Annotated in this window: 52 protein-coding genes; 18 read left to right on the forward strand and 34 right to left on the reverse strand. The window is 42.7% G+C overall.

Annotation, left to right across the window (positions count from 1 at the left end; all coding sequences use genetic code 11):
• The 8 genes from BT112_RS19065 to BT112_RS19105 form a co-directional block, all read right to left on the reverse strand.
• Positions 1 to 301, reverse strand: a 301-nt coding sequence (locus tag BT112_RS19065) for a twin-arginine translocation signal domain-containing protein (protein ID WP_139276310.1), incomplete at its 3' end; no start/stop codon positions are given.
• 128 nt (positions 302 to 429) lie between these two features.
• Entirely contained in the window at positions 430 to 1,947 is a 1,518-nt protein-coding gene (locus tag BT112_RS19070) for a SusD/RagB family nutrient-binding outer membrane lipoprotein (protein ID WP_072319065.1), read from the reverse strand.
• Between the two features lie 12 nt (positions 1,948 to 1,959).
• Positions 1,960 to 5,463, reverse strand: coding sequence for a SusC/RagA family TonB-linked outer membrane protein (locus BT112_RS19075; protein WP_217652435.1), 3,504 nt, complete (start codon positions 5,461 to 5,463; stop codon positions 1,960 to 1,962).
• A 282-nt stretch (positions 5,464 to 5,745) separates the two neighbouring features.
• Positions 5,746 to 6,930, reverse strand: a complete 1,185-nt coding sequence (locus BT112_RS19085) for a FecR family protein (RefSeq protein ID WP_072319067.1) — start codon at positions 6,928 to 6,930, stop codon at positions 5,746 to 5,748.
• Positions 6,931 to 7,273: 343 nt separating this feature from the next.
• A complete protein-coding gene (locus tag BT112_RS19090; protein WP_072319068.1) occupies positions 7,274 to 7,642 on the reverse strand; it encodes a DUF1304 domain-containing protein in 369 nt (122 codons plus the stop codon).
• A 171-nt stretch (positions 7,643 to 7,813) separates the two neighbouring features.
• Positions 7,814 to 9,028, reverse strand: coding sequence for an acyltransferase family protein (locus BT112_RS19095; RefSeq protein ID WP_072319069.1), 1,215 nt, complete (start codon positions 9,026 to 9,028; stop codon positions 7,814 to 7,816).
• A 161-nt stretch (positions 9,029 to 9,189) separates the two neighbouring features.
• The gene (gene tssD / locus BT112_RS19100; RefSeq protein ID WP_072319070.1) at positions 9,190 to 9,576 is read right to left on the reverse strand and encodes a type VI secretion system tube protein TssD; all 387 of its coding nucleotides are present in this window, start codon (positions 9,574 to 9,576) and stop codon (positions 9,190 to 9,192) included.
• 181 nt (positions 9,577 to 9,757) lie between these two features.
• The gene (locus BT112_RS19105) at positions 9,758 to 9,997 is read right to left on the reverse strand and encodes an RNA recognition motif domain-containing protein (RefSeq protein ID WP_072319071.1); all 240 of its coding nucleotides are present in this window, start codon (positions 9,995 to 9,997) and stop codon (positions 9,758 to 9,760) included.
• Between the two features lie 282 nt (positions 9,998 to 10,279).
• Between BT112_RS19105 and BT112_RS19110 the strand changes: the two genes are divergently transcribed.
• The 5 genes from BT112_RS19110 to BT112_RS19135 all read left to right on the forward strand — a co-directional run bounded on the left by BT112_RS19110 (position 10,280) and on the right by BT112_RS19135 (position 15,432).
• On the forward strand, positions 10,280 to 10,471 hold the full coding sequence (locus BT112_RS19110) for a cold-shock protein (RefSeq protein WP_072319072.1): 192 nt from the start codon (positions 10,280 to 10,282) through the stop codon (positions 10,469 to 10,471).
• 326 nt (positions 10,472 to 10,797) lie between these two features.
• A complete protein-coding gene (locus BT112_RS19115; protein WP_072319073.1) occupies positions 10,798 to 11,667 on the forward strand; it encodes a sigma-70 family RNA polymerase sigma factor in 870 nt (289 codons plus the stop codon).
• A 559-nt stretch (positions 11,668 to 12,226) separates the two neighbouring features.
• Positions 12,227 to 13,414 (forward strand): DEAD/DEAH box helicase, encoded by a 1,188-nt coding sequence (locus tag BT112_RS19120; RefSeq protein ID WP_072319074.1) that lies wholly within the window; start codon positions 12,227 to 12,229, stop codon positions 13,412 to 13,414.
• Between the two features lie 18 nt (positions 13,415 to 13,432).
• Positions 13,433 to 13,627 (forward strand): cold-shock protein, encoded by a 195-nt coding sequence (locus BT112_RS19125; RefSeq protein ID WP_072319075.1) that lies wholly within the window; start codon positions 13,433 to 13,435, stop codon positions 13,625 to 13,627.
• Positions 13,628 to 13,914: 287 nt separating this feature from the next.
• Positions 13,915 to 15,432, forward strand: coding sequence for an acyl-CoA dehydrogenase family protein (locus BT112_RS19135; protein ID WP_072319077.1), 1,518 nt, complete (start codon positions 13,915 to 13,917; stop codon positions 15,430 to 15,432).
• Positions 15,433 to 15,532: 100 nt separating this feature from the next.
• Here the strand turns inward: BT112_RS19135 and BT112_RS19140 are convergent, their stop codons facing one another.
• Entirely contained in the window at positions 15,533 to 15,970 is a 438-nt protein-coding gene (locus tag BT112_RS19140) for a cold shock domain-containing protein (protein WP_072319078.1), read from the reverse strand.
• 660 nt (positions 15,971 to 16,630) lie between these two features.
• Between BT112_RS19140 and BT112_RS19145 the strand changes: the two genes are divergently transcribed.
• Both BT112_RS19145 and BT112_RS19150 read left to right on the forward strand, forming a co-directional pair.
• Positions 16,631 to 17,329 (forward strand): carboxypeptidase-like regulatory domain-containing protein, encoded by a 699-nt coding sequence (locus tag BT112_RS19145; protein ID WP_083564994.1) that lies wholly within the window; start codon positions 16,631 to 16,633, stop codon positions 17,327 to 17,329.
• A gap of 288 nt (positions 17,330 to 17,617) precedes the next feature.
• Entirely contained in the window at positions 17,618 to 18,250 is a 633-nt protein-coding gene (locus tag BT112_RS19150) for a nitroreductase family protein (protein WP_072319080.1), read from the forward strand.
• 164 nt (positions 18,251 to 18,414) lie between these two features.
• Here the strand turns inward: BT112_RS19150 and BT112_RS19155 are convergent, their stop codons facing one another.
• The 5 genes from BT112_RS19155 to BT112_RS19175 all read right to left on the reverse strand — a co-directional run bounded on the left by BT112_RS19155 (position 18,415) and on the right by BT112_RS19175 (position 22,791).
• On the reverse strand, positions 18,415 to 19,206 hold the full coding sequence (locus BT112_RS19155) for an SDR family NAD(P)-dependent oxidoreductase (protein WP_072319109.1): 792 nt from the start codon (positions 19,204 to 19,206) through the stop codon (positions 18,415 to 18,417).
• Positions 19,207 to 19,280: 74 nt separating this feature from the next.
• Positions 19,281 to 19,862 carry a TetR/AcrR family transcriptional regulator gene (locus BT112_RS19160; protein WP_072319081.1) on the reverse strand — a complete coding sequence of 194 codons (582 nt, stop codon included), beginning with the start codon at positions 19,860 to 19,862 and terminating at the stop codon, positions 19,281 to 19,283.
• Positions 19,863 to 19,968: 106 nt separating this feature from the next.
• The gene (locus BT112_RS19165; RefSeq protein WP_072319082.1) at positions 19,969 to 20,712 is read right to left on the reverse strand and encodes a sulfite exporter TauE/SafE family protein; all 744 of its coding nucleotides are present in this window, start codon (positions 20,710 to 20,712) and stop codon (positions 19,969 to 19,971) included.
• A 404-nt stretch (positions 20,713 to 21,116) separates the two neighbouring features.
• Positions 21,117 to 21,686: an AAA family ATPase gene (locus tag BT112_RS19170; RefSeq protein ID WP_245777072.1), complete on the reverse strand. Its 570-nt coding sequence runs from the start codon at positions 21,684 to 21,686 to the stop codon at positions 21,117 to 21,119.
• 361 nt (positions 21,687 to 22,047) lie between these two features.
• Positions 22,048 to 22,791, reverse strand: coding sequence for an SDR family NAD(P)-dependent oxidoreductase (locus BT112_RS19175; RefSeq protein ID WP_072319110.1), 744 nt, complete (start codon positions 22,789 to 22,791; stop codon positions 22,048 to 22,050).
• Between the two features lie 107 nt (positions 22,792 to 22,898).
• On the opposite strand from BT112_RS19175, the gene BT112_RS19180 reads away from it, so the two are divergent.
• The gene (locus tag BT112_RS19180) at positions 22,899 to 23,255 is read left to right on the forward strand and encodes a winged helix-turn-helix transcriptional regulator (RefSeq protein WP_072319084.1); all 357 of its coding nucleotides are present in this window, start codon (positions 22,899 to 22,901) and stop codon (positions 23,253 to 23,255) included.
• A 259-nt stretch (positions 23,256 to 23,514) separates the two neighbouring features.
• On the opposite strand, the gene BT112_RS19185 is transcribed toward BT112_RS19180, so the two are convergent.
• The 4 genes from BT112_RS19185 to BT112_RS19200 all read right to left on the reverse strand — a co-directional run bounded on the left by BT112_RS19185 (position 23,515) and on the right by BT112_RS19200 (position 26,547).
• Positions 23,515 to 24,204: a formylglycine-generating enzyme family protein gene (locus BT112_RS19185; protein WP_072319085.1), complete on the reverse strand. Its 690-nt coding sequence runs from the start codon at positions 24,202 to 24,204 to the stop codon at positions 23,515 to 23,517.
• Between the two features lie 279 nt (positions 24,205 to 24,483).
• A complete protein-coding gene (locus BT112_RS19190; RefSeq protein ID WP_072319086.1) occupies positions 24,484 to 24,804 on the reverse strand; it encodes a cbb3-type cytochrome c oxidase subunit I in 321 nt (106 codons plus the stop codon).
• Positions 24,805 to 24,986: 182 nt separating this feature from the next.
• The gene (locus tag BT112_RS19195; protein ID WP_072319087.1) at positions 24,987 to 25,439 is read right to left on the reverse strand and encodes a VOC family protein; all 453 of its coding nucleotides are present in this window, start codon (positions 25,437 to 25,439) and stop codon (positions 24,987 to 24,989) included.
• A 640-nt stretch (positions 25,440 to 26,079) separates the two neighbouring features.
• Positions 26,080 to 26,547, reverse strand: a complete 468-nt coding sequence (locus tag BT112_RS19200) for a PMP-22/EMP/MP20 family protein (RefSeq protein WP_072319111.1) — start codon at positions 26,545 to 26,547, stop codon at positions 26,080 to 26,082.
• A gap of 221 nt (positions 26,548 to 26,768) precedes the next feature.
• Between BT112_RS19200 and BT112_RS19205 the strand changes: the two genes are divergently transcribed.
• From BT112_RS19205 to BT112_RS19215, 3 genes are all read left to right on the forward strand, one after another.
• Positions 26,769 to 27,263 carry an RNA polymerase sigma factor gene (locus BT112_RS19205; RefSeq protein ID WP_139276311.1) on the forward strand — a complete coding sequence of 165 codons (495 nt, stop codon included), beginning with the start codon at positions 26,769 to 26,771 and terminating at the stop codon, positions 27,261 to 27,263.
• The gene (locus tag BT112_RS19210) at positions 27,244 to 27,519 is read left to right on the forward strand and encodes a hypothetical protein (RefSeq protein WP_072319089.1); all 276 of its coding nucleotides are present in this window, start codon (positions 27,244 to 27,246) and stop codon (positions 27,517 to 27,519) included. The genes BT112_RS19205 and BT112_RS19210 overlap by 20 nt, the downstream gene beginning before the upstream one ends.
• A gap of 234 nt (positions 27,520 to 27,753) precedes the next feature.
• Positions 27,754 to 28,419 (forward strand): ClpP family protease, encoded by a 666-nt coding sequence (locus BT112_RS19215; protein ID WP_072319090.1) that lies wholly within the window; start codon positions 27,754 to 27,756, stop codon positions 28,417 to 28,419.
• A 361-nt stretch (positions 28,420 to 28,780) separates the two neighbouring features.
• Here the strand turns inward: BT112_RS19215 and BT112_RS19220 are convergent, their stop codons facing one another.
• The 7 genes from BT112_RS19220 to BT112_RS19250 all read right to left on the reverse strand — a co-directional run bounded on the left by BT112_RS19220 (position 28,781) and on the right by BT112_RS19250 (position 32,676).
• Entirely contained in the window at positions 28,781 to 29,401 is a 621-nt protein-coding gene (locus BT112_RS19220) for a dihydrofolate reductase family protein (RefSeq protein ID WP_072319091.1), read from the reverse strand.
• A gap of 119 nt (positions 29,402 to 29,520) precedes the next feature.
• A complete protein-coding gene (locus BT112_RS19225) occupies positions 29,521 to 29,733 on the reverse strand; it encodes a DUF4287 domain-containing protein (RefSeq protein WP_072319092.1) in 213 nt (70 codons plus the stop codon).
• A gap of 16 nt (positions 29,734 to 29,749) precedes the next feature.
• Positions 29,750 to 30,379 carry a DUF998 domain-containing protein gene (locus BT112_RS19230; protein ID WP_175545826.1) on the reverse strand — a complete coding sequence of 210 codons (630 nt, stop codon included), beginning with the start codon at positions 30,377 to 30,379 and terminating at the stop codon, positions 29,750 to 29,752.
• Between the two features lie 17 nt (positions 30,380 to 30,396).
• Entirely contained in the window at positions 30,397 to 31,359 is a 963-nt protein-coding gene (locus BT112_RS19235) for an SRPBCC domain-containing protein (protein ID WP_072319094.1), read from the reverse strand.
• Positions 31,356 to 31,682, reverse strand: a complete 327-nt coding sequence (locus tag BT112_RS19240; protein WP_072319095.1) for an ArsR/SmtB family transcription factor — start codon at positions 31,680 to 31,682, stop codon at positions 31,356 to 31,358. Before BT112_RS19240 ends, BT112_RS19235 begins: the two co-directional genes overlap by 4 nt.
• A gap of 136 nt (positions 31,683 to 31,818) precedes the next feature.
• A complete protein-coding gene (locus BT112_RS19245) occupies positions 31,819 to 32,073 on the reverse strand; it encodes a DUF4180 domain-containing protein (RefSeq protein ID WP_083564996.1) in 255 nt (84 codons plus the stop codon).
• Between the two features lie 105 nt (positions 32,074 to 32,178).
• Positions 32,179 to 32,676: a GNAT family N-acetyltransferase gene (locus BT112_RS19250; protein ID WP_072319096.1), complete on the reverse strand. Its 498-nt coding sequence runs from the start codon at positions 32,674 to 32,676 to the stop codon at positions 32,179 to 32,181.
• Between the two features lie 441 nt (positions 32,677 to 33,117).
• Between BT112_RS19250 and BT112_RS19260 the strand changes: the two genes are divergently transcribed.
• The gene (locus BT112_RS19260; protein ID WP_072319098.1) at positions 33,118 to 33,990 is read left to right on the forward strand and encodes an HD domain-containing protein; all 873 of its coding nucleotides are present in this window, start codon (positions 33,118 to 33,120) and stop codon (positions 33,988 to 33,990) included.
• 37 nt (positions 33,991 to 34,027) lie between these two features.
• On the opposite strand, the gene BT112_RS21690 is transcribed toward BT112_RS19260, so the two are convergent.
• The 7 genes from BT112_RS21690 to BT112_RS19290 all read right to left on the reverse strand — a co-directional run bounded on the left by BT112_RS21690 (position 34,028) and on the right by BT112_RS19290 (position 38,209).
• Entirely contained in the window at positions 34,028 to 34,165 is a 138-nt protein-coding gene (locus BT112_RS21690; protein WP_317039617.1) for a hypothetical protein, read from the reverse strand.
• Between the two features lie 50 nt (positions 34,166 to 34,215).
• On the reverse strand, positions 34,216 to 34,713 hold the full coding sequence (locus tag BT112_RS19265; protein ID WP_072319099.1) for a hypothetical protein: 498 nt from the start codon (positions 34,711 to 34,713) through the stop codon (positions 34,216 to 34,218).
• Between the two features lie 6 nt (positions 34,714 to 34,719).
• Complete coding sequence (locus BT112_RS19270) at positions 34,720 to 35,523, reverse strand: helix-turn-helix domain-containing protein (protein WP_072319100.1); 804 nt, start codon at positions 35,521 to 35,523, stop codon at positions 34,720 to 34,722.
• Between the two features lie 19 nt (positions 35,524 to 35,542).
• Positions 35,543 to 35,944: a GlcG/HbpS family heme-binding protein gene (locus BT112_RS19275; RefSeq protein ID WP_072319112.1), complete on the reverse strand. Its 402-nt coding sequence runs from the start codon at positions 35,942 to 35,944 to the stop codon at positions 35,543 to 35,545.
• A 66-nt stretch (positions 35,945 to 36,010) separates the two neighbouring features.
• Complete coding sequence (locus BT112_RS19280; protein ID WP_072319101.1) at positions 36,011 to 36,802, reverse strand: SDR family oxidoreductase; 792 nt, start codon at positions 36,800 to 36,802, stop codon at positions 36,011 to 36,013.
• A 214-nt stretch (positions 36,803 to 37,016) separates the two neighbouring features.
• Positions 37,017 to 37,451: a DoxX family protein gene (locus tag BT112_RS19285; protein WP_072319102.1), complete on the reverse strand. Its 435-nt coding sequence runs from the start codon at positions 37,449 to 37,451 to the stop codon at positions 37,017 to 37,019.
• Between the two features lie 152 nt (positions 37,452 to 37,603).
• Positions 37,604 to 38,209, reverse strand: coding sequence for a hypothetical protein (locus BT112_RS19290; protein WP_072319103.1), 606 nt, complete (start codon positions 38,207 to 38,209; stop codon positions 37,604 to 37,606).
• Positions 38,210 to 38,687: 478 nt separating this feature from the next.
• On the opposite strand from BT112_RS19290, the gene BT112_RS19295 reads away from it, so the two are divergent.
• From BT112_RS19295 to BT112_RS19315, 6 genes are all read left to right on the forward strand, one after another.
• Positions 38,688 to 40,217: a tetratricopeptide repeat protein gene (locus BT112_RS19295; RefSeq protein WP_245777073.1), complete on the forward strand. Its 1,530-nt coding sequence runs from the start codon at positions 38,688 to 38,690 to the stop codon at positions 40,215 to 40,217.
• Between the two features lie 200 nt (positions 40,218 to 40,417).
• A complete protein-coding gene (locus tag BT112_RS19300) occupies positions 40,418 to 41,173 on the forward strand; it encodes a helix-turn-helix domain-containing protein (protein WP_072319104.1) in 756 nt (251 codons plus the stop codon).
• Between the two features lie 75 nt (positions 41,174 to 41,248).
• Positions 41,249 to 42,400 (forward strand): FAD-dependent oxidoreductase, encoded by a 1,152-nt coding sequence (locus tag BT112_RS19305; protein ID WP_072319105.1) that lies wholly within the window; start codon positions 41,249 to 41,251, stop codon positions 42,398 to 42,400.
• A complete protein-coding gene (locus BT112_RS21925) occupies positions 42,400 to 42,567 on the forward strand; it encodes a nuclear transport factor 2 family protein (RefSeq protein WP_175545827.1) in 168 nt (55 codons plus the stop codon). Before BT112_RS19305 ends, BT112_RS21925 begins: the two co-directional genes overlap by 1 nt.
• 242 nt (positions 42,568 to 42,809) lie before the next feature.
• Positions 42,810 to 43,796 (forward strand): putative phage abortive infection protein, encoded by a 987-nt coding sequence (locus BT112_RS19310; protein ID WP_072319106.1) that lies wholly within the window; start codon positions 42,810 to 42,812, stop codon positions 43,794 to 43,796.
• Entirely contained in the window at positions 43,796 to 44,965 is a 1,170-nt protein-coding gene (locus BT112_RS19315; protein ID WP_072319107.1) for a hypothetical protein, read from the forward strand. Before BT112_RS19310 ends, BT112_RS19315 begins: the two co-directional genes overlap by 1 nt.
• Before the next feature lie 236 nt (positions 44,966 to 45,201).
• On the opposite strand, the gene BT112_RS19320 is transcribed toward BT112_RS19315, so the two are convergent.
• Together BT112_RS19320 and BT112_RS19325 are read right to left on the reverse strand one after the other, a co-directional pair.
• Positions 45,202 to 46,074 carry an RNA helicase gene (locus BT112_RS19320; RefSeq protein ID WP_245777074.1) on the reverse strand — a complete coding sequence of 291 codons (873 nt, stop codon included), beginning with the start codon at positions 46,072 to 46,074 and terminating at the stop codon, positions 45,202 to 45,204.
• Between the two features lie 203 nt (positions 46,075 to 46,277).
• On the reverse strand, positions 46,278 to 46,522 hold a 245-nt coding region (locus tag BT112_RS19325), incomplete at its 5' end, for an ATP-binding protein (RefSeq protein WP_175545828.1).

Here is a 46,522-nt window from a genome sequence, read left to right on the forward strand (position 1 = left end):
TGTCGATACGGATTATCGCCGTGCCCCCCATCACATGGGTCAGCGCATAGCGCATATCGGTGATCTTAAGATCCGAAGGTGCAGAACTGCGACTGACCTTAGAGGTCGTCTGGGCCATCGTATCTTCGAAGGACAAGCCCATAAAACCGGCAAGACCGATACCTCCAAGGGCGGTTTTTTTTAGAAAATTACGGCGGGCTGAGCCCGTATCAGGATGAGATATCTCAGCAGCACGAGACTCACGGTACGCTGCTTCCTCGGCTTTATTTTTGGCCATAAGACGCCTTAACTCCGTTTTCATAAGTTATTGTTTTTTAGATTGGTATTATGTTTTGTCTTTGTTTTACAGGAAGTTGCTCCTGTTCTGACATCCCGTATTACGCCCTTCCCTTTAAAAAGAGAGGAGCATTTCGGGGATGGTTTTATCGGCTACCGGTCCCACCAGACACGGGTATCGAGATTATCCGGCCCCATACGTGCCACGGCTTCGCTGATGTGCTGGCCGTTTACGGCAAGTTCGGAACTCGGATAGGTAATCCGGTTAATAAAGTCGCCGGTAATATCCTGCCCCGGATACGGATTGGGGGTAAGGTCGGGATAGCCGGTACGCCGGAAATTGGCATAGGCTTCCGGGCCGTTCAGGAAGCAGGCTACCCAGTACTGATCGTATAATTGCTCGAGGGTACCGCCATAGGGATGATCGGTGATATACTGGTCTATATCGGCCTCGGAGATGGCACAGGCCGCATCGTATTCGGCCATGAGCTCCATGTGGGCCCTTACCCCGGTTTCGAAGTAAGTCGCCGGATCGCCGGATACCCACCCGTAGGTAGCAGCTTCGGCAAGCAACAACTGGGTCTGGGCATGGGTAATCAGGTACATCGGCGCACCGATCTTGACCATACGCCTGCGGTCGACCTGGCTGAAATCGTAAAAACTGGCCAGTCCCAGCTCCGACACGGCCTGCCCTATAGTACTGTTGTCATGCCCCATGGGCATTCCTACCTGATCTTCCGGGTCTACCGAAGCATTGACAGGTATCTGTTCGGTACCCGATGCCGCACCGACATAACGTACGGCAATGGAGCCCAGACGCGGATCGTCCGTATCGGTAAGAAAATCTACAAAGGTATCGACCAGGTAAAAGTTATTGGCCTCGGAACCGTTCAGGAAATTACCGATGGGATTGGTAAAGTTGCTGTCGTGGCGGATTACATAATTATCTTCGTTCGACGTCATCAATCCTCCTGCAAAAGCATCTTCCACGGTCTGGCGGGCGAGTGTATTATCGGCATTAATAATGTGCATTCCCAACCGCAACAGGAGTGAATTGCCCATCTTACGCCACTTGTCCAGGTCTCCGGCATACAGGATCTCGCCATGGACCATATCGCCATTGTCATCCAGGGCCGCTACGGCTTCCTTAACTTCCCTGATCAGGTCGGTATAGATCTCTTCCTGGGCATCGTACTTCGGCAATACGATCTGTTCGGTAATGCCCTTTCCGGCTTCGGAATACGGGATATCGCCATAACTGTCGGTAAGTACCATAAAGGTAAAAGCCTGTACGATCCGGGTCATCTGCAGGAGGTTGTTCCGTTCCGGATCGTCCTGGATACGCCCCATAAGGTCGCCGGTATTCTTGATAACGGTCTCGTAATAATCGTCCCAGACCTCGGCAGATGCAAAACGGTTGTCCTGGTTGTGGTTTCCCCCGGTAAGCAAACCGGAATTGGGAGTTACGATCTGCTGTACTATAGCCGCATCGTACTTGAGCTGCCCCGTGGCAAAAGACGTCCCTATAACGGCATTGTTGAATATAAATACGGGATCTACATCGGTAGGGTCTACTTCGTTGGTGTTGATGTCTTCGAAATCCTTTTCACAGGAAGTGTTCAGTAAGGAAAACACCACTGCAAAAACAACGTATATCATATTTTTTTTCATGGTTTCCTCTTTTTAAAATTTCAGGTTAAGGTTAAAACCCATACTACGGGTCGTAGGTACTCCTGTCGATTCGAGTCCGGACACGTTATCGGAACTGAAGGCGAAGGAGTCCGGGTCTATGTTGTCCACCCATTTTTTCAGGATGAGTACATTATTGGCTACCAGGCTCAGTTTTGCGCCTTTGATAAAGGATTTCTCCGGAATCAGTTTACGAAAATCATAGCCTACGGTTATCTGTCTCAGTTTCCAGAACCCTCCGTTGTACACTATGGGTTCTATGATCTGCGAAGCCCTCACGACCTCCCAGTACTGCTGCGATTCGGTTGCCACGGTATTGGGTTGCCCCTGCAGGTTTACTCCTTCTCCCACCACGCCGGTATCTCTTCCGGGAAGTGTCATTTTATGAAGTCCGTGCCGTACGGCATTGAAGTTGGTCCCGGAGATCATTTTATTACCGAGTTTAAAATCGATCAGGAAGGAGAGGTTAAAGTCTTTGTAACGGAAGTTATTGGTAATCCCGCCCATCCATTTGGGCAGGGCACTTCCGAAGAAAACGATATCTTCGGTGGGCAAGGCTCTTCCGTCGTTACCGAAGATACGTTGTCCCTGTTCGTTTCTGCGATACCCGAAACCGGCAAGCTGACCGATCTCCTCCCCGACTACCTGGTAGAGGAACCCGTTGAATATGTGCTCTCCCACCAGGATACGGTCGCCCGGCTCATCGGTAAGCAGGCTGAGTACCTTGGTCTTGTTATAGGAACCGTTGATATTGAGGTCCCACTGAAAATTGTCGTTCTTCACCGGAATTACGTTCAGCATGGCTTCAAAACCGTCACTGCGGCTTTCCCCGCTGTTGATCAGCGTATTGGTAAACCCCGAGGTATTAGAGATCTGTGCCGGAATAATCTGGTCTTTGGTGATCTTCCTGTACACCGCCACATCCAGGTTTACACGGCTTTCGAACATACGGATGTCCAGTCCCACTTCGGCTTCGTTGGTCCGCATGGGCTTGAGGCCCGGATTGGGTAAGGTACTGGTATTGGCACCGGCAACGGGTTGTACACTGCCATCGGGCCCGGTAAAAAAGTTGGGGTTGATGTCATAGAATAGCACATCGGAGTACGGCGGGACATCCGTATCGCTCCCCACCTGGGCGTAGGCAAACCGGACTTTGGCAAAAGACAGCCATTCGGGCTGGTTCTCCCAGCTATTGGAAAAGACATAGCTTCCGGAAACCGACGGATAAAAAATGCTCCTGTTCTCGGGCGATAGGGTCGAAAACCAATCGTTCCGGAAGGTCCCGCTAAGGTAGTACGTGTCTTTCCAGGACAGGTCTACCGCTCCGTAGACGGAGTTTACCGCCCGTTCGGACAAGGCGTACGTAGGATCTTTTATTCTTCCGTTCTGTACCGTATAAAGATCGCGTATCACAAAATCGGTAACATCGACCCTGTTGACATCCATACGGCGCTTCATACGGTTACCGCCGAGGTTGACCCCGAGCTCGAAATCTTCCCCGAATTCTTTATTGGCCGAAAACAGGATATCCATATTGGTTTCGCGAAACCTTCGTACTTCCTGAGTAAATGTCCCATTTACGAATCCGGCCGGGGCGGGTCCCCTCGAGGCCTGCCCTGTGGGGAAACCATTGTAGTCCTGGTCTCTCGACCAGTAATCCTGCCCTACTCTTCCCTGTACAAAAAGCCAGGGCAGCAGGTTGTATTTCACGGCTACATTCCCGAAAATACGATCGCGTCTGATGTTGTTGAACTGTTCTGCCAGGGTAAAGTACGGGTTGGTCCTGTTGCGGAAACGGGAATACACATACTCGTTACCTTCCGCATCGTATTTATAACGGTCGAGCAGATCGAGCGGCATGGAATTGGCCAGGTTGTACAACGATACCGGGATGGTATTGTCCTGCTGCCCTACATTGGGCGGATTGGTATTGATCTCGTTGGAATAATTGACATGTACATTGACATTGAGCTTGTCGGAGAAATCGTGTGTCACCCCCAGGCTGATGGTTTTGCGTTCGTATTCGTTGTTGGGTGTAATTCCCTTGCTCTTCAGGTTGGCCATGGACAGGTTAAACCCTCCGTTTTCGCCTCCTCCGGCTATGGAAACGGAGTTGGTGACATCCAGTCCTTCCCTGTAGAATTTCTTGATCCGGTTGCGCTGCGGCACATAGGGTACTTCCACACCGTCAAAGAGGATCTGTGTCATTCCGGGTTGAAACTTTTCCCCGAAAGACCACTGTCCGGATGTCGGGTTGGCAGCGGTAGGCCGCATTCCGTTTTCGCCCTGCCCGTATTCGTACTGGAAATCGGTAAAGTCGAGCGGGGTATGATTGGTGACGTTCAGGTTATAGGTAACGCCCAGTCCGCTTCCTTCTCCCCGGGTCTTGGTGGTAATCATGATTACCCCGTCCTTGGCCCTGGAACCGTACAATGCAGCAGCGGTAGCCCCTTTAAGTACGGTCATGCTTTCTATATCGTCCGGATTGATACTGGAAAACCCGTCTCCTCCGTCCGAATACACACCGCCATCGCTGGTACCCGGTTCTCCCCCGGTACTTCCTGGATTGGTACCGAACGAGGTATTGTCTATGGGCACCCCGTTGACGACAATCAGCGGACTATTGGTCCCGGAGATAGACGACTGCCCCCGGATACGTACTTTAGAGGAGCCGCCGGGTCCGCTCCCGAGCGCTGAAATGTTTACCCCGGCTACTTTTCCCTGTAGACTGTTCATAAAGTTGGAAGAACGGTTTACATTCACTTCCTGGGGTTTTACCTCCGATACGGCGTATCCGAGCTTTCGCGACTCCCTTTTTATTCCCAGTGCGGTCACGACAACGACATCGAGGGTCTGCACATCTTCCTGCAGGGTAATATCAATCGTCGTACGGTTGCCTACGGTGTGTTTCTGCTGCTTCATCCCGATGTAAGTGAAGACCAGCACCGCATCCGGACCGCTCACCGCTATACTGTACTTTCCGTCAAAATCGGTTACGGTCCCTTTTGTTGTCCCTTCCACCAGGACATTCACCCCGGGCACAGGCACCCCCTGTTCGTCGGAAATAACACCGCTTACTTCGGTTTGCAGCACCTTGCCAGGAGTTCCGGGAACGGAAATGTAACTGCTTTGTTTGCGCTTATCCTTTTTGAGTATGATCTGTTTGTTGAGGGTCTCATAGACAACGGGAGTTCCGGAAAACAGTTGGTTCAGTACCTGTGCGAGGGGTACCTGATCGACGTCTACGGATACTTTCCGTTTGTAATCTACTTCCCGGTCATTGTACAGCACCCTGTACTCGGTAAGGGTTTCGATCTCTTTCAGTACCTTTTCGAGGGTAACGTCCTCGAAATGGAGGGAAACTTTTACATCAAGTGAAAAATTACCCGCCTGTACCTGGAACAAAAATGTCGTAAAGAAACAGATCAGGAGCTTCATCTTTAAATCAAACTTTAATGCACCGAGAAACACACTCCCTGATTTCAGAAGGTTTTTCATATCTTTGCTTTGGTTTACGTGGTTAAACATTGTTTAATCACTCCATATCAAATCGGGGGATGTGCCACCATCTTCCGGTTTTTTTATATATGGGTGATCTTCTTTTGGTGGTGGTGTTTTTTTATCTTGTCATAGGCTCTTTTTTTTGGTTACCGGTTAAATTTTATGTGCTGTTATTATTTTCATTTATTGGCGCCGCCAAAGGGTTTAATACCCTGAGGCCTGCCTCGAAATTAAAATTCAGTTTCGTATGAATGCCTCGTGTGCTTGCTCCGAGGTAGTTTACTCTGCTATGGTTATCGTCTGCCCTGCTATGGTGTATTCGAAAGTATAGCTTCTCCCGAAAGCATTCAGGACATTTTCTATGGGTTCTCCTTCGAAGCCGGCCGTAAAGATTTCGTCGTTCAATGCCTTGTTTTTATTGATTATGGTAATATCGTAATAGCGTTCGAGCCTCCGGAGGATCTCCCCGAAGCGCACGTGGTTAAAGATGAGCTTTCCGTTGAGCCAACCGGTGTACAGCCCGGTATCGACTTCTTCAAAAGACAGGTCTTTTTGTGTTTTGTCCCATGTGGCTTTTTGCCCGGGAGCCAGCATGGCGGCTTTTTCGGGCGTGTACACTTCCCCTTTTTTATAAAGTGCTACGGACCCTTCGACAAGTACGGTGCGGATACGGGATTCTTCTTTATAGGAATTAACCACAAAACGGGTACCGAGCACCTGTACATTGATATCACCGGTACGTACCACAAAGGGTTGTGCAGGGTTTTTACGGACATCGAAATAAGCTTCTCCATCGAGGTAAACCGCCCGGTTCCCTGTGTTCCCGAAGTGCACGGGATATTTCAGGGACGATCCTGCATTGAGATTAACTACGGTTCCGTCGGATAGTTCGAGCTGGAAAGTTTTACCGAAAGGGATGTATATTTCATGGTACACCACCTCCCCGGAACCCCTGGACTCGCTGTCCCTGCGGTAGTGAATACGGCTTCCCCGACGCGTCCCTACGGTTTGCCCGTCCTGGTCCCGGATCTCCCCGTTATGGTCTTCTTCCAGTACGCGTATGCTACCGTCCGGCAAACGGAGTGTTATTTGCTGCCCGCCAGGTTCTGTACCGGGGGCCACAGCGACAGGCATGTTTTTGTAGTACACATATCCCATGGTAATAAGACCGGTAAAAACCGCCGCCGCTTTCATCCAGTTGTTTCTTATTTTCCTTTTTCGGGGTACCGGGCGGATGATCGCTTCTACCTTCTGCCAGTCCCGGTTTTTGCTTCCGGCCACTTCTTTAGCCAGTTTTTTTCGGGCTTCTACTTTTCCCGGGTCGGAAAGGTGGGTTATGACGTAGTCTTTATCTTCATCGCTAAAATGATCGCCCTCGATATCTTTTTTTTCTATCGTTTTTCCTCTCAGGACCATGTCGGCCAGTTTTTTAGCCAGATTTGTTATTTTAATAAAATTGATCATTATTTACTACCCTATTAGCAATTTAAGACTACTTATTTTACGCATTACATAATTAAAGACGACAAAAATGGGGAACAGGGTTAAAAAAAATTGATTTTTTTTCGGTTATGGGGTTCTTGGGGTCATTAGTTTGTCGTTGATCGTCGGGCGTGTGGGCTTCGGTACACCGTTCCCTGCGTTCCGGCACTCAGCCCGCTTTGTTATGGAGTTATTGACGGAATGGGATTTGTAGTCTTGTGGAGTCGGGAGTTGAAAACGGGCACGGAGGTATGCCTGTTTTATTGGCGATCATAGCGGGAGGCTCCGTTCCGGTAACGGGGCGAAAATATAAAATACGGGAGATTTACAGGGAACATATTACAAAAATCAAAGCTAACAGGGCGGGTACTGCCTGTACGAAAAAGATTTTGCGTGCGGCGGTGATACCTCCGAAAATACCGGCCACTACAACACATCCCAGGAAAAACAGCCGGATATTGGCCATCCATTGCGGATCGGTAATAAAGAACGACCAGATAAGCCCGGCCGAGAGGAAACCGTTATACAATCCCTGGTTGGCAGCAAGGCCCTTGGTGGGGGTAAACAAATGCTCCGGTAAAGACCGGAATGTTTTTTTCCCGGCGGTTTCCCAGGCAAACATTTCGAGCCAGAGGATATACAGGTGTTCCAGGGCCACCAGGGCCGTAAGTACGGAGGTGAGTGTTGCTATCATATCTTTTCAGGTATTGTTGTTGCAGCATACGTTAAGCTTGTATATGTCCGGACCGGCTGTTTTCTCCCCGGTGGCAGCACAGGCACCTCTTCGCCCACCAGGAAGTCCGTTTGTCCTTTGCTGCGTACAGGATTGTTATGCCATAACCCCGGTTATATGCCAAAACGTATATTACAAATAATGTCTTACCGGTTTTATTTTTCTCATACCCACGGCGGCAACCCAGCTTAGCCCCAGGGCACCGCCAAACGTAATGAAAAACTTCACTAATGCCGGAATACCGGCATCTCTCAGTAAAAACTGTATCCAAATTACAAAAATATAATGGATCAGGTATATTAAATAGGCATTATCCGACAAGGACCGCCACCAGGACACTTCGTGTTTTGCAAAACGCCGGAAGAGTGTTATACAGGCTACACAGCTCAGCACACAAGAGCCGACATATAGGGTGTAGTAGATCATCCAGGCCTGAAACTCGCTGATCGTTCCCTGCCGGAACATAGCTCCCAACGATCCGGACAGAATGGTCAGGACCGTGTATATGCCTACTGCAAAAAGCCCCCATAGCCACCAGTACTTTACCAGGACGGACTTCGCTGAAAACAGCCCCTCGTTGAACCTGGTATAACCGATGCACACTCCTGTCATAAAATAACCGAAATACAGGGCGACACGGCTTACCTGGAAGTCAAAAGGCCCCCAGCCTGTCCATGTTCCGGGACCTGCCGTATACGCCACAGGGACGTAGAGCACCCATGTTACCACCAGGAGCAGAAACACTGCCCATACCGGATGCTTTCCCAGAATATCCACTCCTTTCGCGATCTGCCTGTTATAGCTTTGCAATACAGGGCTTATCAGGGCAAAAATCACATTGAAAACAAACAGTACGCAGATAAACCATGGCGGCCCCACAGGCCATTGTTCCACCGTAAAAAAGTCCAGGACGTAGGCCGTGATACCGGTATGACCATGGGCTACATAATAGGACGGAAAATGTGCGATGAGCATAAAAAAGGTGCCGAGAAAAAGAAAAGGGATAAACAAACGATACATTCTGTCCAGTATAAAGGTTACCGTTCCTTTCCTCGCTATGCTCCGCGACAGAAACAATCCTCCGACCAGGAACATCAGCGACATAAAAAAGATATCGTTGAAGTTCTGAAAAATATCAAGCCCTATCCATCTGTGCGCATCGACCATAGGGTGGGTAGAACGTATATAGGCTTCCGCATCGAAGCTGGCAAAAGTGGTATAGGCCAGGGTGGAATGATGGGCTACGACCAGAACCGTAAGAAACGACCTGAGATAATCCACCCAGATATTCCTGTTATCCGCCCTGCTGTACCCCTTGTACCTATTGGCTGTTGTTTGCTCCTCCATGAGGTATAGGACGCCATGAAATTCTTTTTGTTACAAAACAACTTTATATACATGCTCTCACCGGTAGTTCTCTGGTTTCTGTAATGCTGTGGATTATCCGGTACAAGTTATGGAGGCGGAACGAATAGAGCATATTGTTACGGGTTACACCCTGTTAAAAATCAAATCCATTTATTGGTGTGGTTGCCACCACCGCAGTCAATCATTCTGCACGATATGGTAAAACTCTCTGTAAGCGCCTTATTTCCGAACGCCTCGAAGTTTTCTTTATATTTTACCAGGTACGCCTCAGTAAATTTTACTTCCTTGAGCTTGGCATTGGTATCCCGTTTAAAAAACGTGACCGTACCGTTTTTGCGCTCAAAATTATTGGTCATCCAATCAAAGAAAAAGGAGTCTGCCGTAGACTCTACCATAAAATATATCCTTCCGCCCCGTGTTACCGATGACGGCCTCCCGGTAGCATCTACCTCCTGGGCCAGGTCATAACTCAAATTCAGAATATTTACTCTTTTATCATTGATGGTCAACGTGGCTTTAAACGACATAATCTTTTATTTTTTTTTAATGGATGGACAAATCATCAAATCGATCTCACCCGGTTATTTTGATATATAAATATATTTTGCTGCAAGCTATTCCTTTAGCTCCCATTAAAAGAACAAATCATCATACTTTCTTAACTATACGAGTACACATCGCGGTATCTTTTTCCTATCCCGATCTCCGTTATTCGTTTTTCACTTCATGAACCTGAAGGAAGTAATGCATAAAACAGATTTCATTGAGCTGTTCAATAGCTCGTTTCCCGTCTATACGCTCTCGTATGCTGAGATATCCGTATCCGAGATTACGTCCTTCTGCATCCGAATAAAGCTCAATACTCAGTACTTTGCCAAATTGTATAAACAAATTATATACATCCTTTTTCGTAGTATTCGGATGCAGATTCCCTACATAGATTTCCATAATATGATTTTTTGCTAAAGGGTAGCTGGAATAGCAAGGGCTGAAAAGAATCAGTGAAGCGATGGCAGTAACCGATTAAAAATTCTGTCACTAAAGGTACGATTAATAAACCGGATAACCATCATCTCTTCCGCTCCACAACGATTTATTTCTTAATATTCACCGCTAATTTCCCGTTCAGAGGCTTTCAGGCCCCATATTAGGCGTCATAAAAAATAAATTCAATAAAAAAAACTGAAAACCAAATATTTACATTACCTTTGACCCAATATTTTTCATATCATGAACAAAGGAACAGTAAAATTTTTTAATGACACCAAAGGATATGGTTTCATTACCCCGGAAGACGGCGGAGAAGATGTATTTGTACATACATCAGGATTAAACAACAACATTCGTGAGAACGACGAGGTTACTTACGAAGTAGAAAGAGGTAAAAAAGGCCTTAATGCAGTAAATGTCACAGTGATTTAAATATAAATTGTACTTGTCATATTATTGTCTGCCACCCGTCCATCCTGTCCGGGTGGCTTTTTTTTATATACCTATTAAGCTTCATCAATCTTTTCTGTTTTTTTAGACCGTTATCCCAATTATAAGCCCTATATTTATAGGATATTACACTTTTTGAAATACTTTTCTTTTATCCCGGCCTATACGGTTGTTATTCCATACAGAGCCTTGTTTTTTATACGTTTCCAGGTACGGTGATCCCCCCCGACAGCCAGGTAACCACTTTTAAATACCCTACGGATTAGTCCGTTTTACTTTCAATTCACACCTTACAACAACGCCTGTTTATGAGACAATTAAAAATATCCCGTCAGATTACCAATAGAAAAGATACCACACTGGACAAATACCTGCAGGATATCTCCAAAATTCCCTTGTTAAGCAATGAGGAAGAGGTTGTTCTTTCCGAAAAAATACAAAGTGGCGACCCCTATGCACTTAAAAACCTGGTCAATGCCAACCTGAGATTTGTAGTATCGGTAGCCAAACAATATCAATATCAGGGCCTCCCGCTACCCGACCTTATCAATGAAGGTAACCTGGGGCTAATCAAGTCTGCCGAACGATTTGATCCTACCCGCGGATTCAAATTTATCTCTTATGCCGTATGGTGGATACGACAGTCCATGATGCAGGCTATCAACGAGAATTCGAGGATGGTAAGGCTACCGTTGAATAAAATAGGAGTGATCAGCAAAATTAAACAGGCCACCGCATTCCTGGAGCAGACTCTTGAGCGTAAACCTTCACCGGAAGAAATATCCGAATTTATACAGGTAAGCCTCTCCGAAATCGAAACCTGTATCGAAAACTCCGGAATAAACCTGTCTCTCGATGCCCCTCTTCAAGACGATGAGCAGCACAGAGACAGCCTGTATGCCGTTATCGAGTATACGGACAGTCCCGGCCCCGATGCCAACCTGCTCAATGTATCACTACGTTCGGACATTGCCAACCTGCTCAATGTTTTATCGCCCAGGGAAAAACAGGTGATGGTCCTGTTTTACGGACTTCAGGGTACTGCTCCCATAAGACTGGAAGACATTGCCCTGTCTATGGACCTTACCCGGGAGCGGGTACGCCAGATAAAAAGTAACGCTCTGAGCAGGCTTAAGACATCGCATATCTCAGATTCATTGCTTAAATACCTCGGCTGACAGTCCCGCATAACCATACCTGTTACGGATGCTTTTTTACAAATAAGAACCTGAACCACATCAGGTTACACTTCCTGCACTACCCTTTTTTCAATAAAAACGTATAAAAACCACCTCTTTATCAAAAATATTGTTATACCTTTGCCAGGACTTTATTATAGTCACGATCATTATTTTATAAAGTTTAGTTGTAATATTGCACTTGACAGGTATCCGTTTAAGTGGAAACTACATAGTCTCCTTCTTCATAACATTACTTTCTCATTTTCGTAATCCACAAAATTTACTCTTATAGAATAGTAAATGCTTTTCGGAGAAAAGCGTGGTAACATGGTGTTAAAATTTAAATCCCTTTTATTAAAAAGTCGTATTACCCATCCTTCCCGTTCCTTTTTGCAGTTACTGCAAATGGTTTGTTATTTCCCGGTTTTCCGAAAATAGCAGCACTGCCAAGCGGGGAGATGCTACGATCTTATGGCAGATTTCGGGAGGATAGCGCTATCCTTTGGGCTGAAGCTTCCATAAAGCTCGTAAAAATACTTCGCAAAAACAGTTCGAAATGAATTACAAAAAAAAGATAAATACCAAAAATACATCGGTAAAAAGAAGACCTCCCGTAAAGAAGGGCAAGGCTTCTTCTCTAAGTCCGCAAGACCTTTTACAGCATACCAGTAAACTCCCGGAACCCTCTGCCGTTCCTTTTGTAGCAAAGCAGGCTTATGCCGAGATGGACCTTCATCCCATGCTGCTAAAAAACCTGCAGAGAAAGGGATACACTCACCCTACCGAGATCCAGGAAAAAACACTGATATCTCTGGTCAACGGAGACAACCTCATAGGTATCGCTTCTACCGGAACCGGAAAAACAGGGGCCTTCCTTATCCCTATCGTACAGCAATTGCTCACAACCCCGAATACACGCTACCTCGTTGTTGTTCCGACACGCGAACTTGCCTTACAGGTTCATGAGGAATTCCAGCAGCTCAACCGGAGTTTCGGATTTTCATCGGTATGCTTTATAGGAGGGACCAGTGTGGGTAAAGATGTGGCAAAAGCGCGCCACAAGAATCACCTCATTATCAGCACACCGGGAAGGTTACTCGACCTGGTGGGGCAAAAAGCCCTGAGGCTGCAAAATATCAGCGGGCTTGTCCTGGACGAATTCGACCGTATGCTCGATATGGGTTTCATACAGAGTGTACAAACCATCGTATCCCTGATGACATCGCGCAAACAGACCATGTTGTTCTCCGCTACCATAAAACCGGGGCAGGAAAAACTGATCCATGATATCGTTCCCGGCGCCCTGACCGTAAAGGCCAGTAGCGGAACCGAATCGAGCAGTAACGTAAAGCAGAATATGATTAAGGTATCGGATGGCGAAAACAAGTTTGATGTCCTTCATAACCTGCTCAAGGAAAGTTCTTTTAAAAAGGTGATCCTTTTTGCCGAAACCAAAAGAACCGTAGATAAAATAAACAAACAACTGGCAAAAGCCGGAATACACTCCGATGTTATTCACGGTAACAAATCGCAAAACTACCGTACCCGTGCCATCACACTTTTCAAGTCGGGCAAGATCCGGGTACTGGTGGCTACCGATGTTGCCGCACGAGGTATCGATGTAGATAACGTAACTCATGTTATCAACTACCAGATGCCCCAGTCCATAGACAGTTATATTCATCGTATAGGAAGAACAGGCCGTGCCGGAAAACAAGGAATGGCCTATACATTTATTAATTAATTATAAGATCATAGTATTATGCAAAAAGGAACAGTTAAATTTTTCAACACCGAAAAAGGTTTTGGTTTTATTACTCCCGAAGACGATTCACAGGATGTATTTGTACACTACACCGGCCTCATTGACGAAGTGAGAGAAAATGACAAGGTACAGTTTGAAACCACCATGGGAAAACGCGGCATAAATGCCGTAAACGTAGAAGTTCTGGACTAAGCGCCACACATCTCAACGACTGCCCGGATACCCGTTGGTCCCGATGTCTGTAAAGACCGGGATTGGGTATTATCCGGGCAGTCGCTACCGGGATGTTTATCGATATTTTCCGGTGTAGAGAGCCTGAGCCCCCTTCTCCTTTTAACTCCGGTAAAATAAGACCTGCTTTGCCATCCATAAACCATACCCTAACGTCATTATTTTTTCGTTTCTTGAGTCCGGAATAATTATTCCACAACTTTTATACGTTATATTTATGGCCTGGTATATTAAATTATAAAGCTTATATGTCATCAACTTCATCCGTATCCTCCAACGAACTGCCTTTCGGACAGTTTCTACGAAATTTCGAGAACTCGCTGGATACTATTTTCAACAAGACAGCCGACATCAACCAACTCAGTCTTTCCCGCGGTTTACCCGCGCATATCTGGAAAGAGATCATGGCCCTGAAACCTTTGTCCGTAGCCATACCACAAACTTACGGAGGCCGTGGAGTTTCGGTCAAGGAATGTCTGGGGATACTTTCTGCAGCTTCTTACCAGTCGCTGCCCCTGTCGCTTACCTTTGGTATTAACATAGCCCTTTTTCTGGAACCTTTTGCCAAGTATGCCACGGAAGACCTGAAGCCGGAAGTCTATAAGAATTTTATGGAAAACGGTGCCATGGGAGGCCTTATGATTACCGAGCCCGGCTACGGGAGCGACGCCCTCAACATGAAAACCAGTCATACCCGCGCAGGAGACGACTATCACATACAGGGATTAAAACACTGGCAGGGTCTTACCGGAATGGCCGACTACTGGCTCATTACCTGCCGCGGACAAAACGAAAAGGGAGAACTCTCCCGCGATATCGACTTTTTTGTCGCTGACGAATCCAAAGAACAACAAAAAATCAAAGTCCTGGAATATTACGATAATGCCGGGCTATATATGATCCCTTACGGGAAAAACGAAATAAATATCCGTGTACCGGAAAAAAACAAACTGCAACCACCCTCTACCGGCCTTAAGATGATGCTCGATATCCTGCACCGTAGCCGTATGCAGTTTCCGGGCATGGCTATGGGCTTCCTGCGAAGACTTATGGAAGATGCCATAGCACACTGCCAGCACCGGGTGGTAGGCAACACCAATCTCTTTGCCATGGACCAGGTGCAGTACCAGCTATCGCGTATGCAATCGTCTTTTACCATCTGCTCTGCCATGTGTGCCAAAAGTGTAAAAATAAGCGGTATAGACCATGAGCTGGCTACTTCGGGGCTCAAAGCCAATGTCATGAAAGCCCTGGTTACCGACCTCATGCAGGATGCCGCCCAGACCTATGTACAACTTTCGGGCGCCAAAGGATACCGTATCAGTCATATCGGCGGGCGCGGTATTATGGACAGCCGTCCTTTCCGTATCTTCGAAGGCTCCAACGAAATGCTCTATACCCAGATCTCCGATATGATCCTCAGGGAAATGCGCAAGAGCAAAATAAACGATATGGCCACATTTGCCGCCGGTAAAGAAGCCACGAAGATGGCTGCCGATGTCTTTAAAAAAGAACTCAACTTTTCGGTAAGCGGTACATTGCCGCAACGACAATCTATAGACCTCGGTAAAATCATGGCACGTGTACTGGCCATAAACTTTGTACTGGAACTCCATAACGACGGGTTCAACCGCGAGCTTACCGACAACTGTATCGAAGTCATGCGGGAAGAAATATCCATATTGCGCCACACCATGCATAACCACGCGGGTACCCGGGCACTGGATGACTATCAGGATAAAAGCAACTGGATGGACTTCGTATAATAACGTCGTCGACATTAAATCACATCATATAAAAAAAGCCTGCACCACCCCCCTTAAGGAAATGGTGCAGGCTTTTTTATATTAAACCTGTCGGCGGGTGTTAATCCATTTTTTCTACGCGAATGGCACTGTATCCCTTGGGGGTTCTTTCGGCTACAAACACCACCTTATCACGTTCGGAAATATCGTCCATAAACCTGTTCTGGTGTGCAAAAACGGTATCACCGGTAATATCATCTTTTATAAATCCGAATCCCTTCCTGTCAAAAAAAGATATCAGGACACCGGTGCGTTGTGTATGGGTATCGAAAGAAGAAGACTCTACATGTTCCTGGTTTTCTTCTCTGCTTTCCTTCTGGGGCTCCTGCCCGGGAGGTGTAGCACTCAGGTTTCCCCTTTCATCGACATAGGCAATCATGCTTTCAAAGCCTTTACCTTTGTTGTTACTCGTTTTACGCTCTTCCCTTTTACGGACTTTGTCCTGTTTTTTCTTTGCTTTTTTCTTAGCATTTTCTTTTTTGAAGAAGGAGTCTGCCATATTATATCTTTTAAGTTACTATGTGTTTTGTACGGTCTGCCCGTCAAAGCGTTATTGGTCCCGTTGCAGCCATGTCCCGTTCCGAAAAACCATTACAAAGACAGTATTATCGCTTATTGGTATATTCCTCATATCCGGATTGCAGGAAATACCATACTTGTCATATAACCAGAATGATCCGGGGCTTGCAGGTCATATATGTTATCATTCCGGTACATTCCCGGAATTTCCATTCATCCGTATATTCTTCGGAGAAGCGACAGCTGTATAGCAAAGACTGAAATATGCCGTAGTAGCCGGCATCAGAAAAGGCATTGGCAGGAGCCGGAAATCCATTTGACTGTAAAGGTACAACTATTTCTGTTCATAGCCATGGGAAGATGGAGGGAGTTGACACGATCAGATTCAGGAGGTTGGATTTACGGCTTAGACTATAGGATTATTGACAAAATATTGTAATTCGAAATTTGGATTTAGCGCTATAGTTTATAAAATATCTTGTAAAATCACAGCCGCTACCACCACCGCTAAGTTTCCATTGTCTTAACACAAGTTTAGATTTTCATGAAAAATATTATCCAAAAGCAATGCCCGCTTTGTATATTTATTATAATTTGAAGAGGTAAAAACCTTATTAACGACCAATAACCAATCGGGACCATGAAATATAAGATAAAAATACCAACCCCCTGCTATGAGAAGTGGGATAACATGTCGCCTACAGAGAAAGGCAGGTTTTGTTCGAATTGTCATAAAGAGGTATTGGACTACACCCGAGTATCCAATAACCAACTGGCCGGACTCTTAAATGGTAATCAAAAAATATGTGGTAAATTCAGACCGGAACAACTCAACACGGATATTTCCATTTCCAAAAAGAAAAGACATTGGAATATAAGTATGCTTTTGGGTTTATCAGCTTTCTTATTTGTCTCCAGACCTGTATATGGACAAGATAAACCTAAAGAAGAGATCACAAAAATAAACCCACTATATCATCCTCAAGAAAAAGATTTTATACCTACTAATAATGAAGAGATATTAATTACAGGACAGGTATATGACGAAAACGGAGGTATTCCGGATGTACATGTTGCGTTAAAAGATCACTCATACGGTACTAAAACCAATATGGACGGAATATTTGCAATACATATTAAAAAAGAAATATGGTCTCAAGAACCAACTCTTGTATTTTCTGCTCTCGGATATGAAAAGCAAGAGGTTAAACTCAATGAAAAATCAGATTTTATAAAAATCGAACTGGTAGAAGATACTGCTCTTATGGGTGAAGTTATTATTATAAGAAAACAGAATATTTTCGAAAAAATAGGGCGCTTATTCAGAAAGAAGCAATAAAGATTCTTAACTCGGAAGATCTCATCTATACACCTGTATTCCTGGCTATTGCCACCTATTGGTTTCGGTTATCTGCTGAACTTATAATACATGAACTTAGCATCGGACTATCATGTTGCCGGTAATCGCTCTATCCTGCTTCCCCCCTGCCCTTACCCGCCCGGATCATAGCGGTGTATCTACCGGGTACTAACCTTGGGGTTACCATTATTTTACACGGCAAAACCTGTCTATACTAAACTTAACTCCTACATTTGTGTACGTAACTCTTTAAAACCATATTGTATAATGAGCCTTATAGATGACCTGCAATGGCGATATGCCACAAAAAAAATGAACGGGGAAACCATATCCCGCGAAAAACTGGATTATATTCTCGAAGCGGCACGCCTTGCTCCTTCTTCTTCGGGGATTCAACCCTACCGGATTTTTGTAATCGCTAACCGGGAACTTCTGGAGAAAATAAAACCTGTGGCCATGAATCAAAGCCAGATCACCGATTGTTCACATCTACTGGTTTTTGCGGCATGGGACGGGTACAGTCTGGAGCGTATTACCGAAGTATTCAATTACACCCTGGAACAGCGTGGCCTGCCCCAGGATACCATGGACGATTATAAAAACAATCTCTGGAGCCTCTACGAACCTCTCGGAAAGGAGTGGCACGCACAGCATGCTGCCAAACAGAGCTATATTGCCCTGGGGATGGCCCTTGCTGCGGCCGCAGAACAAAAGGTAGATGCTACTCCTATGGAAGGCTTTGATAACCAGGCCATGGACAAAGTCCTTGAACTGGAAAAATATAACCTGAAGAGTACGGCCATTATGGCCGTGGGCTACCGGGACGCCGAAAATGACTGGCTGGCACCTATGAAAAAGGTCAGGACCCCGAAAGAGGATTTTATTGTAGAAATAGCATAAGGCAATTCCGGGGCTTCGGTACATTCCGGCATAGCCGGAACACGCAGCCGCCTCTGTTCCGTCATTTAGCGAGGGCTGAGTGCCGCAACGCAGTGACCGGTGTATCGAAGCCCGGGATATTTTTACGCCGATCCTAACGACAGGAAGTGGCAGCGCATATATGGCTATACTATCCTTAATACTCCGGAATCCACCCTTAACGATGCTCCGTTAGTGGCTACAGATAACGGGCTGGCAAGATATGTTACCAGGTTCGCTATCTCTTCCGGAGCTATAAAGCGCTGCAGCAGTATCTCCGGACTGGACTGTTGCAGTACTGCTGTTTTCATCTCCCCGACATTCATTTGCTGCATGGCTGCTATCTGTTCGATTACCGTCGCTACGCCGTCGGAATACGCAGGTCCGCCCAATACCGTATTTACCGTAACCTCCGTTGCTTTGGTTAGTTTGGAGAGTCCGTTTGCCACAGCTGCCATGGCCGATTTTGTCATTCCGTAATGTATCATGTTTCCCGGAACGTTAACGCCCGATTCGCTGCTTATCCCTATAATCCGCCCCCACTTTTTATTCAACATTCCCGGTAACAGCTTCCTGGACAACCGGATACTGCTCATGACATTAACTTCAAAATACCTATACCAGTCTTCGTCCGTAACCGCTTCGAAATCCCTGACCTCAAAGATCCCGACATTGTTTACCAGAATATCCACTTCCTGCACCTGTGCCAGTAGATATTCTACATCTTCCTTTTTCGAAAAATCGGCAGCTATTGCCGCAATACTTCCTTCTGGAAATTCTTCCTGTAGTTTTTCTTTTACCTGTTGTGTTTTTTCTGCATACCGACCGTTAATGATCACCGTAACGCCTTCCCGTAACAATTGCTTCGCTACGGCTAATCCTATGCCTTGTGTTGAACCACTTATAAAAGCCCTTTTTCCTTTGAGTTGTAAATCCATTGTTTTTTCATATTTGTAATGATTATTCCAAAAATAGGCACACTTCTCCCCGGCTTGTACAGCCGACAAAAAAATCAATCGATCATTTGGAGTTGAAGTGCTATTTGTTGTTTAAGGATGTCCCTATCGGGATATATTCTTCGCAGTGAATTTATGCCGCACCAGAACGTTATCAGGTATTTGCCCAGTACATCGGCAGGCTGCCGGGATTTTATGGTGCCTTTCTTTTGCGCATCGCGAATAATAGTCGTGTAAAGGGCCTCCGTATCCTGTAACAGCTGCATGGCCTCGGCTTCCAGTTCGCGGTCTACGAATGTCATTTCCACGACAGTATTGGCCACGATACATCCCCGCAAATGCGCCTCCGTATCGGCATCGGCAATACCGAGAAAAAAGGCTTTGAGCAATGCCACAGGGTTATCACTATTCTCCACATCGCGTTCAAAGGCGTGAAGTGCTTCCCTTCGCTCTTGTAAAGACCTTCGAAACAATTCTTTCTTCCCGCCCTTAAAGGTATTATACAAGCTTCCCGCGCCTGCGCCTGTTGCTTTACTCAGATCCGAAAGCGAAGTAGCGCTATAGCCCCTTTCCCAAAACAATTGCTGGGCTTTGTGTACCAGTTCTTCATCCCGGTGAATGTTGGGTCTTCCTTTCATTTAGTATTGTAATGATTACTACAAAAGTAATAAAACTTTCCAGACCACAAAGGTCCGCAAGGTCTGTATCAGGATACTATCCTGTAATTCCACATGGCTATAAAAGCTAAGAGGTCTGCCACAAAGACTGTAGCAGCAGCAGCATTCCCACACCAATGAGGCCTATATACACATATTTCAGGAAAGTACCGTCTTTGAGTTTATGGTTAAAGTACCTGCCCAGCAGAATAGCCGGGATGATCACCGGAATAGCTATTAAAAAATAGGTGGTTACCGTAGTACTCCACAGCCCTTTATACCAGTATCCCATCATTCCCAAAAAACTGGCGGGTAAAAAGTAGGCTTGCAGCGTAGCCCGGAAATGCTTTGCCGTCCAATGGCGCATATTGCCATAAACAACAAGCGGCGGGCCATTGACACCGTAGGCTCCACCGAATACCCCGGACAGAAAACCACAGACGAACAACCATAATTTATGGTCTGTATGTAACCGAAAACTGTTTTTGGCAGACAGCGCGTACAGGGCGTATAAAATGATAAGTAGGCCGAGTCCGCACTTTATAAGATTTTCGTCACCATAAAGAAGTATGACGATACCGGGCGGAATTCCCAGTGCAGCAAAAATAAGCAGCCATTTTGCACTATGAAAATGTATCTGTTTCCGATCTTGCACTACCACAAAAGCAGCAATGAGAATGGATATTAATACAGAAAGCGGAACTGCAATCTCTATAGGAATCAGAAGAATAAGCAACGGAACGGCGATTAAAGACTCTCCGAAACCAAAAGTAGAACGCACCAGTGTTGCTATAAAGATAATTGTTAAAATATAAAATGTCGTTACATCCATATACCCTGAAAATGCGATTTCCCCGTTTTTCTTACTTCACCCGTCAATGTTACATGTTTACATAGCCTGCATCCCATAACACCTTATTTGAAACTATATAACAAACATTTCCCTCCTTTCTCTACCTTTTACAAAAATAACAGAGTTCGAACGAAAGCAAAAGTATACTCCCCCATTAATTATACCTTATCACGATTTCGTTTTCCGTTTCCTGTTGGCTCTATATTTACCTATTGTATATTGCAGGGGCTTCGGTACATTCCGGCCGGGGCCGGAACACGCAGCCGCCTCTGTTCCGCCGTTGGTATTTAGACTGGGAAATATGGTGACAGGGGCACCACAAAGCGGGCTGAGTGCCGTAACGTAGTGAAGGGTGTACGAAGCCCGGTAATGCGTAAGCTCAACTAAAGATTTCTTTTCCTGTAGCTTGTTATTTCGGTCAGCACTTTTTCTACGTTGTCATTCAGATCGGTCTTTCCGTTTAATATCAGTATGTTACAATGCAGTATGGTCATCCAGGCCTGATGTAGTTTTAAGGACCTTCCTTCGAAATCGGGATTTTCATATTGAGCGGCCCATTCCAGAAATGCTACGGAGTTCTGCCTGGTTTTTTCATCCGTCAGAAGTTTTTCTCCATAACGTTGTGCCTCACGTTTTTTCAGCCGTCGCATTCTCTCGTTATTTTCCAACCGGATAAAAACAGCCAAATCAAAAACGGTTTCCCATTCTTTTCCCCAACTTACCATAGAACCACTCAGCACTACGTTAGCCGATGCATTAAAATCTGCTTTCAGGTTTTCATTACGTTCGGCCAGGGGTATTTTTTCCCGGTAAGGCGGTGTTGTTCTTTTCCAATAATAATCGTCAACATCCAGGTGTCTGAAGTCCGTCCTTTTCTCTATTTCTTTTCCCAATGTGGTGGTTCCCGAGCCGGAGGCTCCAAACAGAAGAATTTTCATTTTACTTATTGGCACCGCCAAAGGGTTTAATACCCCGGGGCTTGCCTGAAAATTAAAGTTCAGTTTCGTATGAATGCCTCGTGTGCTTGCACCGAGGTCGTTTACTTACAATCATCAGCACCCAAATATACATAATAATTCCATTGGCTTCCATGAGGCAGATCCATACGACCACTAATAGTCTGCATCACAAAAGCAGATGGTCCTGCTCAGGCAACGTAAAACACAGCTATTTCTGCTTTCCTTTTGCCCCTGCGTCGTATTATAGGGGCTTTTTTCGTTCGTGTTGCTTATCCGGGTGCTACCCCAAAAAGCAAACACCACAAACGGTCAGACCATTTGTGGTGTTTGCCCTGATCAGCTACAGGTTACCCCATTATTTTAGCATATAGTTTATAGCGCCACCGTCTACCAATAATTCTGCCCCTGTGATAAAACTGGCATGGTCCGAAGCCAAAAACAAAACGGTATTTGCTATTTCATCGGCACGGCCTAACCTTTGCAAAGCGGTACTGGCAGCCAGATAGTCTTTGGCCTCGGCAGATACTACCCCGTCAAGCCCCTCGGTTTGCGTAGGTCCGGGACTCACCATGTTTACCCTTATTTTTCTTTCGGCCAATTCGTTGGCCGCCACCTGCGCAATTTTATTTACAGCGCCCTTGGTTGCCGAATATACACTGGAATTCAGCGTAGCAGCAGTGGCTACCGTAGATGACGTAAGCACTACCGAAGCTCCGTCTGCCAGATGCGGCATTAATTGCTGCAATGTAAAAAACAACCCCTTTACGTTGGTGTTGAATTGGGCGTCAAAGTCCGCTTCGGTCATCTGCGCAATCGGTTTGAACGTAGCTATCCCCGCATTCAGGAAAAGAACATCCACCTTATTTCCGCTTTCGGCTACGGCTTTTTCTAACACAGCTATTCCGCTGAGGGCGGAAGTGTCGGACACTACCGTTTTTAATTTCGGGCTATCGATCCGTGCCGATGCTTTTTCCAGGTTACCGGCGCTTCGGCTCGTTATCCATACGTTTGCCCCTGCCCGGACAAATGCTTTTGCGGTAGCAAAACCAATTCCTGTACTCCCGCCTGTAATCACTACATTCTTATCTGTAAAATCCATTTTTATAAAATTTATTGTTTGTATATGACAAAGGTAGATAAGCATTGTTATTTTTAGTAACTTTGTGTCTATAAATAACAGTAACACCCGTGTAACAAAGTAACATTATGGAGTGCCAAACAAAAGATTTTCAACAGGAACACAAGAAAGAAATGAGGGCCGTACAGGACGCTATGGACGTACTGAGCGGAAAATGGAAAATACCTATTATATCCTCATTGTGTTATTACAACCAAAGGCGTTTTTCGGATATTTTAAATGATATCGACGGGATATCCAACAGGATGTTGAGCAAGGAATTAAAGGAACTGGAAATCAATCTATTGGTTAAGCGAACCGTGTTAGACACCCAGCCTGTAAGTGTACACTATCAGCTTACCGACCACGGCCTTACCTTAAGGACCATCATCGACAATCTCACCGCATGGGGTGTTACACACCGCAGAAAGATTGTGGGGAAATAAGCTATGGTCCGTACGTTGGTATAGTGGTTTTTTGCGTACTTTATTAAGGGTATGACAGGGCGTGTGTATTACCTTGCAGGTAACCGTACAATTCCTTCTTTCTACGCATAAGACAATACCATTCCGGCACCTGCCATATCAACATTGATATGGTAGTGTATTTTTATTGGCACCGCCAAAGGGTTTAATACCCCGGGGCTTGCCCGGAAATTAAAATTCAGTTTCGTACGAATGCCTCGTGTGCTCGCACCGAGGTCGTTTACTTTTCCGGGTTAATGGCTATTCTAAACCCCAGATCATCTATTTTGAATGAGAGCGGATGGCTTCTTCGCCGGGTTGTAGCCATAACGCTTCTTTCCTGATCGCACCAGCCGCCGCCACGAAAAACGCGATATGTTCCGTAGACGGACTTGTCATAAATATCCGAACACCATTCCCAAACGTTCCCCAGCATATCATAAAGCCCCCATTCATTGGGTTCTTTTTGTCCGACTTCCCGAGTGCTATGGGCCGAGTTTTCCTTATACCATGCAATTTCACTCAGTACTCCGTACCTTATTTCCTTTGTTCCTGCCTGGCATGCATATTGCCATTCCGCTTCTGTAGGCAACCGAAATCCGTTTGCTGTGGAATTAAATGTGACATTTTCAGTCTCAAGGTTAATCGTATAACATTTATCTTTTCCTAAAGATTCCGACAGTGCATTACAAAAATTTGCCGCGTCAATCCAGGAAACTGTTTCTACAGGTAATTGACGCCCGGCAAATGCCGAAGGATTTTCTCCGGTTACCGCCTGGTAAATATCTTGTGTTACAGGATATTTACCGAGTTTAAAGGCGTCTATAGCAACCGACCAGGTTTCTTTGGTCCGGTCATCTCTCATACATGCCATTCCTGGCGGGATTGTTACAAACCACGCCTCAATGACCTTTTTATCGATGTTTTGCATAATAGTTTCAGGTTGTTTTCTAATACCGGTTTATGCTCTTTTAGCCGTACCTAAGTTTCCAAGAAGCCTTATCTTTAGACCGCCACTAATGAAACCGCTTAAAGCGGTTTAGCCAGGTCGTAATTTTTTAAAATTACCGGCTTGTGCAACGGTTAGCATTGTCAGCCACCGGTTGTATTTTTCTTCTTTATCAGTCCGTAAATAATATTGATCGGAAAAATGAGCTGTCCCACAATCATTAACACAACAATAAGAGTAATCATTAAAGTCAGCTTATTATTAAATGAACTCCATGAGTTCTGTCCGATAAAATTTAGTCAAAATCCACACCATTAGAGTTCCGCCAAAAGTCAGTCCAACGTGAATCCAATTCAGCCACTTTGATAATTTTCTGTCCGTTTTATGCATAAACCAATATCCAATTCCGATTATTCCAAAAAGTATTGAAATCAGTATTGCCAAATGTAAATAAGCCATTACATAATACGTGTCGTGAACATTCATGTCCAATACGGTATCTTCACTCAAAATTCCAATCAGCATTATTATCGGAATCGCAAGTAAGAAAATCAGATGTGGTTTTTCCATTAATTTGTTCATTCTACTTATGGTTAACAATCTCGGCTATACTTTAAAGGCGGGAGTTCCCGAATTGGCATGAACGCAAACCAAAGCTACGCTGTGTGTTGTAACGTATTTCCCACAAAACCTCAAAGCGTAGCTTTGGCAAAGTACCTGCCTGGCAGGTTACTTATAGGCATTGCCGGCGGTTTGTTGCTTTTTTATTTTTCATTGAGCTGTTGTGCAAGCCCTACCAAAATCCCCTCTGTTCCACGGATGTAACAAAGTCGATACACATCTTCATACTGCACTATTTCTCCAACAAGTTCCGCACCTTGTCTGATAAGTCTTGAGACCAACTCGTCAATATGGTCAACCCGGAACATCACGCGTAGATAACCAAGTGAATTAACAGGTGCTGTTCTGTGGTCTGAAACGGTTTCGGGTGTTAGAAATTTTGAGATTTCAAGTCGGCTATGTCCGTCAGGGGTAACCATCATCGCCACTTCTACAGATTGATTTTCCAGGCCTGTTACTTGTCCTGCCCATTCACCTTCAACCATTCCCCGTCCTTCCAGTGTCAGCCCGACTTCTGTGAAAAAAGAAATGGCATTGTCGAGGTTTTCTACCACGATACCCACGTTATTCATTTCGAGTAACTTACTTTTTTCCATATTTCAATGTAGTCGTTTAGTGCATTTATACCTGGTTCCTTAGGTTTTCCAATGCCATTAATTTTCATGCGAATAAAATCAAAATTAAACATTTGTTTTTTTAGGCAATTACGCAATCACAAAAGGGATCACCATTCCGTTTACTTTATTCATCTCCCTTTGTGTAGGCATTTACCTTGGCCATATCAAGCCCCTCTATGCCGGTTTCATCTTGTTGATTTTCCTTGTTCCCGGTTCAATGATCGCCAACACTCAAATGTATTAAACTTGTTCTAAGCCATAGATTTTCAACCATAAGAGACATAAAAACAATGATTAATAGTTTTTCTATAAAAGCATGTAGTATTTGGTGAATATCCCGGAACAACTCCGAAATACCCAGCACCACGTATCTTATATCCTTCTGGTATGACTTTGTTTGTTTTAGATAAAAGAAAGTAAAAAAAACAGATAAGTGACCATAAACTAAGTTTAAGCTCCCTCTCAGAAAAAGGATCCGAATGTTCGTATATCTTCTATACTATTATAGCAGACTTCGAAATCAAAGACATTCACAACCCTCGTGTTTGGCAGTATATGAAACATAGCGAAAAGCAGAGAATTATGTAACCGTTAATATGGGCTCTGAATCCCTTCCCTTTTAAACCTCCAACACCCTGGAAATAAAAGCCTTGTATTCCAGAATTTTATGATTGAACTCCTTCTCTACGTGAAGTACTATTAAAACTCCTATTGCTAACAATAACCCTCCAAAAACAAATATATACACATTACTGCTTGACTTGAGGATCAGTGCAGCTAAAAAACCTAATATCAGTATGATATTAAAAAAAACTATTAATTTTAACCTAAGATGCTTAGAAAACGATATTTCAACATTTGACCCATTTTCAGCATTTCCTGTTTGAAAAATTTTACCATTAAGAATAACCTTATTGTCCACATCAAGGCCATCCAACCCTACCAATAGTCGTTTACGAATTTTAAATTGTATGGAATCTTCATTATTTTTATTACGCGCAAATAGGTGAGCTCCCCCAAGAGAAGATTCCAGTTTTTCCGAAATCTCTTCAGGATTATTTTTCAATGTAAAACTCCATTTTTTCATCATATCCGTTTTAATGGTTGGCAACAGTATCAAATATAAGCATTTCTCTTCATAATACACATCAATCTCACAAAACACCCGTATTTCCCCGGGTTGGAGATATATAAATCCATGCACTTTTTAAGTTTTAAGCCCCCACTACATTTGTTTTTTAAAAAAATTTCATCCAACGAGGTGATTTTATGCCTACTTTCCGTACATATAAGAAAACGGACCTTACAATGGAAAGAAAGGAACTCATCAAACAATGGTATATCTCATATTTTCCAAAGGTGGCCTCCTTTATCGCCAAGCGGGGAGGCACTTTGGACGATGCCAGGGATATTTTTCAGGAAGGCCTTATCGTGTTGTACGAAAAAAGGAACACCGCATTCCATACCAACGAAGAGGCTTATCTGTTCGGGGTATGTAAAAACCTCTGGTTCAAACATTCCACCGACCAAGCCAGGTTCCAGAATGCCACTATAGATCCCGGGGAAGAACCGGAACCCACAGTGGCTGAAAACCGGTTGTTGCAGTTGTTAGACTCCGCAGGGAAAAAATGTATGCAATTGCTTCAGCGTTTTTATTACGACAATGAAAAAACCGAAACCATAAGAGAAGAATTTGGCTTTTCCACCAACCATTCCACAGCGGTACAGAAATACAAATGCCTGGAAAAAGTCCGTGAAACCGTTAAACAAAATTCGCTGAGCTATGAGAGTTTCTTTGAATAAAATAGCACTTATCGAAAAACTTATTTTCCATGCCAATGCATTAAGTCCGGAAGAAAAAGCGCTGTTTGAGACCTACAGCATTTTAGACCCCGATTTCGAACAGGAAATAGCGCAGCAAAAAATAACCATGGACTGCATACAACGATCAGGCAGAAAAGCATTGCAGCGGGAAATTAGAGATGTGTATAACGAATTGTTTCACCCCCATGCCAAAAACACCCTGAAAAGCAAGATATCAAGCCTGTTCCGTAACTAATTCACCCAAAACATACTACATATATACATTTCTTTTCAGGTAAAAGAAACAGCACCTCTTTTGACTCATTTTAAAATCCAATACCATGAAACCCTCATAGAGGGATTTAATATGGCCAAGGTAAATGCCTACACAAAAGGAGATGAATAAAGGAAACGTATTTTAAGGAATGGAAATTCCTTTCATGGTTGGGTAATTACCTAAAAAACAAATGTTTAATTTAATTATATTCGTATGAAAAATATAGATCGGGAATTCGCAAAATACGCAAGGTCAGAACACGGGATAAGTTCAACCCGCACAGAAAAATACATCACCCGGTCCCTCACGCCCTATATTGTGGAAGAAAGGTCGTTGAACGTTGCTCAAATGGATGTTTTCTCCCGTTTAATGATGGACAGGATCATTTTTCTGGGCCAGGCCGTAGACGACCAAACGGCAAACATCATACAAGCCCAATTGCTCTTCCTGCAATCTCTCGACACCAAAAAAGACATTTCGCTTTACATCAACTCCCCGGGAGGTTCGGTCTATGCCGGTTTCGGCATTTACGACACCATGCAGTACATAAGCCCCGACGTGGCCACCATTTGTACCGGGATGGCGGCATCCATGGCCGCAGTACTGTTGTGTGCAGGCGCCCGGGGCAAACGCTGTGTACTGAAACATTCGAGAGTGATGATCCACCAGACCTCCAGCGGAACCCAGGGTACTGCCCGGGATATGGAAATCAGCGTACAACAGGTCTTAAAAATTCAAAACGAACTATTCCAGATCATAGCCGACCATTCGGGTAATGACATAGAAAAGATCAGGGAACTCTCGGACCGGGATTACTGGATGACCGCCCGGGAGGCCAAAACACTCGGACTGGTCGATGAAGTCTTACTGAAAAACTAAAGCTTTATGCCCCTGGGGTTTATGGGTGCTGACCCGTACCGGGATTGCGGTATTGGTTGTCGGGGTATCGGGTTGTTGTCTGAATACCTTAAGGTGAATGCGGTGTAAGCGGTGTATTCATCATCTCATTTTACTGCTGATGCATTGAAATTTCAGTCATTGATATGATTCTCATTTTCGACAAATTATCAAAGCATCCCTCTTCATCCCGATGGTCCCGATGGTCCCGATGGTCCCGATAGTCCCGATGTGTATCGGGATCGGGATCGGGATCGGGAGACGCTTTTCCGGTATGGTTTTGGGAGAACTATCCAAATCGATATGCACTACAGCAGCTTTACGCCTTCCCGGCCGTGACTTTTTATTTCCTTATCAGTTTATATTTCAAATGCGTCGTTAACTCCGATGGAATTACTTCCATGATTTTAAGGTGGTACTTGTCTTTGTCGATGCCGTCAAACAACCGGATCCCACTCCCCAGGAAGACAGGTGCGATATGGATAAAAAATTCATCAACAAGCCCGGCATTGAGAAATTGTTGTATGGTATTGGCCCCGCCCTGTATTCTCACATCCTTTCCTTTGGCAGACCGGCGGGCTTTCTCAAGGGCACTTGCGATACCGTCATTAACAAAATAAAAAGTCGTCGAGCCTTCCTGCACCCAAGGCTCCCGCTTTTCATGCGTCAGCACATACACATCCGCTTTATAGAGATCATTGGGCCAGCTTACCTCGCCTTCCTCAAACATGCGCTTTCCCATAATAAATGCCCCTGTTCTCGCTATAGTCTCCCTGATATATTTCCCGTCCTTTCCATCTTCCTTCCCTCCTTCCATACCCAGATAGTCCCAGAAAGCTTTCTGGTGAAACATCCAGGAATGAAGTTGCCCGGAAACACCACCCATAGGGTTTTGAGGGCTTCTATGGTCTCCTGCAAAAAAACCGTCAAGAGCTATGGCGCTGTCAAAAATTACTTTACTCATCTTACTGTTATAGCTGTTGTTTTAAGTTACCCCCGGCGTCCCGCCCATGTGTCGGTGGCACATGCCGGGGCCCGTTCTTTGTCATAGTCTATATACCGTGCCGGCGGTTTGCCGTGCTTTTACTCCGTTTTTCCTTTCAGCGAAGCATAAACCGCCATGGCATGCCCGTGTCCCAACTCAAATTCTTCCTTTAACCAGTCCGTAACCTGAGTTGCCTTTACGGTCAATGCCCCGTTTTGCAGAAAGCCTTTTTCTTCGGCCAGTTTTTTAAAGTCATCGGGGGATTTCCCTGTTTTCTTTTGAATGTTGTCGATATATGCCTGAAATGACATGTTTTATGAGATTAAATTAGTTGAAATTCGTACGAAGTCGTGCTTTTTCCAAAGCGGCTACGGTGACCAATACCCAGACCAGGCAAGCCAAAATCACTACCCGCCCTATACCGCCAACAGGGGTTTCGGGGGTTAAAATGCCGTCGGTTCCGGAAAGGTATATACCCATGATAACCATCATGATTATTTCGGCAATCAGGACCACTGCTGTGGTTATCACCACCCCCATCTTAAACGGTCGCAGGTGTTGTTGCTTTAAAAACTGAACACAAATAAAAAGGGTAGCGAGTATAAAAAACCCTAACAATCCTGCCGCCCCTGCATGTATGCTTCCGCTCCCGGTCATTTGTTCCGGTAAGGTATCCATGGGGTCTGCATTGAATATTCCTGCAAGAAAATTACCAATGGCGGCAATCCCCATAAATATTCTCCCTATTCTACCGCCCGGAGTTTTGATATGCCGGTAGACAAATACGCCGAGAGCGGAGAATGACACCCCGCACAGGATAAAGCCCATATTCATTAACCAGCCCAGTTTCCCGAGGGCATACATGCTTATGGGTTGCCAACCGGGGTTAATGTCCGGATTGATAAAGTGGTGCAGGACCAAAATACCCATAAAACCGATAGCTGCGGTCTTTGCCACCTGAAGTGTGTTTACCCTCATTTCTTCTGAAAGTGAATCATCCAGTTAACACCATATTTGTCCTGAAAACTCCCGAAATAAGCCCCCCAGAACATATCCCGGATCGGCATTTCCACTACGCCATCTTCCGATAGTTCGTCAAACAGCCGTTTTGCTTCTGCTCTCGATTCGGGTTCCAGATTAATGTGCATGTTGTTCCCCGCATTCACCGTCATCCCAAACTCTTTGGGGGCATCGGTCCCCATTAAGATATGGCCCCCGAGAATGGGCAATTCTACGTGCAGGACCATCTTTTTCACCGATTCGGCCATAGGCGGGTGATTGTGGTCGGCAGGTACATCTTCAAACCGTTGTAAGCCGTTGATAAACTCCGACCTGAAAACCTTTTTATAAAAGTTGAATGCCTCTTCCGTGTTACCGGGAAAGTTAAGGTAGCTCGACACCCGAGCCGTGTGATCTGTTTTATTTTGCTGGCGCAACCGGAACTGTGCCGCTATGTACTGATCGAGATTTTCAAGACCTGCCGTAAACCCTTCCTTAAAGCCCATTTCGATGATCGTTTCAAGATCTTCCAGGGTATCGAAGCTCAGCAGGATATTAACGACGGTCTCCCCGCCCTGCCCTGCAAAACTGTTTTCCCATTTATTTCGCGGAAGCGACGTATTCAGGTTACCGTTTTCATCGCAAAAGCCGTCAAATGACGAAAAGTATTCGTGCGGAATAACCCTGATGTAATCTACTTTGCACCAATGTTTTTCTCCTTCCGGGCTCACCATGGCATACAGCCAGTGCCCCCCTGCCTTAAAATCCATGGATTTGGTCTGTGCCATCCACGGTTTGGGTGCCCACCACTGGTCGATGATCTCCGCTTCTGTCCACGCCGGCCACACCAGGTCGATCGGGGCGTTAAACGAACGCTCTACTTTGATTTGATGGTTTGCCTTATCGACCTCAAAATTAAATAAAATTGCCTTGTTCATTTTCTTTTTGATTTTAGTTGTTCCAATACACGATCCAATTGGTCAAAGCGTTTAGCCAGCAGTTGTTTAAACTGTTCCAACCATTTTTCTATCTCCTGCATTTTATCCGCATTTAAATGGTAGTGAATCTCCCTGCCCTGCTGTTCCTGTCGTACTATTTCACATTCAGAGAGCACCTGCAGGTGTTTCGACACCGCCTGTCTGCTCGAATTAAAATGCGCCGCAATGGCATTAGGCGTCAGCGCTCCCACTGCCAACAGCATGATGATACCCCGTCTTGTGGGGTCGGCTATGGCCTGAAACACATCTCTTCTTGTTTTCATGGTTTAAAAATATGCTACTAAGTAGTTGCAAATATATACGCAATTAATCAGTTGCGCAATTTTATTTTCATTTTTTTTACGCTATACCACGGCAAACGTGTACGCTACGGCCAAGGCCCTGGCCAGGGTAAGTTGCTCATTGTCTGAGGGCTTCTGCTATCGAGGTCCGAAAATTGATGTGCCTGCCCTTGTTGCTTTCCAGGATAAAAGCTTCCAGGCTCCCGCTTTTATATTTCGAAAAATCGCCGATGACGACCAGGGGCAACCGGTATTGTGCAAACTTTTGGAGGATCTCTCCTGCGATTCCCGTTTTCAGGTCAAAAAAGTGCGGGATTATATTTTTTTCGTGTATCACAACGCTGTCGAAGTCCTGATTATACAAATCCCCCAATTCGCCGGGTTTTTTTACCGCTTTTTACCCCCCCCTGTTATATGTAGTCCTCACATAAGATCCCGGTTTGTCCCCTACCCTCCATCTGTATACCTTCTATACCCGCTAACGGTCTCCGTCCTGCGCAGTACAGGACGCCTCGCCGGGAGCAGGCTTTATTTCCATTTCCATGATGGGCAAAAACCGGTTTTTTATCGAACTTTTTAGTTGACCAACTACCTTAAATCCAACTTTTTCATAAAACATTTCAGCATTCGGGTCGACATCCACGGTTATTTTTTCGCCATCCGTCTCTTTCACCCGTTGCAAAAGGTCGGCCATTAAGACCTTGCCATATCCCCTTCCGATATACTCAGGTTCGACAAACAGGAAATCCAGTTTTACCATTTTCCCGTTTCCGGATCGGAATGCGTAGAACCCGACCATGTGGTCATCCACCATTAACTTAAACACCTGGTTATCGTCTATATATCCTGCCGTAACCGTCAGTTCCTCTTTCCATGCCGCAATTTGTTCAGCCCCGTAGTTCCAATAGTTTTTTGATCGGATGGCTACATCCGTTATTTTCCGGGCATCTGTTCTACAGGCTTTTTCGATGTTCATGGTCTGGCTTATTCCCCACGCAAAGTATATACCTTTAGCGCTTCGTTCTTGTACCCAAGATACACAAAAACAGGAAAACAAAAGCGTATTCCCTATGGCCCTGCACGACAACCTTCGCAACTTTGCAGCACCTAATCCCCCAATACAAAGTAACCCTCCGAAAACACCTCCCCGGGGCCTCCACCTGTATCTACGGGCATCCTGTGACCGCACATCGCATCCCCACTTTAAACAGCTTCTCACATTTTTGGGCCTGCATGCCGCGAGCAGGCGGGCAGTTTGTATATTTACAGGCCGGAAAATAAAAAACAGCCCGCCGGACCGGGGTGTACATCCCAAAGCACATAAACAACCCCTCACCTGCGGATGCACACCGGGTACCGATCAGAACTTTTCATACCAAAGCGAAGCTGTTCTGGTAACACACCACATATAAAACCGATGAGATACACGGATAACATATATGGCGAATTTGAATTACCAGGAGTCATTGAGGACCTCATAAAGACCCAAGTTTTTCAGCGATTAAAGAAAATTCACCAGGGAGGTGCCGTGTTTTTAGCCGACCCCGGGATAAACCATACACGATTTGAGCATGCTATCGGTGTTATGCTCCTCATCCGGAAACTCGGAGGACGTATCGAAGAGCAGATCGCGGGGTTACTTCACGATATTTCGCATACGGCATTTTCGCATCTCATCGATTATGTGCTGGACATCGAAGGAGAAGACTATCATGAAAAAAGATATGCCGAGGTGCTTAAAGATGCCGAATTAAACGCCGTATTGCACCATTACCAAATGGACAGCGCGACGTTTACCGATGTAGAAAAGTTTAAGCTGCTGGAATATCCGCTACCCTCCTTATCTGCAGACCGGATAGACTACACCCTCAGGGATATGTTTCAGATCGGCAAAATCTCCCTCGACGAGATTTCCTGGTTTATACGGGGCCTGGACACCGTGGATAACCGCATTGTCCTGAAGTCCGAGACCTATGCCAGATGGTTTCAGGCCCAATACAACGATCTGACCACCGGGTATTTCGAAAGCAGGCAAAACATAACCATACATATCATCATGAAGGAGATCGTCAAAGACTGCCTGGAAAAAGGCATTATCGAAGAAAAGGACTTCTTCGGGGACGATTTTTACCTGATAGACAAGATCAACAGGCAATTCGATCTTAAGCAGCGCATTGCAGCAATGAGCGCCCGGGGACAACAACACAAACAACTGCATACCAAAAAACGTATGGTAGACCCCGAGATCCTGGTCCGGGGCAGCATCCTAAAACTATCGGAAGTGCATTAAAGTCCGCCCTAAACCCGGGTAGTGTTGCTTCCTGTTCTTATTCCGTTTCCGGTGCGCGGACAAGGCTGTCCAGTTCCCCATATTTCTCCTTCATCAGGCTCAAGGCAAAGGCCCCGGCAGATGCACTGAAAACCGAATAGTCTAACGCCCCTTTTATTCCGGTAGACAAGGTCATCGACAAGGCAAAGACAAGCAGTAATATTCCGCTTTCCAGCTATAGCTATTTTAAATCGTCAATTTATTCAGTTCTTCCATGTATAAGTTCAACCGTCGATTAAAAAACAAATCGATAACTAAGAAACCTAAAAACAGTACAGCAAAACCAAGTGATAATCCTTTGTAAAAGTCCTTCACAACCACTAAATACAGTACGATAAAAACAATCGCACACCCTCCCCAAACGTATTTCAGGGTGGTATAACTTTGATCATCTGCTTTTGCTTTTTGCAATTCAGCATCTAATGTTTGCTGAGGATGAGAACGAAATTCTATTTCCGTTTGCGTGAGGTATTTTGTCCTGGAATATAAGATATATCCGCCATAAATGATGTTAATTGCTATTAATAAACAAACGGGAATTGCCATTCCTTTTTGGAAAGACACATTACCTTGAAAAAGGGAAAAAGCTATCGGAAACAGAATGATAACAGCTATTCCAATCATCCATTTTCCTTGTAGAATTTCGCCTTGTGTAAAATGATGTAGTTGTTGCAATACGTCCATCGATTATTAAATTTCAGTGGTCGTTATTCCGAATTTTTGTTTGAATGCGTAATAAAAATGCGAAAGGTTTTCAAAGCCCAAATCCAAATAAAAATCTGCCGGTTTTTCCTTTTTTTGTTTGATAAGATACATAGCTTCGTCCAAACGTCTTTCTTTCAACCACTTTTTTGGAGTGGTGTGAAATACTTTTGCAAAATCCCGTTTAAATCCGGAAACGCTTCTTCCTGTGAGCCTTGCGAATGCTTCCACCGAAACGTTGAACATATAATTTTGGTTCATAAATTCTTCCAGATCTATTTTGTAAGGCTCGGCAAAATCGAATAAAATGTTCTTTAAACCAGGGTTGCTCTGAAGTATGAGTTCAAGCGCTTCCCTGATTTTTAAGTTTGCCAATTTGGGTGTTGTTTCTTTGGTTTTGTTAATGTAGGGGCTGAGTGAAAGAAAATAAGCGTAAAGAAAATCATCCGTTTCAAAAAATAACTTATGCTTCGATTCGGTTTTATTTTCCAATACAATCCTGTTTTCCATTGCATATTGACGAAGTGTCTCATTGTCCAACGTAATGGATAGAAACTGATATTTTCCATCTTTATTGGGATATTTTATGGTGCGAATCAATTGATTTCTTTTGACCAATACAATTGAATTTTCTTTAATTACCGTATTCCCACCTGCAGAGAATGCGTGGGTTTCTCCGGATAATTGAAAACCCAGAAAATGCTCAGGAATAAATTCTTCGTATCCTCTGTATTTTTCAAATGCACAGGAATACACCAACTTGTCGAATATAATTTCAGTGGTCCCTTTCATCTTACAAAGGTCTTAAAAATTACACTAACGCGGTTGCCCCGGCAGCAGCAATTTCCTGGTCTTGTTCGGGTGTTCCTCCCGAAGAGCCGATGGCCCCAATGATGTTTTCTTCTTTATTTTTAATTAAAACACCTCCGCCAACAGTAAAAAGTCCGTCGTTCGAATTGATCATTCCATAACCATGTACACCTGCACCTTCAACAATCTTTCCCATACTATCGTTGTCCACACCGAACATTATGGCTGTTTTTGCCTTTTTTATGGCAAAATCTATCACTCCGTACACACTGTCCAAGCGTGCCAATGCCATTAAATGTCCTCCCGTATCCACAACGGCAATGGTTACAGGAATGTTCAGTTCGTTTGCTTTTTCTATGGAAGCATTCAATGCTTTTGATGCTTCATTATAATGGATGTTCATATTTTTTTGTTTCATGTTAAAAAAGGAAAGCACAGCATTGCCATCTGTGCTTTAGTAATGCTATGTTTAGCTTTTGGCTGTCCAGGCATCAGCTTGTATTTGTTTTACGAAATCTTCTGTTTCTTTAGGATGCACATTTCTGAAATTAGAATTATCATCTAAAGCGACATCGACAATCGTATCTGCCATAGATTGAGGATCTAACTGATTTTTCAACGATTCTCCAACGCCATCAAAAACCGATGGTGGTGTAAAGTTTTTTTCCGGGTTGTACCAACGGAAAATTGAATCCACCCCACGATCGTTGAAACCAGTTCCAAAAACACCCGGATTACAAGTGGCAATTTTAATATTAAATGGTGCCAATTCTGTTTTCAACCCTTCTGCAATGGCTTCCATAGCGTGTTTGGATGAACAATAAGCCGCAACATACGGCACCGTCCAAAGCCCTCCCATGGAAGTAGTAAAGACAATTTTTGCCGCTTTTTTCTGTTTCACCCATTTTTTTATAAATCCTTGCGAAAGTTGTAAACCTCCAAAAACATTCACGTCAAACATATACCGGATTAAATCCAACGGTTGTTCTGCGATAGGCCCACCTTCCATAATTCCCGCATTGCTAATCAGAATGTCGATGTCGTATTTATTCACGATGTAATCGATGTCACGTGTATCAGTTACGTCCAATTTATCCGCAATCAATTCGATTCCAGATTCTTCTGCTTCGCGAATCAAATCGCTCATTTGCGGGTAAACTTCTGCGGTTGCTATTACCTTGTGTCCTTTATTTGCAAAATCAAATGCCGCGATTTTTCCAAAACCGCTTGCCGCTCCTGTAATTAAAATTGTTTTGCTCATTTTAAAAGTATTTGAATTTTTAACAAAACAAAGTTGAGCCAATTACAATTATTATTTATTGGTCAGAAGTTCAAATTTTTATTGGCAGGAAGTTCAGAAACCGTCTGAAATTTGTTTTTGGAATATTTTATAGTGTATTCCTACCGGCAGGTTTTTGCCAGACGGGATATTTGGCGGCACATAGTCATCGCTACGTGGGTGTAATCTCCTGTTGTTATTCCGTTTTCGGTGCGCGGACAAGGCTGTCCAGTTCCCCATATTTCTCCTTCATCAGGCTCAAGGCAAAGGCCCCGGCAGATGCACTGAAAACCGAATAGTCGAACGCCCCTTTTATTCCGGTAGACAAGGTCATCGACAAGGCAAAGACAAGCAGTAATATTCCGCTTAGCCTGGCAAAGAGTTCGGTCTTAAACCCAAGGATAAGGCATACGGCAAAAACAATCTCTGCCCCGGTGGTTATCCCCCCTATGGCCGGGATCATCGATTCCGGAAACCAGGGGTTTAGTACCGCGGTATATTGCAAAAAGCTGTCCCAGCTTCCCCAAACGGAGATTTCCTTGCCCCACCACCCGAAGCGGTCTGCCACTGCCGACAGAAACCCGAAGGATATGGCCAGCCGCAAAAAGAGTTTAATCAGTTTTGTGTCCATTATGTCGTGCGTTTTGGGGTTTGTTTTTTTTAATGTACCATAAAGGTAGTCATCCAGCTCGTTTTTAACGATATCAGCTCTAAAAATAATAGCTGCTTAAGGCAGCTATTTGAAGTATTTTTTAAAGTCGAAGAGGTGCACACCCTCTAAGTTCATGATCTCTCTAATATTTCCATAGTGCTTCTTGACTTTAATTTTTTAACCAGAGTGTATATAATGACGGATAGAATTATTACATATCCAATACAATTTTTTACAACTCCTAAGTTAGCTAACAAAAGAATAATTGCAGAAAGACTACGGCCACTGCCTATAATTTCGTATTCAATTCCATTTTCAATTTGAATAGCCAGGTAAAGAGACCATAAAAAAATCCCCGTTATAAAAAGGATTGCAAAGAATTGTGATTTTCCATAATTGAACACGCTCGGCAGTTTAAAGATGTAATTAAAATTCGGTAAATCGGATTTCAAAAATTCAAAAATCTCTTGTTTTACATTCTTATCCTTTACAATTAGTTCTTCCTCCGAATCGTTGCCGAAAAAAATTTTTATTTCATTCTTTTCACTTTGATTTTCAATTCGTTTTATATACGAATAAGGTATGCTAAACAAACTTTTTAAAAACGTTAAGTCAGAAGATTGGAAATCTAATTGGTTGGAATCTTCCTGTTTGGGATTTCCTTTATAAATGGTCTTATCTTTTATGTAAATCAGTTTATTAGATTTAGAATCACTAATCTTCCAAAATTTTTGCATTTCTCTTTTCAGGTATTAAGGGTAATGCCCAAATATACTAAAGTTATCCCGCTTAAAGGCCACCTTTGTTAGGCGCTACCTTTTTATATATTTATTCGGAGAGCTACTAACATCGGTAGGTAGTAATTGGCGAGGTTCGGATAGCGAAAGGTTAATTCACTGTCCAGGTTTTGGGGGGAATTATAATTAATAGTTTATACATAGAGATTTCGGAATACTATGGAAAAGCGGAAAATTTATTTCAGGAATGATTTCATATTGGTCACGCCAAATACGATATACCAAATAAGGACGATATATACAAGGATGAATTGATGAAATTTTTCTAAACCTAAATAAATACTGTTACTTTTTGCAATTAAGGTGTTTTTTTAATAAAAATGGTTAATTGCGTATATTTGGGTGTCACCCGCAAGCTAAAAGAAGACCTGTAACAATCATCTGAATGTGTAATCTTATGGACACTAATTCAAAAATAATGCGATTAATAGTAATTATTACAGGTTTATTATTATCAACAATAACTTACGGACAGACATCATTAAATGAAATCGGACTTGAAGCAGGAAAATATAAAGTAGGCTTTAAACACTATACAGTTAGTGATAGCACCAGAAACTATCGAATTCATAACGAGTATAATAACCAACTTATTCAAAGACCAATTTCAATAAGTGTTTGGTATCCTGCAAAAATAGAGGATAGTAATTCTGAACAATTAACAGTTTTAAACTATGTAGAGATTTTTAAGGAAGAAGAAGAGTGGAAGAACTTACCAGACTATTTTTTAATGGATTGGTTTCAACATTTGCCAAATACACCACAAAACAAAGCTCATCTGTCCGAAAAAGTACATGCTTTTTCTAATCCGACATTTTCAGGTGACAATTTTCCAGTTGTCGTTTATGCACCAAGTTATCAAGCCTCGTCAATTGAGAATTTTGCGCTATTCGAATATTTAGCGAGTAATGGTTTTGTAGTCATATCAAGCCCTTCAAGGGGAACAGAAACACGTTGGTTAGAAGGAGCAACCACAAAAGATATGGAAACGCAATCAAGAGATGTAGAGTTTCTTCTAAAGGAAATTAACAACTACAAGAATATTGATTCGAAAAAAGTAGCATTAATGGGATTTAGTTTTGGTGGGCTGTCAAACGCTATTACAGTTATGAAAAATAAGAATATAAGTGCAGTAGTAAGTTTGGATGGAGCTGATAGGTACAATTATCCTGTTTTGGAAAAATCACCCTATTTCGATTTAGATAAGTTTGAAATTCCTTATATCCATTTTGCTCAAAAAGAGATTCCAAAAGAAGTTCTAACAACGGACAAAATACCTGAAGAATTGAACTACAATTTTAAACTATATGATTCTTTAAAATATAGCAATATTTACAGATACAGATTTCACGACTTAACACATTCTTATTTTAGTTCTTTTGGTGTCTTATTTGCTAATAGAGATAAAAGACAAGATAAGAGTGATGAAAAAATTATGGCTTCTTACAATTTGCTTTGTCAACATACTTTGCAGTTCCTAAATGCAACACTGAAAAATGACGAAAAGGCGATTGCTTTCATTGAAAATAAGCCTGTTGCAAACGGATTTTCCGAAACTTTGATTTCAAAACAAACCAAAAAAGCTCTACAAAGGGATTTTACCTATAAAGACTTCAATGATTTAGCATTCAAACAAGACTACCAAGATTTAATTCCACTATATAAAAAAACAATGGTCAATCATCCAAATCTTAAACTTCAAGAAGGAATGCTAAATATGTTAGGATTACGATTATCATTTAATCCTAAAAAGAAAGAACAAGGATATAACGTCATGTTGTTAGCCTTACATATTTATCCAAAATCAGCAAATTTATACGACAGTTTAGCCGAAGCGTATTTTTACAATAAGGATTATCAAAAAGCTATTTTGAATTATAAAAAGTCGTTGGAATTAAATCCAAAAAATCAGAATGCAATTGACAGATTGGAACAACTAAAGGAATAGAGCCAACAGGTAACAATGTATAAAAATAATAGCGGTTTAACAGATAAAACGAAAGTTAGTGAATATAAAAAAGGTCGGTGTTAAACCGAAAAGTAAGTGCCTAAAAACCCGCTACTACACATACACGAGACCGTTAGCGGCAACCTAAAAAAACCGACACACTAACATCGACCTCTTGGGAAAAAAAGAAAAGGTTAATAATGCCGACAAATGAAGAAATAGAATTAAAAACTATTCAACCAACAGCGGAACTCAGCAGTTTTGTCGAGAGTTTTTGGATGATTACCAACCCTACCGATAAAGACCGGCAAATTGTAATTCTGCCAGACGGAAGAATTGACATCATTTTTTCACTGACCGATAAAATAAATTTTAAAACAACGTTAAGAGGTATTGACACAGAACCACAGCAAGCCTCAATCCCCGCAAACTCCATTTTCTTTGCTATAAGCTTTAACTTGCTTGCCATAGAATATGTATTACCCGAAAAAGTATATTCAATCGTTAACGGGGGAGTTAATTTACCCTCGGCTTTTTGGGACATCACAAACAAAGATTTATATGATTTTAAGCAGTTTACCGAAAAAGTTTCCCGAAAAATGCTTTCTCTTATAAAACCCGATATCGATAACAGAAAGCAGGAATTGTTTGAATTGATTTATTCTTCAAATGGCACTTTGTCGGTTAAAGAATTGTCTGAAAAAGTATTTTGGAGTAGCCGTCAAATCAACCGCTATTTCAATCAAACAATAGGTATTTCATTAAAAGCCTATTGCAATATTTTTCGTTTTAAATCCTCTTTACATCACATTAAACAAGGAAAATTATTCCCCGAACTCAATTTCACAGACCAAAACCACTTTATCAAAGAAGTAAAGAAAATGTCGGGAGTTACACCTAAAGAACTATCAAAAAACGAAAACAGCAAATTTATACTGTTATCAGCACTTCCCTGAAGGACGACCGATTTCTACTATTTTAAGGTTTTGCACCACTCTAATTTTGTATCATAATTTTAAAAGAGAATATAGATGATACAGAATAATAAAGAAGACCAAGTAATAATTGTTGGTGCAGGAATAGCAGGTTTAAGTTTAGCTATTCAGCTTACAGAGAAAAAAATCCCCTGTATTGTACTTGAAGCAAGAGAAAGCTTTGGAGGAGCTACAAGTGGTGTACGGATTTCAGCCAAAGGCGTAAGAATACTCGAAAAAATGGGTATTAGCAACATAGGTGAGCCTACGGAAAAACTGATCATGTACTTTGGCAAAAATCAAATAAAATTCGATATACAAAACGATAAGGGAACAAGTCCCGCCATCATCGTAACCCGGTTGGCTGTTTTTGAAAAATTGCGTGAACGTACCAATGAATTAGGTATAAAAGTCATCTATAATTTTAAATTGGAAAATGCGATCGAAAACACCGATGGCGTAGTTGCTGTTTCAACTGACGGGGAACGTATTCAAGGCAAATATTTGGTTGGTGCTGACGGTGTAGGCTCTAAAGTAAGAAGCTTGCTGAATCCAGACAGCAATTCCAATAAACGGTATGCAGGGTATTTGGGGCTTGGCTTCATTTTTCCAAGTGACGAAAAAGTAGAAATGTCCTTATTTAATAACATCAATGGTTTTATTGGTCTTGGTTCTGTTGGTACTATAAACTCGAATGACACCCATAAAAACAATTTCCTGTGGACACACATACATATGACCGAAGCTGAAGCAAAATCGATGACCGACAGTGATGTATACAAACAGATAACGGAAAGAGCCAAGAACTGGACACCGTATTTGCAAGAAGTTTTCCAGCAGATAAAAGCTAATCCGAAAACGGTATTGTACCATCTACCAGTTTACAATGGTAGTGTGCCTGATAAATGGTATAGTCAAAGATTATTTTTAATAGGTGATGCCGCGCACCCTTATGGTCCAGGCGGACAAGGTATTAGTTTGGGAATGTTGGATGCAGAAGCATTATGCCAATTATTTACCAATGAAATTACAGAAGAGAAAAAAGCCAATTTCCAAACAACAAGAGCTGCCATTGCAAAAGCGAAAGGCGAAAGTTCAGAAGAAAGAAACAAACCCGAAAATCAAATAGTTACAGAAGAAGAATTACTTTCTCATTATCAATTTATGAAAGATTTTCATCAAAAATCAAATGGAAAATTAGCGATGTAATGGAAAAACAAAGTTTAGAACAACGTGTGCAAGCCCTTGAAGACAAAGAGGCTATTAAAGATGTTACCTATCAATATGCCTTGTATATAAATCAGGGCTGGAATAATATGAAAATAAATCCCGAAGCATTTTCAGAAGTTTTTACAAAAGATGCAGTTTATACATAGAAATTTTGGAATACCACGGAAAACCATAAAATTTATTTCAGGAATGATTTTATATTGGTCACGCCAAATACGATATACAAAATAAGGAACGATATATACCATGATGAATTGATGAAATTTTTCTAAACCTGAGTAAATACTGTTACTTTTTGCAATTAAGGTGTTTTTTTAGTGGAAATGGTTAATTGTGTATATTTGGGTGTTAGCGGCAATATTAGGACTACATAGTAACATTAACAATAATGGCAAAATCAGAACCAACTTACGAAACACATAAACCGTCAAATTGGTGGACAAGAAACTGGATTGAAATACTGACAGTTTTCGGAGGATTGATAACAATCAATTTAATTTTTTTCGCAAAAGCATATACTAAAACGGACACAGTCAATCCTGAAACTGCGGGACAACTTGGTGACTTTGTGGGCGGCTACATTGGGACTATCTTTGCTCTAATTAGCGTGGTATTCTTATACTCCACTTTAAAGAATCAAAGAGAGGCTTCACAAATTGAAAAGTTTGAAAACAAATACTTTGAACTAATCAAAATGCACAGAGATAACGTTGCTGAAATAGGCATTGGTGAGGACTTTGGAAAAAAAATATTCGTCATACTGATAAGAGAATTCCGTTCTATTGAGGTAATAACGAAAGAAGTTGCTGAAAAAACGAAACAAAATTTCACGCGAGAGCAAGTTTTTATTGTGTCCTATTATGCTTTGTTTTTTGGCGTTGGGCCAAACTCATCAAGAATGCTTAAGGAAGCACTCAAAGGCTACGACAAAAAATTTGTTGACGAGTTTGAAAGCAGCCTTAACAATGATGCAGCAAAAGAAAAAACGAAGAAATATCGAAAATTTAAATTCATTCCATTTGAAGGACATCAATCCCGATTGGGGCATTATTTTCGACACTTATACCAAACAATTTGTTATGTTGACAATCAGACAATCGATATTGACAAATACGAATACGTAAAAACTATCAGAGCCCAACTCACAACACACGAACAAGCATTACTGTTCATTAACTGCTTAACTCCAATTGGTAACATTTGGTGGGACAAAAAGCTTTTAGTGAAGTATCGCTTTGTTCAAAATATTCCTTTCGGCTTTTTTGATAAAGGCAATGAGATTGATTTAACTTCTTATTTTCCGTCCGACTATTTTGAGTGGCAAGAGAGAACGACAATTACAAAAAAGGAAGTTGATAAAACTCAGCCTTCGTGATGATTGATAAAGTAGCAAATAATAAATTCAACACGGAGGATCTTAATCTCAATCCACCCGACAAAGTCAAGGAGAAGTTAGATTATTACAGGTCTCTATTCAATAAAACTCATGATCTATCAGTAGAAGAGTTCGAAGAACTGAAACAGAACATAAGAACGTTTTTTAATCTTAAGGCGGTTGGATTTACAGATAACCCTCCACAAAGATTGGTTCGAATTTCAAACAATAATCGAATTCTTGCAGGGCAAGGAAAAGATTTAAGTTATCTCACCGATATTTCTCAACTACTCGCTCCACCAATCCAGTACTGCGATTTTAACAGGTGTAACATCCCAAATCAGCAAGTTCTGTATTGCTCCACAACCGAGGCTGGGGCATACTGGGAGATGAAGCCTAAAAACGGAGATGTAATCACTCTTACTCACTTTGAACTAAAGCCCAATGCCAAGCTTAACTGTAACATTGTTAGAAATGAAAAGCGCGATAACATCGATGCGAATCATCCTCTGCAAGTTGTAGCTGGGATGCTCGAAGAATTTCTAATTGACGCTTTCAGTTTACCAGTTTCAAGAGACAAGCTAGGAGATTATATCTTTAGCGCAATACTCTCTTCCGAACAGTTGTTTTATCCCATTGTATCTGATAACAATATTCAAGCAATGATTTATCCCAGCGTTCAAAAAAAGAAATTTGGGACAAACTTTGCAGTTAGAAATGATATAATTCTTGAGAAATATAATTTATTAGGTGTTGAAACGAGATTCATTTTAGACGAATATGAGAACTTAAATCCGGAATCGGAAGAAGTAACAACCGATCAGTTAATTGGTTCTTTTGGAACAACAGCTTTTAATTTTGAGACGGGAAAGATTTTGTACAATGAGGAAAAAGTAGATAAAATTTTTAAACTGTTCAGACAACTTCAAACGGGCGAAGGGAAACAAGTAAGATATGAACATCCAAATACGCCCAAAAATCTCACATTTAATTTAACTCCTCCTTCTTTCAAAAACTCAGAACAGAATACTATCCAAAGTCAAAAGAAACTTAGAAGAAATGACAGAGTAAATGTCGTTTATCAGAACGGAAGCAGAAAAGACAACATTAAATACAAACTTGTTCAAGAAGATATTGCGAAAGGATTGTGTAAGCTAACAAAGTATTGATAGCAAATTCATTTCGCGGATCTGTAAATTAAAGGGTCTGTAAATTAAACTCTGTCTGATTGTTCTCCCCTTCGGGGGGGTACCCCCCCGAAGGGGAGGCCACTAAATCCAAGGGAATCCGGTGGCTCCGTCCCTAAGTAGGAACGGAGTGCGCCTCTCACACCACCATACGTACGGATATCGTATACGGCGGTTCGTAAACAGATGGGCTCAGTTCCATGTAAAGTTCCAACAAATTAAAATGGAACTTCAGGTCTTTCAATTGCATCTTCTATCATTGCTTTAAGCTCTCTTGATGAGGGAATGACTTTCCTTATTTCTTCAAAACTTGATAAGAATTCATACAATTCTGTTTCTAACCCCACATCTTTAATGTCAAATTCATCAGAAAGGTTATTATCTTTTACAAATTCTTGCAATTTAGCATTAAAAACTATCCATTTAATTTCTCTTCTGTCAAAATAATTATGAATATCAATTGTTCCGTTTTTATTGTTTTCTCTTCTTAGGAAATTAATTTCTTTTCTTAAAGATTCAATTGATTCCAATATATATTTATCAGATGTAATTTCTTTGTCTTCTAAGTTACTGATTTTGTATTCTCCAAAATGTTTTAGAAAAGTAGTATAATTGGGATTTTCTTGTGAAGCTTTATAAGTAGCAATTATCTTTTTTGATAAATCTTCTTTGAATTTTACAATTGATGAAAACCGTAAATCGCGAGGATATTCTAAATGTTCAATTGGGGATGTATCAAAAGAATAATTTGTTTTATCATCCTTTACGATTATTGTTGGTTTGTCAAAAGCTAATCTTAAACCTAGTTCAAACATCACATTTGGGTTTTTTGCACTGACATCGCAAACTACTATAGGATTTTTATATAAGTTTTGAACTATTCTCTTTTGAATTACACCAACATCAGTTCCATTACTAACAAGATTTGGTTGAAATTCAGCCATTTTTATCGAATCATCTAGAATTGTTAAAACTTCTTTCCAATGTTCAGAACTTAATCCGTCAATTGCAGAAATAGGCATTACGATTCCACATTTTTTTAAATCACTTTCTTCTATTGTCTTTTTTGCTTTTGAATTCTGTTGATTCATTTTTTATCAATATTATTTACAACTGTCTCCTTTACTTTGATGTTATCAAATTTAACAAGAGTAGCGAGGAATACTCAAATAGTCTTTAGGCAATACCTATTTTACACGAATTAGCCCCTGGATATTCCGGTGATGCTGACCCCTCATTCCGGCCATACTGACCCTCTAAGGATTTTGGTCAAAAAAATAAGTTACTGACAATATTACAGTTTTTTTCTTAGACTTTCCCCCTTGAGTTCTATTCGATGTGAGGTGTGTACCAATCGGTCTAAAATAGCATCGGCTATGGTTGCTTCTCCAATAATATCATACCAGCTTCCCACCGGTAATTGGCTGGCTATAATAGTTGAGGATTTTCCGTGCCTGTCCTCAATGATTTCCATAAGATCCATTTGTTGTTTCTTGTCCAGGTGGGCCAGACCAAAGTCATCGAGGATTAGCAGATGTG

The sequence above is a fragment of the Sinomicrobium oceani genome, assembly GCF_900119185.1.
In the GTDB taxonomy this organism is placed as follows: Bacteria; Bacteroidota; Bacteroidia; order Flavobacteriales; family Flavobacteriaceae; genus Sinomicrobium; species Sinomicrobium oceani.

What these genes read in the sequence shown, in the direction of transcription:
- BT112_RS19070 (WP_072319065.1), bottom strand. Translation starts at nt 1,947, where the DNA reads ATGAAAAAAAATATGATATACGTTGTTTTTGCAGTGGTGTTTTCCTTA.
- BT112_RS19075 (WP_217652435.1), bottom strand. Translation starts at nt 5,463, where the DNA reads ATGAAAAACCTTCTGAAATCAGGGAGTGTGTTTCTCGGTGCATTAAAG.
- BT112_RS19085 (WP_072319067.1), bottom strand. Translation starts at nt 6,930, where the DNA reads ATGATCAATTTTATTAAAATAACAAATCTGGCTAAAAAACTGGCCGAC.
- BT112_RS19090 (WP_072319068.1), bottom strand. Translation starts at nt 7,642, where the DNA reads ATGATAGCAACACTCACCTCCGTACTTACGGCCCTGGTGGCCCTGGAA.
- BT112_RS19095 (WP_072319069.1), bottom strand. Translation starts at nt 9,028, where the DNA reads ATGGAGGAGCAAACAACAGCCAATAGGTACAAGGGGTACAGCAGGGCG.
- tssD (WP_072319070.1), bottom strand. Translation starts at nt 9,576, where the DNA reads ATGTCGTTTAAAGCCACGTTGACCATCAATGATAAAAGAGTAAATATT.
- BT112_RS19105 (WP_072319071.1), bottom strand. Translation starts at nt 9,997, where the DNA reads ATGGAAATCTATGTAGGGAATCTGCATCCGAATACTACGAAAAAGGAT.
- BT112_RS19110 (WP_072319072.1), top strand. Translation starts at nt 10,280, where the DNA reads ATGAACAAAGGAACAGTAAAATTTTTTAATGACACCAAAGGATATGGT.
- BT112_RS19115 (WP_072319073.1), top strand. Translation starts at nt 10,798, where the DNA reads ATGAGACAATTAAAAATATCCCGTCAGATTACCAATAGAAAAGATACC.
- BT112_RS19120 (WP_072319074.1), top strand. Translation starts at nt 12,227, where the DNA reads ATGAATTACAAAAAAAAGATAAATACCAAAAATACATCGGTAAAAAGA.
- BT112_RS19125 (WP_072319075.1), top strand. Translation starts at nt 13,433, where the DNA reads ATGCAAAAAGGAACAGTTAAATTTTTCAACACCGAAAAAGGTTTTGGT.
- BT112_RS19135 (WP_072319077.1), top strand. Translation starts at nt 13,915, where the DNA reads ATGTCATCAACTTCATCCGTATCCTCCAACGAACTGCCTTTCGGACAG.
- BT112_RS19140 (WP_072319078.1), bottom strand. Translation starts at nt 15,970, where the DNA reads ATGGCAGACTCCTTCTTCAAAAAAGAAAATGCTAAGAAAAAAGCAAAG.
- BT112_RS19145 (WP_083564994.1), top strand. Translation starts at nt 16,631, where the DNA reads ATGAAATATAAGATAAAAATACCAACCCCCTGCTATGAGAAGTGGGAT.
- BT112_RS19150 (WP_072319080.1), top strand. Translation starts at nt 17,618, where the DNA reads ATGAGCCTTATAGATGACCTGCAATGGCGATATGCCACAAAAAAAATG.
- BT112_RS19155 (WP_072319109.1), bottom strand. Translation starts at nt 19,206, where the DNA reads ATGGATTTACAACTCAAAGGAAAAAGGGCTTTTATAAGTGGTTCAACA.
- BT112_RS19160 (WP_072319081.1), bottom strand. Translation starts at nt 19,862, where the DNA reads ATGAAAGGAAGACCCAACATTCACCGGGATGAAGAACTGGTACACAAA.
- BT112_RS19165 (WP_072319082.1), bottom strand. Translation starts at nt 20,712, where the DNA reads ATGGATGTAACGACATTTTATATTTTAACAATTATCTTTATAGCAACA.
- BT112_RS19175 (WP_072319110.1), bottom strand. Translation starts at nt 22,791, where the DNA reads ATGGATTTTACAGATAAGAATGTAGTGATTACAGGCGGGAGTACAGGA.
- BT112_RS19180 (WP_072319084.1), top strand. Translation starts at nt 22,899, where the DNA reads ATGGAGTGCCAAACAAAAGATTTTCAACAGGAACACAAGAAAGAAATG.
- BT112_RS19185 (WP_072319085.1), bottom strand. Translation starts at nt 24,204, where the DNA reads ATGCAAAACATCGATAAAAAGGTCATTGAGGCGTGGTTTGTAACAATC.
- BT112_RS19190 (WP_072319086.1), bottom strand. Translation starts at nt 24,804, where the DNA reads ATGAACAAATTAATGGAAAAACCACATCTGATTTTCTTACTTGCGATT.
- BT112_RS19195 (WP_072319087.1), bottom strand. Translation starts at nt 25,439, where the DNA reads ATGGAAAAAAGTAAGTTACTCGAAATGAATAACGTGGGTATCGTGGTA.
- BT112_RS19200 (WP_072319111.1), bottom strand. Translation starts at nt 26,547, where the DNA reads ATGAAAAAATGGAGTTTTACATTGAAAAATAATCCTGAAGAGATTTCG.
- BT112_RS19205 (WP_139276311.1), top strand. Translation starts at nt 26,769, where the DNA reads ATGGAAAGAAAGGAACTCATCAAACAATGGTATATCTCATATTTTCCA.
- BT112_RS19210 (WP_072319089.1), top strand. Translation starts at nt 27,244, where the DNA reads ATGAGAGTTTCTTTGAATAAAATAGCACTTATCGAAAAACTTATTTTC.
- BT112_RS19215 (WP_072319090.1), top strand. Translation starts at nt 27,754, where the DNA reads ATGAAAAATATAGATCGGGAATTCGCAAAATACGCAAGGTCAGAACAC.
- BT112_RS19220 (WP_072319091.1), bottom strand. Translation starts at nt 29,401, where the DNA reads ATGAGTAAAGTAATTTTTGACAGCGCCATAGCTCTTGACGGTTTTTTT.
- BT112_RS19225 (WP_072319092.1), bottom strand. Translation starts at nt 29,733, where the DNA reads ATGTCATTTCAGGCATATATCGACAACATTCAAAAGAAAACAGGGAAA.
- BT112_RS19235 (WP_072319094.1), bottom strand. Translation starts at nt 31,359, where the DNA reads ATGAACAAGGCAATTTTATTTAATTTTGAGGTCGATAAGGCAAACCAT.
- BT112_RS19240 (WP_072319095.1), bottom strand. Translation starts at nt 31,682, where the DNA reads ATGAAAACAAGAAGAGATGTGTTTCAGGCCATAGCCGACCCCACAAGA.
- BT112_RS19250 (WP_072319096.1), bottom strand. Translation starts at nt 32,676, where the DNA reads ATGAACATCGAAAAAGCCTGTAGAACAGATGCCCGGAAAATAACGGAT.
- BT112_RS19260 (WP_072319098.1), top strand. Translation starts at nt 33,118, where the DNA reads ATGAGATACACGGATAACATATATGGCGAATTTGAATTACCAGGAGTC.
- BT112_RS21690 (WP_317039617.1), bottom strand. Translation starts at nt 34,165, where the DNA reads ATGACCTTGTCTACCGGAATAAAAGGGGCGTTAGACTATTCGGTTTTC.
- BT112_RS19265 (WP_072319099.1), bottom strand. Translation starts at nt 34,713, where the DNA reads ATGGACGTATTGCAACAACTACATCATTTTACACAAGGCGAAATTCTA.
- BT112_RS19270 (WP_072319100.1), bottom strand. Translation starts at nt 35,523, where the DNA reads ATGAAAGGGACCACTGAAATTATATTCGACAAGTTGGTGTATTCCTGT.
- BT112_RS19275 (WP_072319112.1), bottom strand. Translation starts at nt 35,944, where the DNA reads ATGAACATCCATTATAATGAAGCATCAAAAGCATTGAATGCTTCCATA.
- BT112_RS19280 (WP_072319101.1), bottom strand. Translation starts at nt 36,802, where the DNA reads ATGAGCAAAACAATTTTAATTACAGGAGCGGCAAGCGGTTTTGGAAAA.
- BT112_RS19285 (WP_072319102.1), bottom strand. Translation starts at nt 37,451, where the DNA reads ATGGACACAAAACTGATTAAACTCTTTTTGCGGCTGGCCATATCCTTC.
- BT112_RS19290 (WP_072319103.1), bottom strand. Translation starts at nt 38,209, where the DNA reads ATGCAAAAATTTTGGAAGATTAGTGATTCTAAATCTAATAAACTGATT.
- BT112_RS19295 (WP_245777073.1), top strand. Translation starts at nt 38,688, where the DNA reads ATGCGATTAATAGTAATTATTACAGGTTTATTATTATCAACAATAACT.
- BT112_RS19300 (WP_072319104.1), top strand. Translation starts at nt 40,418, where the DNA reads ATGCCGACAAATGAAGAAATAGAATTAAAAACTATTCAACCAACAGCG.
- BT112_RS19305 (WP_072319105.1), top strand. Translation starts at nt 41,249, where the DNA reads ATGATACAGAATAATAAAGAAGACCAAGTAATAATTGTTGGTGCAGGA.
- BT112_RS21925 (WP_175545827.1), top strand. Translation starts at nt 42,400, where the DNA reads ATGGAAAAACAAAGTTTAGAACAACGTGTGCAAGCCCTTGAAGACAAA.
- BT112_RS19310 (WP_072319106.1), top strand. Translation starts at nt 42,810, where the DNA reads ATGGCAAAATCAGAACCAACTTACGAAACACATAAACCGTCAAATTGG.
- BT112_RS19315 (WP_072319107.1), top strand. Translation starts at nt 43,796, where the DNA reads ATGATTGATAAAGTAGCAAATAATAAATTCAACACGGAGGATCTTAAT.
- BT112_RS19320 (WP_245777074.1), bottom strand. Translation starts at nt 46,074, where the DNA reads ATGAATCAACAGAATTCAAAAGCAAAAAAGACAATAGAAGAAAGTGAT.